Origin of the sequence: Bacillus sp. BD48, assembly GCF_046566805.1 — a bacterium.
Classification (GTDB): Bacteria; Bacillota; Bacilli; order Bacillales; family Bacillaceae; genus Bacillus; species Bacillus safensis.
The window spans coordinates 173,015-230,685 of the sequence record NZ_JANGFM010000005.1; the positions used below are offsets into that span (position 1 = coordinate 173,015).

Sequence of the window (57,671 nt, forward strand, 5' to 3'; positions counted from 1 at the left end):
CTGGCAGCGGCAGTTCATCCTTTAACACGCGGGTATATCGCCTTCTAATGACTTCACGCATGGATGCATAATCATCTGGTCCTGAGACGGTTTTAATTTTGTATTTTCGGTATTCCTTTTTATAGGGCTTCCCGTCCTGAAAGACGACCATGGCAGAAACCGGGTCTGCCCCTTGAATATTTGAGTTATCAAATGCCTCGATTCTGTATGGCATATAAATATTAAGTGCATCCCCGAGCTGTTTCACCGCACCAATTGTCCGCTCTTCATCACGCTCAATGAGCGAAAATTTTTCTTTTAAGGCGATTTTGGCATTTTGATGGGCAAGTAAAAGTAAATCCTTTTTCTTTCCTTTTTTCGGCTGGTGAACGTTCGTCTCAAGCAATTGCTCAATCATCTCTTGATCGACACTGTCAGGCACCAAAATTTCCTTCGGCAGAAAATGGTTGTTCTTTTCATAAAATTGCCCCATAAACGTGAGGAACTCTTCCTCAGGATCCTGATACATAGGGAACAGGCTGACATCACGTTCAATCAATTTCCCCTGTCTGATGAAGAAAACTTGGACACACATCCAGCCTTTATCATAGGCATAGGCAAAGACATCTCGATCTGATAAATCACTCATCGTCATTTTCTGTTTTTCCATCGTTGAATCGATATAAGCGATTTGGTCTCTTAGTTCTTTTGCCCGTTCAAACTCTAAATTTTCAGCAGCTTCCTGCATCTTTTCGGTGAGTTCTTTTTTGATTTGCTGATGTCCTCCGTTTAGAAACCTTGTGATTTCGTCCACGAGCTGCTTATTCGTTTCCTCGGAAATGTCATACACACAGGGCGCAAGACATTGTCCAAGATGATAATAAAGACAGACGCGGTCAGGAAGAGTGGCACATTTTCTCAGTGGATATAAGCGGTCGAGCAGCTTTTTCGTTTCTCTTGCTGCTTGTACGTTTGGGTATGGACCGAAATATTTTCCTTTGTCCTTTTTTACATTGCGGGTGACGATCAGCTTAGGATGGCGTTCATTCGTAATTTTTATAAAAGGATACGTCTTGTCATCCTTGAGCATGACATTGTATTTTGGATCATATTTTTTGATTAAATTCAGCTCTAAAATAAGCGCCTCAATATTAGAAGAGGTGACAATGTATTCAAAGTCTTCAATTTCACTGACAAGCCGCTGCGTTTTGGCGTCATGTGATCCAGTGAAATAAGAGCGCACCCTATTTTTTAAAACCTTGGCCTTTCCCACATAAATGATCGTATTTTGTCTATCTTTCATTAAGTAACAGCCTGGTTGATCCGGCAGGACTGACAGCTTTTCTTTGATTAGTTTGTTCATCTTTTCATCCGTCCTTGTTTTCCTCTTTCACTCCTTCTAGTGTATCACGAACATTTGTTTTATACCATGTTGAAAGAAAAGCGGCTCTCGTCTTTACGAGAACCGCTTCAATGATTATGCCGCTTGAGCATAGATCGGTTTATAGATGTTTGTTGACAAGCTCAGCAAGCGCTTCTTTTGGTTTGAAACCAACAGAAGTTTCTACAACTTCACCGTCTTTTAAAACAAGAAGTGTTGGGATACTCATAACGCCGTATTTACCAGCAGTTTCTTGGTTATCATCTACATCAATTTTTACAATTTTCATTTTGTCGCCCATTTCTTGATCAAGTTCTTCAAGAACTGGAGCAATCATTTTACAAGGTCCACACCATGGTGCCCAAAAGTCTGCAAGAACAACACCCTCTGCAGTTTCTTGTGAAAATGTTGCGTCAGTAGCTTTTACGATTGCCATTATTCATTCCTCCAATGTAAATTATGCTTTTTAGTATAGCATCTACCAATGTGACTTGCGAATGAAATGCTTACGAATCATTTTTTAGGAAATGAATTAAAAAACAAACCGTATAATCGCACCAATGACAACAATTGCACCGATGATCATTAGAATGGTTCTAAGCATATGACATGACACCCTTTCCGCTTCATTTACAATGTATGATGCCCCAACATTCTTCTCATCAAACATCGAAATATGCAATTAAGCGAGGTCGACAGTTATCATGACCACCGACATTGGCGGCAGCTCTACCGTTAACTCGCCGGACTTTACAGTCATTTGCTGAAAGTCTTTTGGCTGAACAGAATGAGGATCATCGAATGTATTATGTGCATTCATGCGATCAGCCGTCAACACACGTCCAGTGACTTTCGTTTGTTCCTCAACCCCTTCAATGGCTAGGGATATCTCTCTTTGTTCATGCGGATTCAGATGACAGTAGCTAATATGCATCTTACCTGATGAACGCGAGGCTGACACACTGACCTGAGGAATTTTTTCACCTCTTCGTTCATACGACGGTGAAACGAACTCCACTTCAAGCGCTTCTTCCTCTTGATGCACTTGAAACATGTGAAATACATGATACGTAGGCGTCAGAAGCATCTTTTCGTCCTTTGTTAATACCATCGCTTGCAACACATTGACCGTCTGAGCAATATTTGCCATGTGAATCCGCTCGCAATGGCGATGAAAAATATGAAAATGGAGGGCAGACACAAGGGCGTCTCTTAGTGTGTTTTGCTGATATAAAAACCCAGGATTGGTCCCTGGCTCTGGGTCATACCATGTCCCCCATTCATCAATAATCATCCCGATTCGCTTGTCTGGGTCATAACGATCCATGATTTCTCCATGGTCTTCGACAAGCCGTTCCATCTCATAGGCTTTTTTCAGCGTAATAAACCATTCATCCTCATCGAATTCAGTCGCTGATCCTTTCTTCTCCCATGTACCAGGTACGGTGTAATAATGTAAACTGAGCCCATCCATCCACGGTGCAGCCCGCTCCATCAATACCTTCGTCCAATTCACGTCATTAGAGTTCGCACCGCAGGCGATTTTATAAATACGCTGCCCTGCAAATTCTCTTACGTACGTTTGATAGCGTTTATATAAATCTGCATAGTATTCAGGCGTCATATTCCCGCCGCAGCCCCAGCTTTCATTGCCTACACCAACATAGGTCAGCTTCCAAGGCTCTTGTTTTCCATTTTGAATGCGCCAGTCTGACATAGGTGTCCCATTTGGAAATGTCATGTATTCGACCCAATCGGCTAATTCTTGAACAGACCCGCTTCCCACATTGCCACAAATGTAAGGTTCACATTCAAGCAGCTCACACAATGTCATAAATTCATGCGTACCAAATGCATTGGATTCAACCGTACCACCCCAATGGGTGTTTACCATTGGCTTTCGTTCACTCAGATCACCTACACCATTTGCCCAGTGATACTCGTCTGCGAAGCAGCCCCCCGGCCACCTCAGCACCGGAATATGTAATGCTTGAAGGGCCTTCAGCACATCGGTACGAATCCCTTCAATATGATCAATCTCAGAGTCTTTTCCTACCCAAATCCCGTCATAAATCCCTCTTCCTAAATGCTCCTGAAAGTGCCCATAAATGTGTTTAGAAATGCGTCCGATCACGTCATTGACTTTTACTGTCCCCTTCACTTGTCAACCGCTCCTTTTCTGCTTGATCACATACAAAAAAACCCAGAATACCTAGGCATTCTGAGTGTATGAGCGTTACGAGTGGATATTCATCTTTTTTAACTCTTCATTCAAAAGCGGTACCACTTCAAACAAGTCACCAACGATTCCGTAATCGGCGATTTTGAAGATTTCCGCTTCTGGGTCTTTGTTGATTGCCACAATGACTTTACTGTTAGACATTCCCGCTAAATGCTGAATCGCTCCTGATATCCCGCATGCAATATAAAGATCAGGTGTGACGACTTTTCCCGTTTGACCAATTTGCAGGGCATAATCACAATAGTCAGCGTCACAGGCTCCGCGCGAAGCACCGACTGCTGCCCCCAGCGTCTCAGCGAGTTCATTCAGCGGTTCAAAGCCTTCCTTGCTCTTAACCCCGCGCCCTCCAGCAACAATGACCTTTGCTTCAGATAAATCTACACCTTCTGACGTTTTTTTAATGACTTCCTTCACGATCGTCCGGAGGTTCTGAATATCGACAGAAACCGGTGTGACTTCTCCTCCTCGTGACGTATCCCGTTCAAGTGGTGCCACGTTGTTTGGCCGGATGGTTGCTAGAAGCAGACGATCTGTCGAAATGACTTTTTCAAAGGCTTTTCCAGAGTAAATCGGTCTAGTGAAAACAAGATGTTCCCCGGTAACGCTTACATCGATCGCATCTGAGATCAAGCCAGTCTGGAGACGCGCCGCTATTTTCGGCGACAGGTCTTTTCCGATAGACGTATGGCCAAAGAGCACAGCATCCGGATCAACTTGATCTAATATGGCTTGAAGTGCCTGCGCAAAACCATCTGACGTATAATATGAAAGGTGTGGATGCTCTACAATCATCACATGATCCGCTCCATAATAAAGCAGTTCATCCGCTAGACCTTTGACATCATCCCCTATTAACACGCCAATGACCTCACCGCCATCTGCCACTTTGTGAGCGGCAGCAATGGCTTCAAATGTCACATTTCTTAATTTACCGTCACGACTTTCTCCAAGTACAACAACTTTTTTACTCATCTTCAAGCTCCCCCTTGTTCTCGTGATATCGTAAAGTGGATGTTTAGATGACTTTTGCTTCATTTCTGAGTAGATCTGTCAGTTCTTTGACTTGATCCTGAAGCTCGCCGCTCAGCACCTTGCCACCCTCTTTTTTCTCCGGTAAGAAACGTTCAATTGTTTTGATTTTATATGGTACATCGTCTTCATCCAGGTCTAAATCATCAAGCTCCAATTCTTCTAAAGGTTTTTTCTTTGCCTTCATAATGCCTGGTAATGATGGATAGCGAGGCTCATTGAGTCCTTGCTGAGCTGTGACGACAAGCGGGAGTTCGGCAGAAATGACTTCCACATCACCCTCTGCATCTCGTTCAATCGACGCAGAGCTGCCGTCAATTTGAATATTTGTTATGGTTGTTACATATGAAAAGCCAAGTAATTCAGCAAGACGCGGGGCTACCTGTCCAGAGCCGCCGTCAATTGCTACATTCCCTGCTAAGATCAAGGAAGCCTCTTTGTCTTTTAAATAGTGATAAAGAATGGTAGAAGCTGAATATTGGTCCCACTCTTCTAAGTCATCTTCGACGTTTAATAAGACGGCCCTGTCACAGCCCATAGCAAGCGCTGTTCTCAGCTGTTTCTCTGCATCCTCACCGCCAACTGTCACAACGGTCACTTCTCCCCCGTGCTCATCGCGAAGCTGGATGGCTTCTTCAATGGCATACTCGTCATAAGGATTAATAATGAACTCTGCTCCATCTTCTTGAATTGCACCAGACTGAATAGAAATTTTCTCTTCCGTGTCAAACGTACGCTTCATCAAAACAAATATATTCATTTATTTCTCCCCCTTGTGTCGTACTTATCCCTTATTCCCCTTTAAAGTTCGGTTTGCGCTTTTCGATAAAGGCCTGGATGCCTTCTTTGGCGTCATTTGATTGGAAAACCTCACCAAACTTTTTGGCTTCAAGCTTCATTCCACCATCATATGAATACAATTTTGTTGCATTCAATAAATCAAGCACATATTCAAGTGATTTTGGGCTTTTCGCTGCAAATTTCCCCGCAAGTGTTTTAGCCGCTTCGAGCGCTTCTTCCTCTGTTTCTGCGAGCTTTGTAACAAGTCCACAGGCAAATGCTTCTTCACCTGTAATCGGTTCAGCTGTTCCCATCATTTCAAGCGCTTTAGCAGAACCAACGTAGCGTGGTAGGCGCTGCGTGCCGCCGAATCCTGGAATAATGCCGAGGTTTAGTTCTGGCAGTCCAAGCTTCGCATCTTTTGTTGCGATTCGGATATCACAAGACATGGCAAGCTCAAGTCCTCCGCCTAATGCTGCTCCGTGAATCGAGGCAATGACTGGCTTTGGACACTGTTCAATCCGTTCAAAGACTTGCTGTCCTCTATCAGCGAGGCTTGCATAATCAGACTCTTCCTGTAAAGTCGTAAATTCTTTAATATCAGCACCTGCTGAGAAGAATCTGCCTTCTCCGTGGATCACAATCGCTCTTACTTCTTCATTCTGTTCGAGCTCATCGAACATGTCATTAAGCTCAGTGAGCAGCTGAGAGGATAAGGCATTTGCAGGCGGGTTCTGAATCGTGATGAGCGCTGTCTGTCCTTCATGATGTAAGCTGAGTATTTTTTCCATGTCAATCATCCTTTTTCACATTGTCTTTAGGATTGATGTATTCCGTTTAACAGTAGATCATGTACATTTTCTGCGAGTGCAGGCAGATCATACTTTTGATCATTCATGACCCATGTTGTTGCGGTTTCATCAATCGTCCCAAATACCATTTGTCTCGCTAAGCGGACATCTAAATTTTGTCTGAATTCTCCTGTTTTCTTTCCTTCTGTTAAAATCGAATCGAGCATATTTAAATACCCTTTTAGCACCTCATTGATTTTTTGCCGCAGCTCAAGGTTTGACTGCCTGAGTTCAAGCTGTGTCACAAGAGCCAAATGATGATTTTGCGCCAGCATCCGAAAATGCTCCTCAATCAACAGTAGAAGCTTTTCTTTGGCAGACGGCTTCTTTTGAATATCTGTCTCCATCCGTTCGATGAATTGTCCCATTTTTTCTTTGAACAATGAGATGAGAATATCCTCTTTGTTTTTGAAATAAAGATAAATGGTTCCGTCTGCGACTCCTGCTTGTTTCGCAATCTTTGAAACTTGTGATTGATGATAGCCGTTCTCTGCAATCACCACAACTGCTGCATCAATAATTTGCATGTACTTCGGTCTTTTCTGCTTCAATGTGCTTCGTCCCTTTCTAAATTGAATGAGCATTCATTCATAACTTTATGTTAAAAAGAAACGGGTGATTTGTCAAGAGATCTTCTTTTTTCTTTTCAACCTTTATCATACCAGAGCAGACCGTCATCATTCAAATCATCCGGCCGCTCGACCGGATGATGAAGGTCGTTATTTTTTCAATTGATCGACAGGTGTTTCAGATGATCCCGCGTGCTTTCTCTTTTCTTCTTCAATTAATACTCTGCGCAAAATTTTTCCGACGGCCGTTTTAGGCAGTGATTCTTTAAATTCATACACGCGCGGTACTTTAAATGAAGCAATTCTCGTTCTCACAAAGCGATCGAGTTCATCCTCTGTTAAATAAGCATCCTTTTTCGGCACAACAAACGCTTTTACCGTTTCTCCTCTATAAGGATCTGGTATGCCTGCGACAACGACTTCTTGTACAAGCTCATGCTCGTAAAGGGCTTCTTCGACCTCTCTTGGGTAAATATTATAGCCGCTCGCAATAATGACATCTTTTTTCCGGTCAACGATATAGAAAAAACCGTCCTCATCCATATACCCAATATCTCCAGTGAAAAACCACCCATCCCTTAATACAGCTGCTGTCTCCTCTGGCTGATTCCAGTAGCCTTTCATGATCTGCGGCCCTTTGACGATAATTTCTCCGTGCTCATATGGCTCTTTGAGGCCACCCGTTTCCTCGCAATAAATGCCTGCGTCTGTCCCAGGCCACGGACAGCCAATGCTGCCTGTTTTGTTCGCTCCCCATAAAAAGTTAGAATGGGTCACTGGTGAGGTTTCTGAAAGACCATACCCCTCCACTAAACGTCCTCCTGTTAATTTTTCAAAGCTCTGTTTGACTTCAACAGGAAGAGCCGCCGAGCCGCTTAAACATGCAGTGATGGACGACAGGTCATATTTTTCAATGTTCGGATGATGCAGCAAGGCGATATACATAGTTGGTGCACCTGGAAAGAGTGTCGGTTTCTGTTTTTCAATCGTTTTAAGGGTATCAGCTGCGTCAAAGCGTGGAAGTAGAATCATTTGATGCCCTTCTTTGACAGCAAGATTTAATACGGTCGTCATTCCGTATACATGAAAAAACGGAATGATGCCAAGGATTCGTTCTTTTCCTCTTGTCGTTTTATACATCCATGAAGCGCACATTTCAGTATTCGCTAAAATATTTTCATGGGTAAGCATGACCCCTTTTGGTAAACCGGTCGTTCCGCCTGTATATTGTAAAACAGCGACATCCTCTTTCGGTTCAAAGGCAATCGCCGGGATCTGTTCTCCTGACGATTCTTTCATAATTTGTGAGAAGTGATGAATGGTCTCACTTTTCTCCACCTGGATGACCATTTTGTTTTTTCTTTTTTGGACAATAGGAAACAGAATGTTTTTCGGAAATGGTAAATAATCCTGTAGTTTGGTGATGATTAAGTGTTCCATACTTGTCAGCGCTTTCATTTTATAGGCCTTTGGATACAATAAATCCAGTGTAATCAGCACTTTTGAGCCGCTGTCCTCCATTTGATATGCCAATTCTTTCTCCGTATAAAGCGGGTTCGTTTGAACAACGATACCACCTGCAATTAAAACAGCATAATAAGAAATGACCGATTGAGGACAGTTTGGCAGCATGATTGCTACTCTGTCGCCTTTTTTCACGCCAATTTCCATCAGATAACCAGCTAGTTTCAATGCGTCTTCTTGGAGCTGTTCATAGGTGATGTTTTTTCCTAGAAAATGAATGGCTGTATGCTCAGGTGCAGCCTCTGCGGAGCTGAATAAGTAAGATTGTAACGTCTCATTTGGGATGGTGAGTTCGTGGGGAATTTGATTCGGGTAATGCAGAAGCCAACGTTTATCTGACTGCATAAAAACCCTCCTTCCTGAACTTTCGTACTATTTTATTATAGCAAACTTTTCCTTAAGGCAGTTTGCTTTTTTCAAATAGAGCTTGGCTCCATGACATCTTTACTTCTTTGCCGGTGTTTCGAGCGATGCTCTTTTTCCTTCATGATGCCACTGTTCATATAATCCACCGATGGCACGGAATGACTCATTTACTCTCTCCACGATCTGTTGATGGATACTCGGATCATTAGGTAAATGCGTCTGGATATTGTCGACTTGATGCTGCCTCATCATATCGATGTAGACTGTGAGAAAGATCGTGTCTTCTAAAATCCAGTAAATGACTTCATCTGCCGCTTTTGTTCTTTTATGCAGCATTTGGATTCCTCGTTCATATTGAATGAGAATATAGCCACTCGAATCGATTTGAACATACGGGCTCAAATCATCAAAAAATCCAGTTGTTTGAAATGGACGTGCAATATACGGTTCATATATGTCTCTTGGCAGTGAAGTCATTTGGAGACAAGTATCAATGCGCTTTATGAGTTCGTCTTTTTGCAGAATTTGCTTCATGTGATTCGCCGCCTTCGGGTGAGATAAAAGCTGCCAAGGAATCCCTGACAGCTTTCTAACTTTGTCTTCTTCATTTCACAGGAACATGTAAACGGCACCAATGACCGCAAAAGTGCAGGCAACTACGATTAATACTTTTGCTAGCTTTTCCATGTCGTCTCCTTAAATGCCGGCTGCTACTACGTAAGACAGCCCAACTGAAATAATGAGTGAAATAAACCCGACCGCTCTATTATCATTCTCAATCTCTTTGTCTACTTTAAATCGTGGTGTTAAAAATTCAAAAATGAAATAGCTGACAAGCAGCATCACAAAGCCGTATACGCCCCATCCAACCATTTGAAGAAGGGAATTGTGCTGTGCAATAGAATGCTGAAACACATTCGCAATCCCAAAGATCTTTCCGCCTGTTGCCATGGCAACAGCTAAGTTCCCACGCTGGATCTCTTCCCAGTTTTTATAGGAGGTGACGAGTTCAAAAATGGTTAGAAATATGACAAGACATAGGACGGCCACGCTGTAATAGGCGGCAATTTCCACAAGTTCATTTTCCCAAAAGGCTTTCATGCGTTTTCTCCTTTTTACTTTAATTCGACGATGGTGACGCCTGATCCTCCCTCGCCTTGTTCCCCAAAACGAGCATTTTTCACACTTCGGTGCTGTTTCAGTAATTCCTGAACCCCTTTTCTGAGGGCGCCAGTTCCTTTTCCGTGAATAATCGACACACGCGGATAACCAGCTAAGACAGCATCATCTAAATATTTCTCGACTCTGCTTAAGGCATTTTCATAACGCTCTCCCCTTAAGTCGAGCTCAAGCGATACATGATAGTCTTTTCCTTTGACTGCCGTAATGGCTTTCTCCTGCTTAAATTCAGGTGCTGATTTGATAAATTCCATGTCTTTTTCTTTTACTTTCATTTTTAGAATGCCCATTTGGACACTCCATTCTTTGTCACCTGTTTGTTCAAGCAGCGTTCCTTTTTGCCCGAAGGTGAGCACTTTCACTTCGTCGCCTGATTTTAGCTGTCTTGCTGCTTTTTTCACCGGCTCTGGCTTTTTCTTCCGGTCAAACTCAGGGACTGCTTCTTCAAGGCGCTTTCTTGCATCGATGAGTTCATGCTCTTTGAATGAGCGATGCTCATTTTTTATCGACCTGAGCTCTTGAATGATGTCTTCTGCTTCTTTTGAGGCTTGTTCAATTTTTTCTGCCGCTTTTTGTTCAGCTTCTTCAAGCAGTTTGTCCTTTTGCTCATTCCATTCAAGAATTTGTCTCTGCAATTCTTTATGAAGCTTTTCTGCTTCTTTTCTATAGACTTCTGTCTCATGCAGCTCTTCTTCTGCTTGTTTCTTGCTGTCTTCTAATGAGGCAATCATTTGGTCTACTTCATTATGTTCAGCATGCATATCCGCTTTTGCCCGGTCAATGAGGTGATCTGGCAAACCAAGACGTTTAGAAATTTCAAATGCATTACTTCGTCCCGGCACACCGATGAGCAAGCGGTACGTTGGTGATAAGGTTTCAATGTCAAACTCCACGCTCGCATTTGTGACCCCTTCTCGGTTATATCCGTATGCCTTCAGCTCAGGGTAGTGAGTCGTTGCAATGACTCGTGCATTTGTTTGATGCACCTCATCTAAGATACTCATGGCCAGTGCCGCACCTTCAGCAGGGTCTGTTCCTGCCCCTAATTCATCGAATAACACGAGTGAGTTAGATGTCAAATTATTCAAGATATCCACAATATTGACCATATGAGATGAGAACGTACTCAAGCTTTGCTCAATCGACTGTTCATCTCCAATATCAGCAAAGACTTGATCGAATACAGCCACTTCTGAGCCTTCTTCAACTGGAATATGAAGGCCTGCCTGCGTCATGAGCGTCAGAAGACCAAGCGTTTTTAAGGTAACTGTCTTACCCCCTGTATTTGGTCCAGTAATGACGATGGTTGAAAAATCTTTGCCGAGCTCAATGTCATTTGCCACAACCTGATCCCTAGGCAATAGAGGATGTCTTGCCCGCTTTAAATAAATCTCCCCTTGATCATTCACAGCAGGCTTTGTGGCTTTTTCTGCCTTTGCATATTTGGCTTTAGCAAAAATAAAATCTAACGTCTGAAGCTCTTTTACATTGTGAAGCAGTTCCTCAATGTGTTCTGACACGCTCGCTGTCAGCATTTGGAGGATCTTTTCGACCTCTTGTTTTTCTTTTAAACGGGTTTGCTGCAAGGTGTTATTTAAATCCACGACCACTTGCGGCTCGATAAAAAGAGTTGCCCCAGATGATGACTGGTCGTGAACAATTCCGCCGTAATTCGAGCGGTACTCCTGCTTTACTGGAATCACGAACCGATCATTACGAATGGTGACAATCGTGTCTGACAGCATTTTTGAAGCAGATTGTGAGCGAATCATGGATTCTAATTTATCTCGAACTTTTGATTCTAATGAACGTAATTGCGTACGTATTGTTCGTAGCGCCGCAGTTGCGTGATCAAGCACTTCTCCATTATCACCGATACAGCTTTCGATTTCTTTTCTGACTTCTGGCAGTAATATCAGCGTCTCTGCATATGTATGAAGACGCGGTATGTCTACACCATCTTCATACAGGGACGTGAGAAAGTGCTTCATATTTTTCGCAGTGTATAATAGCGCTGCAATTTCCATGAGCTCAGATGGGCTTAATGTACTGCCGATTTCTGCCCGTTTGACTCCGCGTCTAATATCCGTTAGCCCGCCAAATGGCGCAGATCCCTTTAAGCGGATCACATCCTGTGCTTCTGCTACCTCTTCCAGCAAATGCTGAATGGTTTCTATATCCGTCAGCGGCGTTAAATCCTGCGCTCTTTCTTTTCCTAATGAGGATGCGGTATAGGACATGACTTTTTCTTTTACTTTATGAAATTCTAATGATGCTAACACTTTTTGTTGCAGCATGGTCCAGCCTCCTAACGACTACCTGTCACGCGTTAAAAACTTTTTGATCTCGTTTAGAGAAAAAGTATTCACGACATTTGCTTTTGGTGTCCAGCCTTTTCTTGCAGCTGTTACACCAACTTCCATATGATCCAGCATGGTGATATTGTGCGCATCTGTATTGATCATGATGTTCACACCTGCTTCGTTTGCTTTCATTAAATGCTCTGCTTTTAAATCAAGTCTTGACGGGTTGCTGTTGAGCTCTAGTGCAGTTCCCGTTTTCTTCGCAAGCTCTATGAGCTGATCTATATTTAAGGCATAGCCGTCTCGTCTGCCGATCAAACGGCCTGTTGGATGTGCAATTAAATCCACATGCTGATTCCGCAGGGCATTTTCAAGGCGCTCCATAATGACTTCCTCCGGCTGAGAAAAGCTCGAGTGGATAGATGCAATCACAAAATCCATGTCTGCTAAAAAGTCATCATCATAATCTAATGATCCATCCGGGAGAATATCCATTTCGACCCCTTTGAAAATGTGAAAATGCTCGAATTCTTGATTCAGCTTGTCAATTTCTTTTGCTTGCAGACGTAAACGTTCTTTTGTTAAACCGTTTGCTACTTTTAAATATTGCGAGTGGTCTGTAATCGCCATGTATTCATAGCCTTTTGCGATACATGCCTCTGCCATTTCGTGAATAGAAAATGCGCCGTCACTCCATGTCGAGTGCATATGAAGGTCGCCTTTAATATCTTTTAACTCTACAAATTGCATACTTTCTTTATACGTATCAATCTCCGTTCCGGTTTCACGAATTTCTGGCGGAATGAGCGGAAGTTGAAAATGCGCATAAAAAGCAGCCTCGTCATCAAACGTTTTTACTTCTCCAGTTTCAATTGTTTCCACACCATATTCACTAATACGCTCTCCGCGTTCCTTCGCCAGCTGACGCATGCGAATATTGTGATCTTTTGAGCCAGTGAAATGGTGCAGCGTTGTTGCAAATTGGTCTGTTGTCACAAGCCGGAAGTCTACACTGATCTCAAAATCAAGGGCAAGAATGACAGATACCTTCGTATCACCGCTTGCGATGACGTCTTTGACATCATCAAGTGCAACGAGCTGCTCTCTGACTTGTTCAGGACTGTCAGTCGCAATGATATAATCTAAATCTTTGACGGTTTCTCGTGCACGTCTTAGACTGCCAGCTCTAGAAAAACGAATAATACCCTTCATCTGTTCTAGCGCATGATCAATCCGCTCTGCCACATCTAATGCAAAGCCAATTGGCAGTCGTTCTGGCTGCTTTCCGGCCTCCTCAAGAGCAGCGAGAATCTTCTCTTCTGTTTTTTTACCGAAGCCTGCAAGCGCTTGTACTTTTTCCGCTTCACATGCTTCTTTTAATGACTGGGCATCATGGACGCCAAGCTCTTGGTAAAGCTTAGCAATCTTCTTCCCCCCAAGCCCTTGCAATTTTAAGAGCGGGACAAGTCCTTCAGGCACTTCCTTTTTTAATTGTTCGAGGGTTTCTGATTGTCCTTTTTCGATATACTCTGTGATCACAGCAAAGGTTCCTTTTCCAATGCCGGGTAATGCTAATAGATCATCTATTTGAGAAAGGCTGCGGTCGTCTTGTTCCAGTGCCGCTGCTGCTTTACGAAAGGCAGAAATTTTAAAAGGATTATCTCCTTTTAGTTCCATATATACTGCAATTGTTTCAAGAAGTTTGATAATATCTTTTTTATTCATCTCTCATCCTCCAGCCGCTTTGGCATCTTCCTATATAAATATACAAACTTTCCCTTCATCCTACAACTTTCTGTCATGGAATGAGAAAAAACTTCTCCAGGAAAGGAGAAGTTTTTAAACTCCATACGTCGACCATAGGTCTTTGACAAGACCGGACAGGTAAGGGGTGCTGTTTACGATCACATCTGCTAACATTGATTTGCTCATCATTGTTTGCAGCGCATCTACTGGAAGTAATGCAGCGACAAACAATAGAATAAACACAAATAAATAGGTTTCCAGAAATCCTAAAACACCGCCAAGCAGTTTGTTCACCTGTTTAATCACAGGTATACTTGCAATGGTTGTGAGCAATCCGCCAATGATGGCGAGCAGGATTTTGGTCAAGATAAACAGAATGATAAACGCAATGGTATTATAATAAGCTGTTTCTAGATTCCCACTAAAGAAAGCGAGCTGCGGTTGACCGCCACTAAAATTAGGTGACGGAATCCACGTAAGCTGTGGTGCAAGTGACTGATAAAACATGGAAGCCACTAAGATAGAAACAACAAAGCTGATCAATTTAATAAATTGAAGAATAAACCCGCGTTTTAGACCGACAAGCGTTCCCATAAGAAGCAAAAACAAAATGATGATATCGATCACGGTAATTTCATTCCTTTTCTTTTAGCTGAATCTCTAATTTTTCGTATTGCTCTTTTAATTTCAAGTAGTCGTGGACGACATTGACTGCTGTCAGTACAGCTAATTTGTTTATATCAAGATATGGATTTTTTTCATTTATTTCTCTCATTTTATCATCAACAATTGACGCAACATGTCGCATATGCATCTTCGTTTCTTGTCCGATGATCGTATAGGACTGTCCGTAAATCTCAACTGTTGTTTTCGTTTTACCGCCGTCAGACAACGTTTCTCCTCCATTCCACGAGAATCCTAGTCTCTATCATAACATGTTTAGACATTGAATGGAAAGACGAGCCCTTCCCTGTTATGGTACACTTTAGAAATCAATGATATCAAGGTAAAAAGGAGTTATCCACTGTGCCCCAATCCGTTTTAAAAGCAACATCAGAAGACCTCAAAAAGATGAAGAGCGCGTATGCGCACCATTTAACAGACACTTTGCCGCCAGGCGCCCTCTTTCAAGCAAAAGTCCCTGGCTGTACGATTACAGCCTATCGATCTGGAAAAGTATTGTTTCAAGGGCAAAAGGCAGAAGCTGAAGCCAGTCAATTCAGCCATTTACAAGCAGCTGATACGAAAAGTCAAAAATCACCTGCTGTCACAAAATACAGTCCGCCGCCCGGCATTGCTTCCATGTCGGTCGTCGGTTCAGATGAAGTAGGTACAGGTGATTATTTCGGACCGATCACAGTCTGTGCGGCCTATGTTGATGCCAGCCAGCTTGCTTTAATGAAAGAGCTTGGCGTAAAAGACTCAAAAGGATTAAAGGACCCGCAAATTATCAACATTGCCAAGGATCTCATCAAAACCATTCCGTTCAGCCTTCTCGTCCTCCGAAATGAAAAGTACAATACGATGCAGGAAAAGGGCATGAGTCAAGGAAAAATGAAGGCACTGCTTCATAATCAAGTCATCACCTCTGTGCTAGAAAAACTGGGCGGACAGCAGCCTGAGGCCATTTTGATTGACCAATTTGCAGAACCAGGCATTTATTTCAAACATCTTGCCGGGAAAAAAATCATTCGGGAGCGGACGTACTTTAGTACAAAAGCAGAAGGCATCCATTTGTCAGTCGCTGCAGCTTCCATTATCGCAAGGTACGCCTTCTTAATTGAAATGGACAAATTATCACAGGCTGCAGGCTTTGACATCCCAAAAGGAGCCGGTCCTCATGTAGACAAGGCCGCCGCCAAGCTCATCAAGCTGCATGGTGAAGATGCTTTACGTCAATTTACAAAGCTGCACTTTGCCAACACACAAAAAGCGAAAAAAATGTTATAAAAAAAGCTAGGGCCCATGAGGCCTTAGCTTTTTTCCATTAACCGCGTAAGACGGCTTGATACGTATCTTCTAGTGCTTTCAAAACTTTTGTGTGAACAGCTGTGACTTCTTCCTCGGTCAACGTTTGTTCAGGATTTAAATATTGAAGAGAGAATGCAACAGATTTTTTGCCTTCTTCCATATGTTCCCCTTCGTACACATCAAATACAGATAGGTCTGTGAGTAGATGACCGCCTGCTTCATAGATGACACGCTCCAGCTGTCCGCTTGAGATATGCTGATCTACAACAAGTGCGATATCTCTTGTCACAGCAGGGAATCTCGGAATCGCTGTATATTTCATATCCTTCGTTTCAGATGTCATCACATCTGTTAAATCAAACTCGAAGACATACGTTTCTTTTAAATCCAATTCCTTTTCAACGACTGGATGCAGTGCGGCAACAAAACCAATGACTTGACCATTTAAGTGAACATCTGCAGTTCGCCCTGGGTGAAGACCCTCACGCTCTGCTTGAACATAAGTGATTTGGTCTGACACACCAAGCTTTTCGAACAATCCTTCAGCAATTCCTTTTGCTACATAAAAATCGACGGCTTTTTTCTCGCCCTGCCAAAGATTTTTATGCCATAAGCCTGTCAGCGCACCAGCGACATGTTCTTTTTCCACTGGTTTTGCCCCTTCAGCTTCTGCTAAGAAAACAGAGCCTGTTTCATAAAATCCAAATGAATCAGCTTGTCTTGCCAAGTTGTATGCAACAGAATCAAGTAAGTTTGGCAGAAGACTTTGTCTTAGCACACTGCGTTCCTCACTCATTGGCAGAGAAAGCCTCGTTTCATAGGCTGGATGCAGTGCAAAAGCTGTGGACTTATGCTGATTCGTCAATGAATACGTAATCGCTTGAGAAAGTCCTGCCCCCTCTAAGAAACGTCTCACCTTTCTGCGCTTCACTTGGTATGGCGTGAGGCCGCCAACGGTGCCAGCTGTCCTAGGCAGTGTAGATGGAATATTATCGTAGCCATATAATCTTGCCACTTCTTCAATGAGGTCTTCTTCAATCGTAATATCCATTCTGCGGGAAGGAACTGTTACGACAAGAACATCATTTGATTCGCCCACTGTGAAGCCTAGTTTGTTGAAAATCTGAATCATATCTTCTTTTGAAATGCTCATTCCAAGCACCTTGTTCACACGCTCAGTTGATACGTGGATGACATTCATACTTGCTTCAAGGTGATTTTCCTCAACTGTACCACTTAGCACTTCACCGCCTGCATACATGCTGATCAATTGAGCTGCTCTTTCTGCTGCCGGTTTCGTACGCTGCGGATCGAGGCCTTTTTCAAATCGTGTGCTTGATTCACTGCGAAGCCCTAAGTCTCTAGATGCTTGACGAACTGTTTGACCGTTGAAATATGCCGCTTCTAAGAGAATCGTCGTCGTCTCATCTCGTACCTCTGATTCAAAACTGCCCATGACGCCTGCTACAGCGTGCGCTTTCGTTCCATTCGTGATGACAAGATGCTTTGATGACAATGTACGCTCTTGCTCATCGAGTGTTTGAATGATTTCGCTATCAGACGCTTTACGAACGACCACCTGCTTTGAACCAAAGCGGTCATAATCAAAGGCATGGAGCGGCTGGCCATATTCAAGCAGTACAAAGTTTGTAATATCCACGACGTTGTTAATTGGACGGATGCCTGCATTCATCAATCTTGTTTGTATCCAAAGCGGTGCTGGTCCAACCTTTACATTTTTAATGATCTTCGCTGCATAAAGTGGATTCGCTTCTTGATCCTCAATTTTAACAGAAATATAGTCTGCTGCTTTTTCAGAAGAAGTGTCATGTGCCGTATCAGGAAGCTTGATGTCTCTTCCTAAAATGGCGGCAACCTCATAAGCGACACCCAGCATATTCAGGGCATCGGCACGGTTTGGTGTTAAGCCAAGCTCAAGTACCGCATCATCTAATTGAAGAGCTTGAAGGGCATCATCTCCTGGTTTCACGTCATTCGGGAAAACAAAGATGCCTTCTGCATATTCCTTTGGTACAAGCTTGCTTTCTACGCCTAATTCTTGCAGAGAACAAATCATGCCATGAGACTCTTCACCGCGCAGTTTTGCTTTTTTAATTTTAAAGTTGCCAGGAAGGACTGCACCCACCGTTGCGACGGCCACATACTGTCCTTTCTCCACATTCGGAGCTCCGCAAATAATTTGCACCGGTGCGTCTTCGCCGATATCAACAAGACATTTGTTTAATTTATCCGCATTCGGATGCTGTTCACGTTCAATGACGTGTCCAACGACAACTCCTTTGATGCCTTCGCCTTTATATTCAACGGCTTCCACTTCAATTCCGCTTCTTGTGATTTTTTCTGCTAATTCATCCGGCTTAATGCCTTCTAAATCGACATAGTCTTCTAACCATTTATATGAAACAAACATGTTGATTTCCTCCTCTTAGTCCTGCTTGAATTGCTTTGTGAATCTAATGTCATTTGTGTAGAAATGGCGAATATCATCAATGCCGTATTTCAGCATTGCGATCCGTTCCACACCCATTCCAAAAGCAAAGCCTTGGTAAGTTTCTGGATCAAATCCGCTCATTTTCAGGACATTCGGATGAACCATCCCTGCACCTAAAATCTCAATCCAGCCTGTTCCTTTACAGACAGAGCAGCCCTTCCCGCCGCATTTAAAGCAAGACACATCGACTTCGACAGATGGTTCTGTGAATGGGAAAAAGCTTGGACGTAATCTAATTTCACGATCTTCACCAAACATTTTTCTTGCGACTGTCTCCAGCGTTCCTTTTAAATCACTCATGCTAATATTGTGATCGACGACAAGCCCTTCAATTTGCATAAATTGATGTGAATGAGTCGCGTCATCACTGTCACGTCTATATACTTTCCCAGGACAGATGATCTTCACAGGACCTTGTCCTTTATATTTCTCAAGTGTACGTGCTTGAACTGGTGATGTTTGTGTTCTCATTAGTGTGTCTTCAGTAATATAGAAGCTGTCCTGCATATCACGTGCCGGATGCTCCTTTGGAAGATTCAGCGCTTCAAAGTTATAATAATCCGTTTCCACCTCAGGACCTTCCTCAACGGTATAGCCCATGCCAATAAATAAATCTTCAATATCTTCGACAACTATCGTTAATGGATGTCTTGCTCCCATTTTGATTGGACTTGCCGGCAAAGTAACATCGATCGTTTGAGAAGCAAGTTTTTTCTTCACTTCTTCTGCTTCCAGCTGTTCATTTTTTTCAGCAATGGCACCAGCAATCTGCTCTCTTACTTCGTTTGCGAGTGCACCCATTTTCGGTCTTTCTTCTGCGGAGAGCTTGCCCATTCCGCGAAGTACTTCTGTAATCGGTCCTTTTTTCCCTAAGTATTGAACACGAATGTCATTGACCTCTTTGAGCGAGCTAGCTGCTTCAACCTTCGCTATCGCCTCTGTTTCAAGCTGTTTTAACGTTTCTTGCATGAGTGTAATCCTCCTTTTGATATACAAAACCGCTCGGATAAACGGCTGTTTGATCGTTTGAAGACAATAAAAAAACCCGTTCCTCCATAAAAGAAGGGACGAGTTGTGGTCGCGGTACCACCCTTGTTAAGCACAAATGCATGTGCGAATAAGCTTCATTGACATAACGGAATCAAACGAATCCGGTTCACCTTTACGCAAAGCCTGCGGTCCCGGTGACAACTCCAGAGGTGAATTCCTGTTTCAGCATTCCTTAAATGCACTTTCAGTCTACGATGCATTCTCCCTATAAGGCCGCTTCTTGAAACAATCTTCCTCTATCATGGTTTTTAAAATATTAGTTTCATTATAGTGAAAATGAACGCATGTTGCAACATTATCCACGCAAATGATAGACAAGAACAGCTGCTGCAACAGCTACATTTAATGATTCTGCCTGCCCATACATTGGCACATATAAATTTTGGTCTGTCATTTGCAGAATCGCTGGATCAATACCAGCCCCCTCATTTCCAACAATTAATGCAAACGGACCTTCTGCCGTTACGCTTCTATACTCTTTCGCATCTTTTAAAGCACTTCCATATACAGGTATGCCTTGTTCTTTCAGTTCGGTGATCGCCTGTTGAAGGGGTTGCTTCAAGATAGGCAGGTGGAAATGAGACCCTTGTGCCGAACGGAGCGTTTTTCCATTAAACGCATCAACTGTTCCTTCTCCTAAGATCACAGCATCAAGACCAGCGGCATCTGCTGTTCGAATGAGTGTGCCTAAATTCCCCGGGTCCTGCACTGCGTCTAATAGAAGAAGCCGTTCATACTTCTTTTCTTTAAAAACTGGAACTGTACAGACCGCGGCAATGTGCTGAGGCGTTTCCGTCTCTGTCATAGCAGAAAAGGCCTCTTCGCTCAGTTCATATAGCTCAATGTCAGGCTGGATATGAGAAGGAAGCATAACCGGAGAGGTGACCATTAATTCCTTCACGATCCCGCTCTTTAATGCTTCTTCGACTAAGTGTATTCCCTCAACGAGAAACAGCCCCGTTTTTGTTCGTTCTTTTTTCGTATGGAGCTTTTTCCACTGTTTAATGTTTGTGTTTTTAGCTGATTCTATATATTTCAAGCGACGTTAACTCCTTTAATTATCATGAATTTATTATATCTCATGCACACTACATAATAAACCTGTCTTTGAGACAGAATAGGGCTATTACCATCAAAAAAGGAGTGTGGGCAATGGATTTTAACCTAAGAGGCGCAGTCATTCAAAACATTACTGGCCATAATCAAGAACAGCTTGAACATACGATTTTAGATGCGATTCAAAGCGGCGAGGAAAAAATGCTGCCAGGCCTTGGCGTGTTGTTCGAAGTGCTTTGGCAAGAAGCATCAGAAAACGAGAAAAATGAGATCCTTGAAACATTAGAACAAGGCTTGAAGCCTCAGCAGCAGCAATAAAAGAAGCCGGTTTGCTTATAATAGCAAGCCGGCCTTTTTCATTTAGCCAGTGATAGGCGTTTCCATCCGAAGCGCTGGATCACGCCAGATTTCAACCCATTTTTTAATCGCAAACACAATAATCACAAATCCTAAGATCAGCATAATAATCGAAAGCACCGCATTCAGTACGCTGTAGCCGGATGCTTCAGGATTGAGATATACATTCGCTACCATCCAATAGCCTGCATAATTCACCGTCACATATAAGTAAGCAAGCGGAATTAAACAAGTCAGCATATATCGCCTTTTATCTGCAATTTTTAATACAACGGTTGCTCCGATGATTAACCCAACCGAAGCCATTAACTGGTTTGAAACCCCAAACAGCGCCCAAATAGATCCGATGTCCCCTGAGTAAAGTAAGTATCCCCACATAAAACAAGCAAGCGCACTTGCAAACACCGAACCAGGTACCCAGTCAGTTCGTTTAAGCGGTTTATATGCTTCACCTAAGAAGTCTTGAATCAAATAACGTGCCACACGTGTGCCCGCATCAATAGCAGTTAAAATAAAGACAGCCTCAAACATAATGACGAACTGGAAGAAGTAAGAAGCCAAATGACTAAAGAACGGAATCCCTGTAAAGATATACGCCATCCCTACCGCTAATGTTACGGCACCCCCCGTTCTTCCTTCTAAGTCAAGACCAATTTCCTTACTCAGCTGCGGAAGGTTTTCAACACTCATACCGAGTGAACGGAACACTTCTGGCGTACTGTTTATCGCAAAATAATCCCCTGGATGCAGAGCAGTAGCAGCAATTAAAGCCATAATCCCAACTAAGCATTCCACCAGCATTGCGCCAAACGCGACAGGCTTCATATCACTCCAGCGGTCCAGCATCTTAGGTGTTGTCCCTGAACCAACAAATGCATGGAAACCAGAAATCGCACCGCAAGCAATGGTAATCGAGATAAATGGCCAGACAGGACCAGCTAATACAGGCCCTCCTCCATTCACAAACTCTGTAAACGCCGGGAATTGAATGGATGGATTCACCACAAAAATTCCGGCAATCAGCGCAATGAATACACCAATTTTCATAAAACTACTTAAATAGTCCCTCGGTGCAAGCAGCAGCCAAACTGGCAGCGCTGCAGCAAAGAAGGCATAGATCGGCAGGGCAAGAGCAAGCGTTTTTGTATCAAGGGTTAAAAAATCACCTAGTGCCGTTCCTTGAATATTTGGCCCAAGGAATACCCCAAACATCAGCAAAATAAATCCCGCAGATGTGGCCAGCTTTAAATTGCCTGTTTTTTTATAATACAGACCAACCCCCATCGCAATCGGAATCGTGATTCCAACTGCAAATGTCCCCCAAGGGTTTCGTTCTAGAGCATGAAGCACAACCATAGACAAACCTGCCATGGTGATCGTAATAATAAACAGCATCGCAAGCCCTGTACAAAAGCCAGCAACAGGTCCCAGCTCTTCCTTCGCGACCTCTGATAATGATTTCCCCTTTTTTCGCATCGATGCAAATAAGACGACTAGATCATGTACAGCTCCGCCTATGACTGCACCAATTAAAAGCCAAAGGAGACCAGGTAAATACCCAAATTGAGCGGCTAAAATCGGACCCACTAACGGACCAGCAGCTGCAATCGCAGCAAAGTGATGCCCAAATGTGACCCATTTATTTGTCGGCACATAATCTTTCCCGTCCTCTAGTGTGTGAGCCGGTGTAGGATGATCATCTGTGACCTTTAATACCTTGACCATCATAAATGTGCCATAAAGACGATAGGCAATCGCTAAAATACACATAGATCCTATGACAATTGTAACCGCATTCATTTAACCATCCCCTTTGTATAAACAATTTGTTACAAATATAACATAAATTGATTGATTTTTCTTTCTTTTAAAACCAAGTTGACAAATCAGAATAATGAGTTTATTCTTAAGTTAGCTTCACCTACTTCCATAAACTCTCTTTTGGCAGGGCATTCTATCGCTCTGTCCTTTTTATTGCTTTCATCTTACAAAAATAAACGCGCGATCACATGTGCCTTATTCACTAGGAAATGTTCTCTTCTTTTACCAAAAACAGTTCTTTTGACTCACCTCGGAAAACACCGTTCATTTCCTGGGAAATTCAATAAAAAAAACCTTTCCCCTGTACTGAGGAAAGGCTTTCTTACTTAAGAACCGTACGTAATCTGTTCAACAGTTTTTTGATCAAGTCTTTTGATCACTTCTGTTAAAAGCTTCACTGCATTTTCATAATCATCTCGGTGAATCATTGCGGCATGGGTATGAATATATCTGCTCGGAATCCCGATAGATAGTGATGGAACACCATGACCCGTTAAATGGATACCGCCAGCATCTGTCCCGCCGCCAGGCATTGAGTCATATTGATAAGGAATGTTCAGTTCATCCGCTGTTTGGACAACAAAATCACGAAGTCCTTTATGAGAGACCATTGAAGCATCAAATACAACAATCGTTGGTCCTTTGCCAAGTTTGCTTGTTGCTTCTTTCTCAGTGATGCCCGGCGTATCTCCTGCAACACCTACATCAATGGCAAATCCAATATCAGGCTGAATCGTAGCCGCTGCTGTTTTGGCTCCGCGCAGGCCTACTTCCTCTTGGACAGTTGCAACGCTGTAAGCAATATTCTCATGCTGAGCATTGTGTAAGTTTTTCATAACATCAATCGCGACTGCACAGCCAATGCGGTTGTCCCATGCTTTTGCAAGGAGCATTTTTTCATCATTCATGACTGTAAACTCAAAGTAAGGAACGATTTGATCTCCAGGCAGTACGCCCCACTCCATTGCCTGTTCTTTGCTTGACGCCCCAATATCAATAAACATATCCGTAATCTCAATTGACTTTTTTCGAGCTTCAGGTGACAAGACGTGTGGTGGTTTTGAACCAATTACCCCTGTGATCTCTCCCTTTTTCGTCACAATGGTGACGCGCTGGGCGAGCATGACCTGTGACCACCAGCCGCCGACTGTTTGAAAACGAATGTAGCCTTTGTCATCAATTTTTGTCACCATGAATCCTACTTCATCTAAGTGACCAGCGAGCATAATTTTAGGTCCGTTTGCGTTTCCTTCCTTTTTAGCGATCAAGCTGCCAAGGCGGTCTGTAGAGACTTCATCTGCATATGATTCTATGTATGTCTGCATGACTTTTTTGACATCACGTTCATTTCCTGGAATCCCTTTTGCATCCGTTAGGTCTTTCAGCATAGTTAATGTTTGATCGAGCTTTGTCATTCCATTTATCCTCCTTTATCTTCATGGTGCATTCTTATTATACAAAACCTCTTTCGTTCAATACGATCTTTTTATGAATATTTTTTCGTTTTACGAAATATTTTTTTAAAAAAAGTTGAAACCTTTTGGTGTTTTCATTCGTAGTACATCAGATAACGGTATTGGAGGTGCATCCTGTCATGTTTGTAATCCTCATGAGACTAGCTCTTGTTGCACTGCTTGTCTACATCTTCTACATGGCGGTAAAATTCTTCTCAAATCCGAGAAGAAAGCTGAAACAAGCACAATTAAAAGAAGGCTTTTATTTTATGGACGAACAGCAAAATGCGCGCAAAAATTTTAATTTCGTCTATAAAGGTGTCTTGTTTGAAGGGGAGAAGCATGTTCCTTCTAAGGATCATCCTCTGTTTGTCCACTCCATTTACGTTTGGACGGAGTCACCTGAGAAGCTAAGTGAATTTACATTAGAAGACTTTGAAAAACTAGAGGAAAACATTATCGAGCGTTATCCTCAAACAAAAATTGATTGGGATCAGCCCATTAAAAAAATCAAACAAAAAAAAGGAGCAGACACGCCGTCCTGATGGCGTCTGCTCCTTTTTCAAATAAATTGGATATATCCTAATAGGATCAGCTGCAAAACAATTAATACAGGCATGCCGATTTGAAAGGCAGGATGCTTTGTTTTATGCCGAAAATACTGCATTCCTAGATACGATCCAGCAGCGCCAAAAAGCACCGCAGCACTCCATAAATGCGCCTCTGAAATTCTCCATTTATGTGCTTTGGCCCGGCGTTTATCCTCACCCATGAGAAAAAAGCCGTAGCCATTCACCAAAATAAGCAGCAGGATCAAAGCCATATTCATTCATTTCACCTCACATGAAGAGAAAAAAGATCACCCCTCGAAGGAATGATCTTTTATAGAACTTACTTGTCTAGTTGTGCTTTTGCAGCATCAGCAAGCTGATTGAATGCACTTAGGTCATTCACAGCAAGGTCAGCAAGCATTTTGCGGTTTACTTCAATACCAGAAAGCTTTAAGCCATGCATTAAACGGCTGTAAGAAAGACCGTTCATACGAGCTGCAGCATTGATACGAGTGATCCATAGTTTACGGAAGTCACGTTTTTTCTGACGACGGTCACGGAAAGCGTAGTTTCCAGATTTCATCACCTGTTGGTTTGCTACTTTGTATAATCTATGTTTTGAACCGAAATAACCTTTTGCTAATTTAAGAACCTTTTTACGACGCTGACGCGACACAGTTCCGCCTTTTACTCTTGGCATTGTAATTCCCTCCTATGATTCCTATTTCAAATTACTTGATGTTTGCAAGTTGTTGTTTGATACGTTTGAAATCTCCAGCACTTACGATTGCGCTCTTACGCAATTTACGTTTTTGCTTTGTAGATTTGTTAGCGAACAAGTGACTTGTGTACGCATGAGAACGTTTAAGTTTACCAGAACCTGTTTTTTTGAAACGTTTAGCAGATCCGCGGTGAGTTTTCATTTTTGGCATTGGATGTTTCCTCCCTCTGTTACTTTACTTTTCGACTTTTGGTGCAAGCATGAGGAACATACTGCGTCCGTCCATCTTAGGTTTTGTTTCTACTGTTGCTACTTCAGCGCAAGCTTCAGAGAAACGGTCTAACACGCGCTGTCCGATTTCTTTATGCGTAATCGCACGGCCTTTAAAGCGGATAGAAGCTTTCACTTTATCTCCCTTTTCAAGGAATTTGATTGCATTACGGAGCTTCGTGTTAAAATCATGTTCATCGATTGTCGGGCTCAACCGAACTTCTTTTAAGCTAATGATTTTTTGATTCTTACGTGCCTCTTTTTCCTTCTTCTGCTGTTCGAATCGGAACTTACCATAGTCCATGATTCGGCAAACAGGTGGTTTTGCATTTGCAGCAACTAACACAAGGTCAAGATTGGCTTTCGTAGCAATTTCCAGAGCTTCCTGGCGGGTTTTAATCCCAAGCTGATCGCCATTTTGTCCGATCAAACGAACTTCACGCGCACGAATACCTTCATTAACTAATTGATCTTTGCTAATAGTGAGCCACCTCCATGAGATTTTGAATTGAGTTCACAATTCATTTGACCATTTCGTTGTATGTTTTACAGGCAAACAAAAAGTGTGGGCATATAAAACACCCACACTGCGAACATTTGCATGAAAAAATAAATGTACGGTCAACCTGTCAACTACAAACATGTGTCAATCAGGTGAGAAGCGGGTGCTTCTGCTTGTGATATCTATTCAATTCGTTAATTATTCTACACAATTTTCATTCGTCCGTCAAGTAACCGAACTCTTGAAACAACTTTTTCAGTTTAACATGATGAGACGAATTGGGCAAGTCTTTTTCACACAATGACGCCATCAAAGAATCAACTGCATAAAGATTGGGATGACGATAACGGTCACAACTCCTACGACCACTACGGCGATACTTGCCATAGCTGCTTCTACTTCTCCCATCTCAATTCCAACAGAAACCCCAAGCGCATGTCCTGATGTACCAAGTGCAAGACCTTTTGCCACTGGGTTTTTAATGCGAAACAATTTTAAGAAGAAGGCACCTAGTGCATAGACAATGACTGCGTTAAATATGACCGCAAAGGCTGTGATATCTGCGATTCCGCCAATATCCTTTGCAATCGGAAGAGCAATCGCTGTTGTCGCTGCTTGTGGAAGCATGCTTTTCATCACAGCCGCATCTAAATGAATCCCTTTTGCTACGAGATATACGATCGTAATAGAACAAAGTGAACCTACAAAAATAGCGGATAAAATTTGCCACCAATATTTTTTAAGCAAGGCTCGCTGCTTATAAAGCGGGATAGCGAAAGCAATCGTGGCAGGCTCTAAGAAAAATTTGATAATCTTGCCGCCCTCATTATAATCTGCGTAGGAAAAACCGCCAACTTTCAAAAATAAAATGCCCAGTACCATCGCCACAAACAGCGGGGTGAACAAGAAGAAACCTTTTGATTTTTTAAATAAGAATGTCCCTATCCCAAAGGCGACTAATGAGACGACAATGCCAAAATAAGGATTCATTGTACTTGTACCCATTTTGCATCTCTCCTTTAATGCGTACTTGAAGCTGGTTTATTTGAATGAGAAGGAGCAGATTTACTCTCCTTCGTCTCTTTACGTTTCTGCGGTCTTTCTGATAATTGCATGAGAAGCTGTGAAAACAGCCCTGTCGCTGCAAGTAACATAATGGTTGCAATAATAATGACGCCAACTACTTGCACACCTACTTCTTGCATGACACCTAGTGATTGAATAACTGAGATCCCAGAGGGAACAAATAGAAAGCTAATGAGTCCTGTCAATGATGTACCTAATTGCTCGACCTGTTCCAGTTTAACGATTTTCGTTGTTAACAAAACAAATAATAGAACCAAACCAATCACAGATGCAGGCATCGGAATCGGTAAATACATTGAAATGAGATTAGAAACGAACATTACGGTTGCAAAAATAAATGCTTGAGATAGAAATCCATATACTTTCGTGGCACTCATGCCCCTTCACCTCTTTCTTCGACTGCCCTCAGTATACGGCATGAAATAAATGAATGAAGCGTTTACAATAAAACTCGCTGGATTCAATGACTGAAATGCAAAAAACGAGTATTGAAATACAAACAAAAAAAGCCCTCCTACTCTAGCAGGAGTGACTTCTTTAATTCTTTGGCATATGTGCGGCTGACAGGAATGATCGACCCGTCTGTCATATGCAGATTATACGTCGAATTAAACCACGGCTGTACCTCTTTCATATGAGAGGTATTCACGATATAGCTGCGATGGACCCTCATAAAGTAAGCCTCAGGAAGTTTTTTTTCAATGACCACAAGCGGTTCTGTGACCTCATACATGTGATCCTTTGTTTTCACGACCTTTTTCCCCTCACTGAGTCCTACATACATGATCTCTTCAACTTGCAGGATCACAATTGAGTCATCGACTGAAATCGCCAATTTTTGCTGGTGGGGCGCTTTCTCATCTGATAGCTGGTGCTCTTGCGTCTCAATGGATTTCCATTTTTTAAACTTCTGGATGGTCTGGAGCAGTCGCTCTTCATCAAATGGTTTTGTTAAGTAATCAAGGGCACTTACCTCAAACGCCTTCAGCGCATATTGATCAAAGGCTGTCGCAAATACAACCGCTGGCGGATCAGACATCCGGTTGAGCCTTTTGGCAATATCAAATCCGTTCTCACCAGATAAATCAATGTCTAAAAAGAGCAGATCCGGCTTATGATCGACCATTCGGTCAAACGCAGATTCTATATTTTCTGCTTCCTCTATTTGAACATCCTCTTTCGTTCTTCGTAATAAGTATTTTAATTCATCTCTTGCTAACACTTCATCATCTACGATTAATACCTTCATCAACGAGAATCATCCTTTTTTACATAGTCCATCGGAATGCGAAATGAGATGTCAGTGCCTTGGTCACTATGAATGGATAAAGCGGCTTGTCTGCCAAAAATCCCTCTTAACCGCTGATCTAAATTAAAAAGGGCTGTCCCTGTTCCTTCTAGCGATTCGACAGGCGCTTTCAATAGCTGAGCCATCTTATCATCTTCAATCCCCTGTCCATTATCTGTCACTTTCATATAAACATGCCCATCTTTCATCAAAGCGGATACGATGACTTCACAATTCGTTTGATGTTTAGGAAAAGCATGTCTCACTGCGTTTTCAACGAGCACCTGAAGCACAAAGGGCGGAATCATCACCTGCTCCAGCTCCTTTTCGATTTGAAAGGTCACATGGTACTTATTTGGAAACCTTGCTTGTTCAAGTGACAAATATGCCTCCACATGCTGAATCTCCTTCTGCATTGGAATCAGCAGCTGGCGGGCGCCTTGCATATTGGAACGGAAATAAATACTTAGCTGCAGCAGCAGCTTCCTTGCCATCTCCACATTGGTTCTGCATAAAACAGAGATGGTATTAATGGCGTTAAATAAAAAGTGCGGGTTCACTTGTGCTTGAAGTGCTTTAATCTCTGCATCTTTTAAGAGGCGGCTTTGGGTCTCGGCTTCCCCAAGCTCAAGCTGTGTGGAAAACAGCATCGCCAAACCTTCTGCAAGCTCCTCTTCCACCCTGCTTAATCCGACCGGAGAATTGAAATACATTTTTAACGTTCCGATCGTTTGACCGTTAGAAGTGAGCGGCAGCACGATTGCCGCTTCAAGAGGGCAATGGGCAACTGAACAATTGATCTCGCCCTTCGAATGTGCCTTCATAATCTTGCCGCTCATCAAGACTTGTTTCGACAGCCCTGTAATCAGGCTCTTAGATGGTATATGATGATCTGTTCCATCTCCGACATGCGCTAAAATCTTTTCTGTGTCTGTTAAAGAGACTGCATCTGTTTCAGTCAACCGATGAATGATCTCCGCCACACTTTTACATGACTGTTCATTTAACCCTTGGCGGAAAAAAGGCAGTGTTTGATCGGCAATCGAAAATACACGATGTGTTTGCATCGCCTTTGCCTGCTCTTCTTGCCGAATGACTGACTGTAAAATAGATAAAAAGATAAAGCTGCCGATGCCATTCACAAAGATCATCGGCAGGGCAATGATACTGACAAGCCCCCATGCATCAGCAAAAGGCCTTGCAAACAGAAGGATAATGATCATCTGTAATGATTCCATCGCCACACCAAAAAGAGCTGCTTGGCGAGGTGTCACCATTCGATTCCTCCGCTTAAACCTGCTGCCGACATAGCCTGCAATGACACCCGCTAAAATGGAAGAAATCGCACAGCTGAGCGCGGTGCTTCCTCCTAAGGAATAACGATGAATTCCAGCTAAAAGCCCTGCGCCAATCCCTACAAACGGCCCCCCGATCAAACCACCCATTTCGATTCCCATAATTCTCGTATTGGCGATAGAGCTTGACGAGCCAAGATGATAAGAAAATTCATGATTCATGACAATTTGCTGCTGAATTTCAATTCCTGTGTAATTGCTGATAATACTAAAAGAAGCAAAAATGAAAACAAGAATTGCCTTTTTTCGAAATCCTTGATTATGAAGCAATAGATTGCGAAAGCCCTTCACATGGGCAAGCACAAATCCTAAAATAACGATGATCCCCACACGCTCGATCATCATGATAATTAAATGAAGCAAACCGGCCACCTCAAATGATGTATGTCATATCTACTGTCTTTCTATTCTATCATGTACGGTCAATGATCAAATATCTCTCAAATCTTTTCTTTATTGCCCTCTTCTTCTATTGTAAAATGAACATGAGCCTGTCACTTGCAATTGAAGGTAACACATACATAACAAGGGAGAAGATCATGAAAGCCGTATTTTTCGATTTAGATGATACTTTGCTTTGGGATGAAAAAAGCATTCACACAACTTTTCAGGAAACTTGCCGGGAAGCGGAAAAGAAATATGGACTTGATCCAGAATCGTTTGAACAGATTGTACGTGAAGAAGCAAGAAAACTGTACTCTTCCTATGAAACATATGATTATACTGTCATGATCGGCATTAACCCTTTCGAAGGACTGTGGTCGAATTTTAGTGAGCCGATTAGCGAAGGCTTTCAAAAGCTGAACGCCCTTGCACCAGAGTATCGCAAAAGCGCTTGGACCAATGGCTTAAAGACAGCGGGAATTGACGATGAGGCATTTGGACAATATTTGGCTGATTTCTTTGCAGCTGAGCGCAGAAAACGCCCATATGTCTATGAAGAAACATACCCTGTTTTAAACCGCCTGAAAGGCAGCTACGAATTGCTCCTTTTAACAAACGGAGATCCTAGCCTTCAAAAGGAGAAACTGGCAGGTGTTCCTGAGCTTGCACCTTATTTTAACGAAATTGTGATTTCAGGAGATTACGGGAAAGGCAAACCGGATCCAGGTATCTTTGAGCACTGCCTTCAGCTGTTAAACTTAACAAAAGACGAAGTGATCATGGTTGGAGATAATCCGAAAACAGATATTCTCGGCGCATCTCGCGTTGGCATCCAAACCGTTTGGATCAATCGCCATGGCAAGAAAAACGAAACAGATGTGACGCCTGATTATGAAATCAAAGACTTACATGAATTGTTTGATATATTAAAATAACAAAAAACACCCTTCTCCTGACGAGATTGGGTGTTTTTGTATTCTTAGAGCTATATGATTGCTGCTAGACTTTGCGCTTGCCGGTCTAAGCCGCGTGCTGCTTCTCCTACAATGATGAATTCCTCGCTTGCCTGCTTTACAAGATCCCGGTTTGTAAACACAGTTGTCTTTGCCCGGCTTGTTCCGCTGCTGACCTTCTCTACTTCTGTATGGATCGCCTTCACATATTGATCTACCTTGACGATCGCTTCTTTTGAATTTGTCGCAAGCTTTCGAATTTCTGCTGCTACTACACTAAAGCCATTTCCATAGGAACCGGCATGTGCCGCTTCTATTGCCGCATTTAAGGCGAGCAGCTGGGTTTGTGAAGAAATACTGTTAATGGTTGCAGCAATGGATCTGATGGACTCTACCTGCTCCGTTAATCCTTTTAGCAAGCTCATATTTTGATCGGTTTCGTTTGCTATATGATCAAAGGAGGCATTGACACTTTGACTATGCTGAATGCCAACTTCTGCTCGTTCCATTAATTTCGCAGACATCTCCTTTAAGTCTTCTACAACCTGTTTCATTGTGTGTTCTCTCTCCGTAATATCTGTCGCCACTTTCACAACACCCACTACAGTTCCTTCTTCATCTTGAACTGGTGAATATGTCGCTTCAAGCCATAAGGTGCTGCCGTTTTTTGTGATCCGCTGCACCTTTTCCTGAAAGACTTGACCTTCTCTCAAACGCTTCCAAAACATGTGATAGCTTGTGTGTTCTGAAATATGCGGAGGACAAAACTGTCTATGTTGAAGACCGATCATCTCTTCTTTAGAATATCCCATGGCTTTTGCAAATATATCGTTCACCCATAGAACTTCACCTGTCACATTAAATTCAATCATTGCCAGCGAGTGCTCTAATGCACGAAGAACAGCTGATTGCTCCAATACATGTGACGATAAATTGTTTGTTGTTTGCATCATCGCTTTCATTCCCCCAATTTGTCTCAAACCAATAGTACATACTTACCCTTACTTTTGTACTATCTAAACGTCTCTTTTTAGAAATTGGATCACTATTGGAGGAGGTTTTCCAAAAAGAAAAAAGCCAGTGATCTCAAGAGAATCACTGGCTGCTTATTATTTTTTTGCTTCTGCTACTGCATGTTTCACAAAGGCTTCAAGATCCATTGTTTCTGAATCTTGTTCCCCGTATTTTCTTACATTGACAGCGCCATTTTCTGCTTCTTGATCTCCGACGACAAGCATGTACGGAATCTTTTGCATTTGCGCTTCTCTAATTTTGTACCCAATTTTTTCATCGCGGCTGTCAAGCTCTACACGAAGACCTTCAAGCTGCAAACGTTCTTGCACTTTTTTCGCATAGTCTAAATGAACAGACGGTGAAACTGGAATGACTTGGAATTGTACAGGTGCCAGCCATGTTGGAAGGGCTCCTTTGTACTCTTCAATTAAGAAGGCAACAAAGCGTTCCATTGTAGAAACAACGCCTCTATGAATGACGACTGGACGATGGTGCTTTCCATCTTCTCCGATGTATGTGAGATCGAAGCGTTCTGGAAGTAAGAAATCAAGCTGTACAGTGGATAATGTCTCTTCTTTTCCAAGAGCTGTCTTCACTTGTACATCAAGCTTCGGACCATAAAATGCCGCTTCGCCTTCTGCTTCATAGTAGTCGTGACCAAGCTCGTCCATTGCATCCTTCAGCATCGATTGTGCTTTATTCCACATCGCATCGTCATCGAAATACTTCTCAGTATCTTCTGGATCACGGTAAGATAAGCGGAATGTGTAGTCATTCAAGCCAAAGTCTTGATACACTTCTTCAATTAAGCGAACTGTACGGATAAACTCGTCTTTGATTTGATCTGGACGAACAAAGATGTGTGCATCGTTTAATGTCATACCGCGAACACGCTGAAGGCCGGATAAAGCACCTGACATTTCATAGCGGTGCATTGTACCAAGCTCTGCAATACGAATTGGCAATTCGCGATAGCTGTGCGGCTCGTTTTTGTAAATCATCATATGGTGCGGACAGTTCATCGGACGAAGAACAAGATCTTCGTTGTCCATTTCCATCACTGGGAACATGTCTTCTTGATAATGCGCCCAGTGTCCTGATGTTTTATACAATTCAACATTCGCAAGAACTGGTGTGTACACATGCTCATAGCCAAGACGCACTTCTTTATCGACAATGTAACGCTCAATGACGCGGCGGATCGTTGCGCCTTTTGGCAGCCAAAGCGGAAGTCCTTGACCAACCTTTTGAGAATTCGCAAACAGTTTCAGCTCTTTTCCAAGCTTACGGTGATCGCGTTCTTTCGCTTCTTCCAGCAGACGTAAGTGCTCATTTAAATCTTCTTTGCTAAAGAAAGCTGTTCCGTAAATACGCTGAAGCATTTGGTTGTTACTGTCTCCTCTCCAGTATGCACCTGCAAGGCTTAACAGTTTAAACTCTTTGATTTTCCCTGTAGACGGCAAGTGAATCCCGCGGCAGAGGTCAAAAAATTCACCCTGCTCATAAATCGTCACAGCTTCACCTTCTGGAATCGCCTCTAACAGTTCAAGCTTCAATTCATCACCAATCGCTTCAAAGCGCTTTTTCGCTTCTTCTCTTGATACTTCAATTCGCTCAATTGGCAGATTGCTGTTAATGATTTTTTTCATTTCTTTTTCAATCTTTGGTAGGTCTTCAGGTGTGATGGCAACATCGATGTCCACATCGTAGTAGAAGCCATTTTCGATGACAGGACCTACGCCAAACTGAACGTGATGTTCTTTTCCATAAAGGCGTTTAATCGCCTGCGCTAGCAAATGTGCTGTGCTGTGGCGCATAATGTCGAGTGCTTCTTCACTTTTATCTGTGATGATCTCGATTGTTCCACTTTCTAATAGCGGCGTACGCAGATCTATTTCTTTACCGTTCAATTTACCGGCAAGTGCTTTTTTCTTTAGGCCCGGGCTAATTGATGCCGCGATGTCTTCTGTTGTAGCTGTTTTGTCAAACTCCTTGACTGCTCCATCTGGAAATGTAAGTTGAATTTGTTCTGACATCTCTGGTCACTCCTTTTTTTGGCAATATAAAAACCCCGCCCCCTGGAAAGGGACGAGGTTGAATAAACGGAATCGTGGTTCCACCCTTTTTCCCATATTTGCAGCTTACTTTTTCATAAGCAAATACGGCTTGTGTTTCGATAACGGGAATTCCCGTCAGCCATTACTAAAAAGTTCACAGCTGATGTTCAAAGGTGGTAAAGCAAATGGTCCTCTGCTAGGAAGCTTTCAGCCGCGGCTTCCCTCTCTTTAAGCGGGCGTTCATTCGTTCATGTCCTTATCAATACGGTCTCTGTATGAAGTTACACCGTATTATAAAACGTTTTTTCGTGAAAATCAAGAAAGCTTTTCACTTTTCTTGTTGAAATGAGCATGTACAAATTGAACATTCTGCTCTTGGAATGAATGAGACGGGAACACCTCGACCCTTTCTTGAAAAATATTTTGAATGGTTTGCACCATCGAGTGACCTGTATCATTTGTAAATAGGTCAATTTTTTGCGGTGCAATAGAGACGAGCGGTGCAATCAGCTGCGAATCAATATACATTGGATGCTCTCTTACAAACTGTCTGTCTATGTATTGTTTTTGATCACGCTCAGAAGCGTAGCGAAATTCCCAAATCACCAGGCGGTCCTGATGCACAACATGTACTTTTTCGAGCTGAGGCTCTCTTGCCATCACATAGTCTCGAAGCGATTGAATGAAATTTTGATACTCTTGCTCCATTTTGTATTCTTCAATGGACACTTCAACATAGTTCTTCAGCCTTCGGTCATACTCTGACAGCCTAAATGTCATAAATGAACCAATTGAAAAAACACCTTGCTGTAAAGAAATCGCCTCAAGCTCCTTTTTTAAAAGGGCTTCTCTTGACGGGTCTTGATGAATGCCGGGAATATCATCTAAGTCCCCGTTCATGATACTGTGAGCAATGGAAAGAATTTGGTGCTGTTCTTCAGGATCTTTAAATAAATACGTGTTTTCAAGGATGCTGCGCATGCGCTCATTTTCTTTGCATTCCAAAAAAAAGTGAACCAATAATGGCCGCACAATGTGCTCAAGTGCTTCTTCTGATTCCTTCGCCTCTATGAGAAGCCGGTCTTTCCCTTGTTGAATTGACATGTGATGCCGACTGTCCAAGTGTTCAGCAAGATGTAAAAAAGCGGCGGTATCATATTCATCTTCAAAGATTATTTCAAGCATGTTTGTCCCCCCTAACGACATCTGTTACATATATATGGGGAGAACATAAAAAATAGACGCCTAAAATAAATCAGGCATCTTTCTTTTTAAAATGAGTGGAACGGAGATAAAGATCAAATAAATCAAACAAACAACCGCTAAGGCGGCATAATTGCCGCTGACAAAGCTTGAGCCGAGAACATTTAACGCAATTGTACCCGGTATTAAGCCTAAAAAGGTGGCTGCCACAAATGCACGATAATTTGCACGTGAAGCGGCTGCCGCATAGCTGACAAAATCAAAATGAATCGGTGCAATACGCAATAACAAAATATAAAGAAATCCATGCTCCTGAATACGGGACGTCACCGCTTTCAGCTTCCGGCTGTTTGATTCCGTTTCCTTCTTTTTTGCTCGAAAGGTTGAAGCAATCATGAAGGAGCCTGTTGCCCCGGCTGTAGCTCCAATGAGGGCATAAATCGTCCCAAGGACACTGCCGAATGCCAAACCTGCCGCCAGCGAAAAGACCGTAATCGGGACGAGAACAAACGGGCGAAAAAGAGATAAGAAAAGAAAAACAAAGGGAGCCAGCATCCCAAATTGCAGCACCCAATTTTTCACATCTTTCGGCGCCAGCTGAAGATGCTGTTTATTCAGCCACCACAGCGCAGCAGCAAGAATGCCAATCCCAAGAAAAAGCAGCCATTTTCTTTTATTCATTTCATTTGCTCCTCCTTCAGGTGACATACGCTTTTATAAATGACGGCGGTTTTCTCCTTCGAGCAAGACAGGCTCTGCTAAATAGAGAATCCGTTCCATTAAACGAGCGGCTTTGACCTCTTCTTTTTCCCCCCGCTGCGAGTACGTAAAGTGATGCTTCAGCTCATTTGGGGAGAAATTAGAAGAGAAAAACGTCGGCAGCTGCTCTGCCATACGGTATTGTAAGATCGTACCGAGCATTTCATCCCGCACCCAGCTTGTCATCGATTCTGCCCCAATATCATCAAGCATTAAAATAGGGGTGGACTTGACCATATTCAGCTTTTCTTCTAAAGTATGATCGGCTAATGAATTTTTTAACTCTCTCACAAATTCAGGCACGTAAACAAGGAGAGATGGGTATTCTTTCTCCGCTAGCTGCTGCGCAATAGCTGCCAGTATATACGTTTTTCCTACTCCAAACTTTCCGTGTAAATACAGGCCTTTTCCTTTTCCACTCTCATCATAGCTTTGGAGGAATTGACCTACTTTTTGGATGACCTCTTGTCTTCCCACAACGTTCAGATCAGCGAACGTCGCTTGAAGGACATTTTGCGGAATATACATGCTTTTCATCAGCTCTTGCTGTTTTTTCTGTCTATCGAGCCGCAGCTTGACTGGGCAAGGGGAATATTCAATATCAATACTCTGACCTTTGATCACAAGCTTCGGGTGATACCCATCTAAAATGGCATTGACGTTTTCGTCATCTAAGCAATAAGAGCAGCCCTTCGACTGCTGCACATATTCAAAGAGCCGGTTCAAGCTGCGATTGATCATGTCTTCATGTATCTCTTCTTGATGCTTCTGTAAAAAGGCCTTCACATCTTCATCAGATAACACACTTTCTTTAATCTGATTGTATCTCACGCGAAAATCTACTCGTCCTTTTAGCTGTTCAAATGAACGACCGATCGGTTTCATCCCATCTCACCTCACCTTAATGTGCATTGTACTTTTTCATATTTTTAAACTGATCTAACAGTTTTTCTTTTTCTCGTTCGAGGTCTTCTGTAGACAGACTGTCCGTTTGCTCTTTTGCCGGCTGTTCTTTTGTTTCGGTTTCTTTCATCCAGTCAGGCAGTTTCTCTTCTCTGACGACTTTTCCTGAACCATATGTGCTGCGCTGCTTTTTCTGCTGCGCCCACTCTGTCATTTGTCTGTTTTCTTCTTTGGCAATTTTCATGGCCGCTGCTACGGTTTTGATTTTCTTTCTCACCCAATGAGCGGCGATTTTTTGCATATATGTTTTCGACAGCTTCATATCTGTTTTGAGTAATGTATAGTAGATGAGAACATTCATGACACCTGGCTCTAGCTGCTGCTCGAGCATGATGTCTTCGACAATTCTTAAGTCGGCATACGTTGGTTCAATGCCATCTGCCATGTCTTTTAGCAGTTCCCTAGGCGAAATATGATCCAGCTTTTCAATCAATTTTGCATCTGGAGTATCTGCCGCCGGCGTCTTTGAAGCATCCTGACGCAAGTGTCTTGGCTGTTTTTGATCAATTAGTTTTGGCTGTTCGCCTCTGTATTCAATTTGGTACCAGTCTCTTGCTGCTTTTCTCAGCTCTTCTGTTGAGATCATTTGATCTGAACCGCATGCACCTGCTACAATATTTTGCATTTGAAGCGGGGTGATGCCGTATACAGCAGCTAACTTCTTAATTGTTTCTTTTACCTGCTTTGTCAAAGCCTTTCTTGGAATCATCATGTCAGACATACCCGCTAATAATAGATCGAAATCAAAGGATTCGTCTGAGAGCGGTGCCGGCTGACTCGATCCGACGGTAACATATTCATAGCCTTGATCAAGTGATGATGCCTGATGAATTTCTTCTGTCATCTTGCGTTCGCCTGGCTGCAATACGTGAAACACTTCTTCAAATGACCGTGAAATGTTCTTTGCTTCTGCAGGAACACCCGGATAAGAGAAATAATCACGCAGCTGCATATATTTTGCTTTTTCTACACGATGGTACAGCAGGACATTCAGCATACCATCTTGGAAAAACTCATCCGGTCTTAGCGGCGGTACAAGCTCATATGTAAACAGTCTGCCTTCTTCCGTTTCCTGTTCATATGTGCGGAGTAAGCCGATCGCTTCAAGCTTTAAACGTTCCTCAAAAATATCATTCAAATTCGTTTGCAGCATGACCATGAGCTGCCGATGAGGTGCAGGTTTCCCCCACATACGATTTTGTTCCAGCTCACCCCACAGCGTCATGTATAAGCTAAAAGCGGACATGCCAATAAGCGGCTGATATAAAAGAGTGATGAGCTGTCTATCGATGTCACCGAGCAATGAAGCGCTTTTGACGACATACGGATCGACGGCTAGCACTTCCTTCCAATGCTCTGTCATATGCTGATCCTCCCCATGAATTGCGATTGTTTCCATTGTACACTCTTTTTACGTTTTACGCTTTACGCAGGAAAAAGAGCATGAAGAATCTCCAGCTCTTTTTAGCGTTCTTTCTTTAATAGATCTTTTAATTCATCAATAAAGACATTGATGTCTTTAAACTGCCGGTAAACCGAGGCAAACCTGACGTAAGACACTTCATCAATTTTCGCCAGCTCGTCCATGACCATTTCACCTACGAGCTCGCTTTTCACTTCTGACATGCCTTGATTGCGCAGTTCTTTTTCGATATTAAAGCAGACATCTTCCAGCTGCTTTAAAGCGACAGGACGCTTTTCACACGCTTTGATGAGTCCTCTCAGCATTTTTTCCCGGCTGAATTCTTCTCGAATCCCTTCTTTTTTCACCACAATCAGCGGTAATTCTTCTAATTTCTCAAACGTCGTAAAGCGATATTGGCAGCTTTCGCACTCTCTTCTGCGACGGATGGATTTCCCTTCATCTACTGGTCTTGAATCAAGCACCCTTGTGCCAAGGTGCTGACATGTGGGACATTTCATTTTCATCAGCTCCGATCTATTCTTGGAAGTTGTTTGTCTAGTTCATCATAAAGGGACAGAACGGTCTTTTGACTATAGCCGAAATCTGTTGGCAGAGCCGTTTCTGTTGTTACATTAAAATCGACAGCTGTTTCAAAAGGACGAATTGAAATGACAGTCGCCACGAGAAAGGCTTTTTTCGGCAATCGAATGTTTGCGCTGATTTCACCTCGTTCTGCTGAAACAGATGTCACTTGATAGGAATCGCTTCGGGAAAGCATAGCTTCCAACGCTTGAAAAACTTGTGCATTCGTCGATTTGTAGTAATGGCTTTTCAGTTCTGACACTGGATGCTCGTCAGATGTTTCTGTATGGTTTGACATGAACCGTTTAAACTTTTGCCTTAAAGTCATACACGTATCCCCTTTGCCATAATGCTTCTTTCTTTATTTTATAAAAAAAACCTTTGTTTTCCTAGAACAAAAGTATAGGCAAGCTGGGGAATGTTGGATTTTTTATTAAATAAATATAAAAAGGAGCATAACACAAAGGCATTCAATGCTTTTGGCCAGCTCCCATTGCAATCTTTTTTATGTTTACAGTGCTTTGGCTTGTGCCTGTTTCACTTGTACAGGTCCCATGCCTCGAGGAATTTCGATGTTTTCTCTTGTTTCAGCACCTAATTCATCTCCGATATGATCTGCTGCAATATTCGGATCTAGGTCGCCGCAAGTATAAACATCTATGCTCGCATAACCATGTTCAGGAAAGCTGTGAATTGTCAGATGAGATTCAGAAATAATGACAACTCCACTTACTCCTTGAGGTGCAAATTTGTGAAAAGCAACCTCTCTTACCTCAGCTCCTGATTTCAAAGCTGCATTTACAAACGTTTTTTCAATAAAATCCATGTCGTTCAGTTTATCACAGTCGCATCCCCATAGCTCGGAGATAACGTGACGTCCGATTGTTTCCATCATGGACCCCCCTTTAAACAAGAATGAAAGAGTGAAGTTCTAAGCAGCCGGACCGGACATATACCACGGGGGAAAGTTAGTCCTAAGAGGTCCTAACCCTTTAAGTATACCCGAATGAGTCTGCGAACAAGAAGTTCACGAAAAATAGTATACTTTGTTTAGACCCATTTTGCAAGCTGTGTTTTTAGTGGGATTTTCTCTCATTTCTTGAAAAGGGACGTTCGTCTTCTTCATTTCAAACAGCAGACAGCTCTTTCATCTGTGCGCCGACAAACTTCACAAGGTCAACCACTCGGCATGAATAACCCCATTCATTGTCATACCATGCAAGAACTTTCACTTTTCTCCCTTCCATTACCATCGTTGTCAGTCCATCAACGACTGCTGAATAAGGGTTCGTGTTAAAGTCCGTGGAGACAAGCGGCTCATCTGTGTAATCTAAAATACCGGCAAGAGATGTTTTGGATGCATTCGAGAAGGCTGCATTGACTTCTTCTGCTGTGACATCTTTTTTCAAGTCAACAACAAGATCAACCATCGACACATTGGAAACTGGTACGCGGAGTGCAAGTCCGTGCAATTTTCCTTTCATGTGCGGAAGCACTAAAGAAAGCGCTTTAGCGGCACCCGTCGTAGTTGGAATAATGGATTGAGCACATGCTCTCGCCCGGCGCAGATCCTTATGCGGGTTATCGATATTTTTTTGATCATTTGTATAAGCATGAACCGTTGTCATTAAACCATTGTCAATGCCAAATTCATCATCTAACAGTTTCACAACTGGTGCTAAACAGTTTGTTGTACAAGATGCGTTTGAAATAATGACGTGCTTTTCAGGATCAAGATCATCCTCATTGACACCCATCACAATCGTAATGTCTTCATTTTTACCTGGAGCTGTTAGAACGACTTTTTTCGCTCCAGCATCTATATGGCCCATCGCTTGATCTTTTGAATTAAATTTACCTGTTGCTTCAATGACGATATCAATCCCAAGCTCTCCCCATGGAAGCTGCTTTGGGTCTCTATTATTAAGCAAAAGCACTCTTTTGCCATTTACAATCAAGGCGTCATCTTCTGCTGTCACATCACATTCGTAACGTCCATGATTTGTATCATATTTAATTAAATGTGCTAGCGTTTCGGCAGGATAGCTTGCGTTCACCGCTACAATTTGAATTTGATCATCAAGCATTGCTTTTCTGAAGACCATGCGTCCAATTCTGCCAAACCCATTGATCGCTGCTTTTACCTTCATGAACAGGTCACTCCTCTATTATGTGTTATACTCAATAAATTTATTTATGAAATTAGTATATCACATTAGAATGTAATTGCCAGTATATAAACGTATATTTTCTAAAAAGGGCTGTTCTTTTCAAAGGAAATCAGAATAAAGCATAAAAAAAGAAGAGTACGTGTATGTACTCTTACTTATCTGTATGTTCCCATTCATTTAATATGTTCTGCAATTGCTTTCTGATAAACGCAAGATCTTGTGTGTTCTCTATCACGCGGTCTGCTTTTTTACATTTCTCCTCAAGAGACTGCTGAGAGTGAATACGCTTCAGCGCTTCTTCCTCGCTGAGGTCATTTCGATTCATGAGCCGCGATAGCTGCAATTCAGGCGTTGTATACACCACAATGATGCGGTCGACGAGACTTTCCAGCTGACTTTCAAATAAAAGCGGGATATCGAGGACGACGAAGGTTTCTTGCTGACTAACCCCTTCATCTCGCTGTTTGAGCATTTCCTTTCTCACTTCTGGATGAACAATCGCATTCAGCTGCTTTCTTTTCTCTTCATCAGAAAAAATGACGGCTCCAAGCTGCTGGCGGTTCAGCTCCCCATTTGGCAGGAGAACATCCTCGCCAAAGGTTTGAACGATTTGATGAAGGGCTGGTGTTCCTTTGGCAACCGCTTCTTTTGCAATGACATCTGCGTCCACGACCCGAATGCCCTGCTCTTTTATCATTTGAGAGACGGTGCTTTTTCCACTAGCAATCCCGCCTGTTAATCCAATGACAAGCGTCAATTGATTTCCTCCTTTACAGCTTCCACACCCCAATTAAAATGAGCAGAAGCCCTGGTAAGCATGCAAGTTTATCGATCCAGCGCCAATTTGCCAAGTAATGACCTGAACGGAGCCCGATACACACAAAGAGTGAGCTCATCACGGCCACAGTGATACTCATGACAATTGGAGAAAAGCCTAGAATCGCAGCGCCAATCCCTGCGCCAAATGCATCAATAGATAAAGCAATCCCAAGAAACACCGCTTCTATTCCATTGATCGTCCCAGAACGGTCAATATCTGCACTTGTCGGCTTTCGCAAAATTTGAATAACAAGACCAAGCGATTGCACTTCCACATTGAGCAATGTCTTTTCATGAAGAAGCAAATCACGCTCTTTCGCTGGTTTGTAAAATTGATAAAGGACCCAAAGGCCAATGGCGATTAAAATGCCTCCACCAAGTTTATCTGTCACTGAGACAGGGAGGAATGTCGTCAGCAGGCTGCCAATCAGCATGGAAATGAGCAGCACAATCCCTGAACAGCACGCAATAATGACAATCGCTTTAAATGGAATCTTCATTTTACGAAGTCCATACGTAAAGCCTACAGAAAAGCTGTCAATGCTGACTGCAATAGCTAAAAACAGGAGCGAAATCGAAATCATACCTGAACTCTTCCTTTCTGTTCATGCAACGATGATCAAGAGTCTCTAGGCGTCCTTAGACTCTTCTTCACTATATGAAGAGCAGGTGGGCTGTGTGTCAGTCTACACCTTGCTGAAAAATGAATGTTTTTTATCGTATGCACAGCAAAAAGGAAGCATGCTGATGGCTGATTTTTATTGAGGACGTTTTTGGCAGGTCACACAAAAATGAGTGCCGCGCCCTCCGACTACTGTTTTCTCAATGATGCTTCCGCATGTTTGACAAGGCTCTCCCCGCCGGTCATACACAAGAAGCTGCAGCTGAAATGTTCCAATATCACCTTGTGAATTGATATATGAGCGAATCGTGCTTCCTCCTGCATCTACCGCCACTTGAAGAGTATCGATAATATGCCTGTGAAGCACTTTACAGGATTCAAGGCTGAGCTGATTCGCTTTTGTTTCTGGATGAATGCCTGCTTTAAACAAAACCTCATCTACATAAATATTACCAAGTCCCACGACAATCTTTTGATCAAGCAGCGCTGTTTTGACCACACGGGATGTTTTTTTCAATTGCTCCCATAAATATTCCGGAGTGAATTGATCATCAAAAGGCTCATATCCCAGCTGTGAGAGCGGGAGTTCCTTTTCTTCTTCACCCGGCTGAAATAAATGCATCGTGCCAAATTTACGCACATCATGATACCGAAGCTCAGTACCGTCTGTAAACGTAAAGACAACGTGTACATGTTTATCGTATGGCTCATGCGCTTCATGTACACGGTATTTCCCTTCCATCCTTAAATGGGAGACCATCACGTAGTGGTCTAAATGAAAGAGAAGGAACTTTCCTCTTCTTTCAATGGTTTGTATCGTTTCTCCTACCATCCTTCTTGCGAACTCTTCCGGCTCCCCAGGACGTTTGATGATATTTGGCCATTTGATATCGACCGTTTCAATCGTTTTTCCTTCGACTAACCGCTTGAGTGTGCGCCGGACGGTTTCAACTTCTGGTAATTCCGGCATGCTCCTCGCTCCTTTTTTTCTCTCTATTATTTTGCGTCGTACCAAGATGGCCCTGAAGCAAAATCAACTTTTAGCGGCACATCTAGCTGAAGTGCATTTTCCATGACTTCAGGGACAATTTTTTCAAGTATCGCAATTTCTTCTTTCGGCGCTTCGAAGATCAATTCATCGTGCACCTGTAATAAAAGATTTGCCTGCAAGTTTTCTTCTTTTAGCTTTCGCGCCATATCAATCATAGCTTTTTTAATAATATCAGCCGCACTTCCTTGGATCGGTGTGTTCATGGCTGTTCGTTCGGCAAAGCTTTTGATATTAAAATTACGGCTTGTGATATCCGGGATATACCGTCTGCGTTTGAGAAGCGTCGTGACATATCCTTTTTGTTTCGCTTCCTGCACGATCTCTTCCATATAGGTTTTCACGCCTTTAAAGCTTGTTAAATAGCGCTCGATAAAGGCAGCAGCTTCTTTTCTTGAGATCCCAAGGTTTTGAGATAATCCATAGTCACTGATCCCATATACAATTCCGAAGTTGACAGCCTTGGCTTGTCTTCTCATAGAGGAAGTCACTTCTTCTTCCGAGACATGGAACACGTCCATCGCTGTCTTCGTGTGAATATCCATATCTTGCGTAAATGCTTCGATCAAATTCTCATCCTGAGAAATATGAGCGAGTACACGCAGCTCAATTTGTGAATAGTCCGCAGCAAACATGAGCCAGCCTTCTTTTGAAGGGACGAATGCTTGACGAATCTTTCGTCCTTCCTCTAAACGAATCGGGATATTTTGCAAGTTTGGATCTGTTGAGCTTAGTCTTCCTGTTTGCGTGAGCGCTTGATTAAATCTTGTATGCACTTTATGGGTATCCTTGCGCGTTACTTTCATTAAGCCTTCCACATAGGTCGATTGCAGCTTTCCAATTTGGCGGTAATGCAGAATTGACCGAATGATTTCGTGCTTATCTTCAAGCTTTTCAAGAACATCTGCAGATGTCGAGTAGCCTGTTTTTGTCTTCTTCACAATCGGCAGGCCTAATTTTTCAAAAAGAATCACGCCAAGCTGTTTAGGAGAATTGATGTTAAACGTTTCTCCTGCTAAGCGGTGAATGGTTTCTTCATATTCTTTCAGCTTTTTCTTTAATTCTTCCCCCATCTTTTCTAGGCGCTCAAAATCCACCTTTACGCCAAGGGATTCCATTTCACCTAAGATGAGTGCAAGCGGCAGCTCTAAGTCTTCATACAGTTCATGCTGATCATTTTTTTCTAACGCTTCAAGTGTTAAATCATGCAGAGCAGAGATCGCCGCTGCTTTTCGTCCAAGATGTTCCTTCAGTTCATCTTCAGGTGGAATCGCCTGCTTTGCTCCTTTTCCGTACACTTTTTCATCAGAAAGAGCGATGTTGAGACCGTATTCCTTCGCCACACTTGCGACGTCCTCATACGATTTCTGAGGGTTGACGACATAGGAAGCGAGCAGGACATCGTTATCGACACCTTTAAGATCGACATCATGCCATCTGAGGGCGACAACGGCTCTTTTTGAATCAAAGACCCATTTCTTCTTCGTTTCATCCTGTACCCATTGTTTAAATGCGTCTGATTGAAGCGCATCTTCTTTCGTGATAAAAAACGCACCGTTTTCATTATGGATCGCAAAACCGATCAAATCCGCTTCATGATAATTATCTCCTAGCTGTTCTACCACAAGGGCGGCATGATCTGTCAGCATCTCATCCGTTACATCTGTCATTTTTTTCACTTCTAATGCTTCTACTTCGACCTGTTCACCTGTTTCTGGTACTTCTCCTAGACGCTCTAGCAGCGTTTGAAAGCCTAGTTCTTTATAAAGAGAGATCACTTGATCCATATGAGGGCCTTCATATGCGAGATCCTTGCTTGATACATCGATTGGCGCTTCTACAAGAATCGTTGCGAGTTTTTTACTCATCACCGCCTGCTCTTTATATTCTTCAAGCTTTTCTTTTAGCTTTTTCCCGCTGACTTCGTCAATATGTTCAAGCAGATTTTCAACCGTTTCAAACTGCTTTAACAATTTAATCGCTGTTTTTTCCCCTACACCTGGCACCCCTGGGATATTATCTGAGGAATCTCCCATCAAGCCTTTCATATCGATGATTTGATCTGGGCGCAGGCCATATTTCTCTTCAATATGAGCTGGTGTGTAATATTCTACTTCTGTGATGCCTTTTTTCGTAATTGCCACCGTCGTATGGTCTGTTGAGAGCTGCGTTAAGTCCTTATCTCCTGAGAAAATTTTGACTTCAAAGCCGTCTTTTTCTGCCTCCACAGCCAATGTCCCGATAATATCGTCAGCCTCGTATTGAGGAAGCTCGTACCTTTTCACCTGATAGGCATCTAATAACTCACGGATGAACGGCATTTGTTCTGATAGCTCTGGCGGCGTTTTCTGTCTTCCGCCTTTATATTCTTTAAATGTCTCGTGGCGGAATGTTGTTTTTCCCGCATCAAATGCAACGAGCATATGGGTTGGCTTCTCGTCCTCGAGCATCTTCATTAAGATCATCGCAAAGCCGTAAATGGCATTTGTATGGACGCCTTTATCATTTGATAATAGCGGCAAAGCAAAAAAGGCTCGATAAGCGAGACTGTTTCCATCCACTAGTACTAATTTCTTTTTGTCTGTCATGTTTTAATCCTCCATCGGCTGAGCCATTTCAGCCGTCTCTTTCACACATTGTATCATCATTTTATCAAAGTTTATTTTGAAAAGAAAATAGTCGAACCTGCATAAAAAAAGGGACGAAAACAACAAGTGTTTTCGTCCTTACAAAATTGGCTCCTTGGATGAAGGGGTTCCTATTCATCCTACCAATGATTGTTTAACTAAACATGAATCCATTGTAAAGATCATGTAAATTTTAACGTGACTTTCCTTTTTTCCCTATTTTGATTTCAGACTCACTGTAAAAGTCGTTCCTTTGCCTTGTTTGCTATGGACTGAAATCGTCCCTTCATGCGCTTCCACAAGGTGTTTGACAATCGCAAGACCAAGTCCCGTACCGCCTGAATTTCTACTTCTATCTTTATCAATTCGATAAAATCTCTCAAATATTCTTGGAATCTCACTTTTCTTCATGCCGATTCCTGTATCTGCTACATCAAATTCATAGGCGCCTTTCCGCGGTCTTGCTGAGATGGTGACACTCCCTCCCTCTGGTGTATAGGTTAGGGCATTGTTTACGAGATTGAGGAATATCTGCTTTAATCTCAGCGGATCTGCCATCACATAGACAGGCTCTTTCGGGATACGCACTTGTAATTGAATACCTTTTTCTGCGGCCTTTTGTTTTAAAAGGACTTCAATCTCTTGAATGATCTCTGTCGCATTGGCGTCTTGAATATTCAATTTGAAATGCTGCTGCTCGATTTTGGAAAGATCGAGTAAATCTTGAATGAGAGTTTCGAGACGGACACTCTCTTTTAGAATGATAGAAAGAAATTGTGTCAGCGCTTCTTTGTCATCAATCGCTCCATCAAGAAGGGTTTCGGAGAATCCTTTAATCGACGTAATCGGTGTCTTTAATTCGTGAGACACATTGGCGACAAAATCTTTTCGCATCTGCTCCAGCTGCTTTGTTTCTGTCACGTCATGAAACACAAGGACAATTCCTTTCCATTCATCGTCTGTACTTAAAATGGGAACACCATCCACCTGGAAGTAGCGCCGTTCAATATCAACAGCTAGGCGTAAAAACTTCCGTACCTTCGTTTCTGTCATGAAAATTTCGTCAATCAGCTCAATAATTTCTTCATGTGTAAACGCTTCATGATACAGCTTGTGCATGTAAATGTGCTTTTGCACCTTAAACTGTTTGCGAAAGGTTCGATTGACTAGGTTGATATACCCCATCTTATCAATCAAAATTATCCCTGCTCCGATGTTTTCAATGACTGTTTGCAGACGGTCTCGCTGCATCTCCCCCGTGCTTGTCATTTCTTGAAGGCTTTCTGCCAGTCGCTTCATTGATGTATTAAGCTCACTTGTTTCAATGATCAGCTCTTCATAATGATTGGTATCATAGTTCCCGCGTTCCAGCTGTTTGGCTACCTTTGTGGCATAATCTATCGGTTTAACATATTTCATCGACATGCGGTATCCAAAGAAAACGATGATAATAATTGCCGAGCCAAGACAAACGGCTAATGCGAGCCAAAGCTGGCCGTCAATTTCATTTAAAGGCTGGAATGACGCATGGAGAAATAAATAGCCTGCCGGTTCGTTTTGTTTCAGGATAGGGACTGCGTAATGAAACAGCGCATCCTTCTCATCCTCAATGACGACGCCTTTTGTTTGAAGTCGTTCATTGTTCAGTGTGTTTTGAATGATGCCTCTTTGCTCCGCTTGACCCGTTGTATGTATGATATTCCCCTTCAGATCCACAATTGACGCATTCATATCGAGATGCTGCTTTGCCTGATTGAGGATCTCCTTGTTTTGCTTCGCCTCCAGATCATCACCATCCATGGAAGAAAGGAGAAAGCTCGATTCATTTTCCATTCGTTCCGTTAATTTTGTTTCATAAAAAACATGGAACATGTGATCCAAAAAAAGGCCAAGTGCAACAAACACAATAAAAAGGAGAAAAATAAGTCCCGAAAACAGGCGGGTTCGAATTTTACTCATTTGGCTTTGGCTCCTCCAATTTGTAGCCTAGGCCGCGGATGGTTTTAATGTATGTTGGTTTTTTCGTGTTCTTTTCAATTTTGTCCCGCAAGTGGCTGATATGCACATCCACAATACGAGTGTCTCCTGCAAAGTCATAATTCCAAACGGCACTAAGCAGCAGATCACGTGTGAGGACACGTCCTTTATGCTTGGCCAAATAAAGCAGCAGTTCAAATTCCTTCGGCGTAAGCTCTAGGCGTTCTTCTTGAAAGTAGACTTCGTAGTGTTCTGGTAAAATGCGCAGTTCACCAATTTTGATTTGGTCTGCAATGACCTCTTCCTTCTCCTCTTGCGCGGGGACAGGCTGAGATTGCTGCGCTCTTCTCAAGATGGCTTTTACCCGCGCACCCACTTCTCTAGGACTGAATGGCTTTGTCATGTAATCATCGGCTCCAAGTTCAAGACCGAGCACCTTATCAAATTCATCGTCCTTTGCTGTCAGCATTAAAATAGGGAACATCATTTTTTGAATTCTCAGTTGTTTGCACACTTCAATGCCGTCCATTTTCGGAAGCATTAAATCTAATACAATGAGATCAGGCTGTTCACTTGCTGCTTTTTCAAGCGCTTCTTCCCCATCTCTTGCTGTGACGACATCATAGCCCGCCCTTTCAAGGTTATAGCTTAGAAGTGTTACAATCGATTCTTCATCATCCACAACTAATATTTTTTTATTCATGTTGTGCCTCCAATTAGTGATTTCCCCTGCATCCGTTTTTTTGTATCTTATGTGAAAAGCGAGAAGTCATGCTTTCTCTTTCATTTTAACGAAAGCTTAACAAGAGGACAATTTAAAATTTCGACAAGATTTGTTTTGTAAACAAAAAGAAGGCCCCTCATAAGAGAAGCCTTCTTTTTTTCATATTAAGACAATACTTTCATGACGTTCTTAACAGATTCAACAGAACGGTCAAGCTGACTTCTTTCTTCTTCTGTCAGCTCAAGCTCAATGATCTGCTCAAGTCCGTTTCCACCTACGATTGTTGGTACACCAAGGTAAATGCCTTCGTAGCCATATTCACCTTCAAGGTAAGCAATCGTTGGGATAACGCGGCGCTGATCTTTTAGAATCGCCTCAACCATTTCTACTAGTGAAGCAGCAGGTGCATAATAGGCACTACCGTTACCTAATAGGTTCACGATTTCGCCGCCGCCTTTTCTTGTTCTTTCAACAATCGCATCAATTCGATCTTTTGGAATCAATGTTTCCAGCGGGATACCGCCTGCATAAGAGTAACGAACAAGTGGAACCATGTCATCGCCATGTCCACCAAGGACAAAGCCCGTCACATCTTTGACAGATAGGTTTAATTCTTGAGCAACAAACGTACGGAAACGTGCTGTATCAAGAATGCCCGATTGTCCAATGACTTTTTCTTTTGGTAATCCTGATTCTTTATAAACTGCATATGTCATTGCATCAACAGGGTTTGTTAACACAACAATAATGGCTTCTGGAGAATATTTAACGATTTCGCGTGTCACGCTGCGCATGATTTTTTCATTTGTTGACACGAGATCGTCACGGCTCATTCCCGGCTTTCTTGCAATTCCTGCCGTAATGACCACGACATCAGAACCGGCTGTATCTTCGTAGTTAGAAGTGCCTGTAATGTTCGCATCGAAGCCTTGAACAGGGCTTGCTTCCAGCATATCAAGAGCTTTCCCTTTTGTTGGGTTCTCAAGCTGCGGGATATCAACTAATACGACATCCGCTAATTCTTTTTGAGCTGTTAGAAATGCTGTAGTTGCTCCAGTAAAACCTGCTCCGATGACAGATACTTTTTTACGCTTGTTTGCCATTTCCTTTTTCCCCTTTAACTTTAAAGTTTAAGAATCAAGACAAGTTTTTGATGAGCTCGTCAGCAAACTCAGAACATTTTACTTCTGTTGCGCCATCCATTAATCTAGCAAAATCGTACGTGACGACTTTAGATGCAATTGTTTTTTCAACAGATTGAATCACTAGATCAGCTGCTTCCTGCCAGCCAAGGTGCTCAAGTAAAAGCACGCCTGATAGAAGAACAGATGATGGATTCACTTTATCAAGACCAGCGTATTTTGGTGCTGTTCCGTGAGTCGCTTCAAAAATAGCGTGTCCTGTTTCGTAGTTGATGTTCGCACCTGGTGCGATACCAATTCCACCAACTTGTGCTGCAAGTGCATCAGAGATGTAATCTCCATTTAAGTTCATTGTAGCCACAACATCGAACTCAGCTGGACGAGTTAATATTTGTTGAAGGAAAATATCTGCAATGCTGTCTTTGACAATGATTTTGCCAGCAGCTTCTGCTTCACTTTGCGCTTTGTTTGCCGCATCTTTTCCATCTTGTTCTACAATACGATCATATTGTGCCCATGTAAAGACCTTGTCGCCAAACTCTTTTTCAGCCACTTCGTAGCCCCAGTTTTTGAAGGCACCCTCTGTAAATTTCATGATGTTTCCTTTGTGAACAAGCGTCACAGATTTACGGCCTTGGTCAATTGCATATTGGATAGCCGCTCTGACAAGACGGGATGTACCCTCTTCAGAAACTGGCTTGATTCCGATACCTGACGTTTCTGGGAAACGGATTTTATTCACACCTAATTCGTTTTTCAAGAAGTCAATTAACTTCTTCACTTCGTCTGAACCTTTTGCATACTCGATACCTGCATAGATATCTTCTGTGTTCTCACGGAAGATCACCATATCTGTGTCTTCTGGACGTTTCACAGGAGAAGGTACGCCTTTGAACCAGCGAACTGGACGTAAGCATGTGAATAAATCAAGCTCTTGTCTAAGTGCCACGTTTAATGAACGGATTCCTCCGCCAATTGGTGTTGTTAGTGGTCCTTTAATCGCAATTAAGTATTCACGAATGTCTTCAAGCGTTTGCTCAGGAAGCCACTCTCCAGTTTTATTGTAAGCTTTCTCACCTGCATATACTTCTTTCCAAGTGATTTGCTTTTCACCTTTATATGCTTTTTCTACTGCTGCTTCAAGTACTCTTGATGCTGCTTTCCAAATGTCAGGACCGATTCCGTCCCCTTCGATAAACGGGATAATTGGATTATTTGGTACATTCAATACGCCGCCAGTAACTGTAATTTTTTCGCCTTGTGACAATGATATTACCTCCCAGGTTATGTAGTGAATATTTGAAACTTCTTGGCTTGATGTCTGCAAGCAAAAAAGTTTTTCACGTGATTCGTTTTTTTGTTGATATGGAGGCTGATTGGCCTTTTGAAAATCAGCCCCCGCTTATTCTATAAACATTAGTCTCTTTCACTGATCGGAACAAAGGTTTGAAGATCAGGTCCAATGTAGTCAGCTCTTGGACGGATGAGACGGTTGTTGTCATATTGCTCTAGAATGTGAGCAATCCATCCAGAGAATCGGCTGATCACGAAAATTGGTGTAAACAAGTCATGATCAATACCAAGACTGTGATATACAGATGCAGAATAAAAATCAACATTTGGTGGAAGATTTTTCTCTGATGTCACGATTTCCTCTGCGCGAACAGACATTTCATACCATTTCGGCTCGCCAGTGAGGTTTGTTAAACGCTGGCTCATTTCTTTTAGATGCTTTGCACGCGGGTCACCTTGACGGTATACACGGTGGCCAAAGCCCATAATTTTTTCTTTCTTCTCTAGCTTACCATGAATATAGGAATCTACGTTTTCAACTTCGCCAATTTCTGAAAGCATCTTCATCACGCCTTCATTAGCGCCGCCATGAAGCGGTCCTTTCAGCGCACCGATCGCCGCTGTCACACCAGAGTAGATATCTGATAGTGTAGCAACACATACACGTGCTGTAAATGTCGATGCGTTTAATTCATGGTCCGCATGTAGAATAAGTGCCTTATCAATGGCTTCAATTTCTACTGGTGACGGCTCTTCGCCATTTAGCATATACAAGAAGTTTGCAGCATAGCTGTATTCTTCTTTTGGCTGTACAGGCTCAAGTCCTTTGCGAATACGAGAAAACGCAGCGACTAGTCCAGAAATTTTCGCCTGTAAGCGAATTGCCTTTCTGTAATTCGCTTCTTTGTCCATAATCTCTGATTCGTCATCGAGTAAACCTAGTAAGGATACTGCTGTACGAATCGCAGACATTGGATGAACCCCATCGAGCGAATAAGATTTAAAATGCTCAATGATTTCTTGCGGAATCTGAGCATTTTCATTGAGCTGTTGTTTTAATTCACTCAACTCCTGCTCATTCGGCAGCTTTAAGTGCCATAACAGGTAGACAATTTCTTCGAATGTAGCTTTTTCAGTTAAATCATCGATATTGTACCCTACATAAGTAAGAGTATCATCAATAATTGAGCTTACGGATGAAGTTGTTGCCACGATACCTTCAAGACCTCTTGTTGCTGTCATGTTCAATCTCCCCTTTTTAAAAAGATTCCCCTTCGTTGCAGAATTCTCACTTTTTGAAAGCGCTATCCAATCCGAATAAGATGGCAGGTTCAGAAAAGAAAATGCTTACATTTACCTATACGGTTAGAGCGCTTTTAGCCTCATATCTCTTGTGTGATCAATGAGTTCAAAATTAAGCCTATTCCCATTATAAACAATAATCAGACATTTGTTAAATGTTTAACTATAATTTTTTTTGATATTTTTTTTTCCAGTCTCCCATATCAGGCATGGAATAAAGGGATTTTGCTTCTTTTAATATATTTAATTATGTTTTTTTGCAAAAGCTCACGCAAGAAAAAATTTAAAAAAGAAAGTGGCGTGAACCACTCTCTTTTCACCCGCTGAAAAATTTCACAGCCTGCATCGCCAAATAAGCAATTCCTGCCCCAATGAGCGGTCCAACAGCCACACCTTTAAATAAACTGACTGCCAAAATGGTACCAAACACAAGCGCTGCCGTAATATGCGGATCATTTTCGAGTAGCACAATGCCGTTTTTTGCAATTAATGCTACTAATATACCCGCTCCAAGAGCTATCCAAGCATAGGAAGATTTCATCGCTTCTCCAAGCTGCTTAAATCCAATGTCACCTGTTGCAATCGGCACCAGCACAGCAATGGTAATAACGGTGACCCCCCAATTAATGCCTTTAGATTGGAGAACCGGGAAAATTTTTTGATCCAGGCCAATCAGCTTAATTGCAATCAGCACAGAGACCGCTAAAATTAACGAATTGTTTTTTGCAATAAGTGCAATAACGAGTAAAAGAACCAAAAACAAATTTGCTTGAGTAAACATACGCCGCTCCTTTCTTTCTTTTTATTGCGACCTTTTCATATTACTAATCTTTTTGAATAAAATGAAGTATCGGACATGCTTGTTTTTTGGAGGGGATTGTGTGAATCACGCCTATGTGGCCATTTTTCTGCGAAGTTTGATGATGATCAGCATTGCTGTTTTTGCGGTTGTCTTTTTATATCAGTCTTTTCCGTTTTTATATCCTTTTTGGATCGCCCTTATCGTGTCTTGTTTAATTCATCCTGCCGTATGCAAAATCGAAGAGATCACCGGGATGCCGAGAGGACTTGTTGTGGTCATTGTGCTCTTGCTCTTTTTAGTCGCAGCCGCCGGCTTAATGACGCTTTTAGTTGCGGAAATCATTTCAGGAAGTGCTTATTTGGCAAAAGTGCTGCCTGGCCATCTTGATCAAATGATTGGGATTGTAGAGCAATTTTTCACAGACAAGATTCTGCCTTTATATCATGATGTGTCGGCCCAATTTAATACACTTCAAGCAGGTCAAAAGGAATCGATTTTGGGACAAATTCAAGCACTCGGTGATGAAACAGCCGCAAAAATCGGGACTTTTCTTTCAAAAACACTCGAGCTTATTCCAGCTTTTTTAGGTCTTTTGCCTGATGCAGCAGCCACTCTATTATTTTCTGCTCTCGCAACTTTTTTTATCACGAAAGATTGGTTTACGTTAAAAACATATGGCTCACGTATCTTTCCCGTAAAATGGATGCAGCATACACGCGCCATTTTATCTGAAATCAAAAAAGCCATTACCGGCTTTATGAAAGCTCAGCTTCTGCTTGTGGCCATGACGATTGGTATTGTATTGATTGGACTCATCATTTTAAAGGTCAAGCATGCCCTTGTGATTGCTTTATGTATTGGGCTCGTCGATTTACTTCCTTACATCGGGAGCGGCACTGTATTTCTACCGTGGATCATTTATTCTGCCATGACAGGAAATCTTTCACTTGCCATTGGCCTAGGCATTTTGTATATTGTCGTCCTCATCCAAAGACAAATATCAGAGCCTAAAGTCTTAAGTAAATCCATCGGACTTAATCCTTTAGCAACGCTTGTGGCGCTATTTGTCGGGTTAAAATGGTTTGGTTTCTTGGGACTTGTGATTGGCCCTGCCTCCCTTGTCGTGTGGCAGGCATTCCGTAATGCAGGAGTTTTCAGAGATATTTATGAGTACATTCGGTATGGCATGCAAAAATAAAAGAGACCTCGGCTGAAGGTCTCTTTAGCGAATGATCGTATAGCGGTTACGATTAGACATGTTTCTAAGCCAGCGTTCAAAGAGCGGCTTGATTCCCTTTCTCGTCACCGGAATGAGCAGCAAAGCCCCAATGATATCCGATAAGAAGCCTGGAATGAGCAGCAGCAGACCGCCGATTAGAATGCAAAAACCATCGACAATCGCTCCCCCTGGCATCTTTCCATATTGCAAATCTCGCTGCACTTTTTGGAAGGCTTCTATTCCTTGTTTTCTTGCGAAATAAGCACCTAATGCACTTGTCAGCACGATGAGCAGCATCGTTGGCAAAATGCCAATGATTTTACTTGAGATTAAAAATAAACTAATTTCCACCGCAGGGAACAGAATTAATAATAGTAGAAAATATTTCTTCAACCATATCACCTCATGGGGTATCTTTCATCGAAAGCTGTTTACTTTTTTTAGTGTAACATAAAAAAAGAGAGGAGTCAGACAACTCCCCTCTAGTATGATTTAAAGGACGCTTGCACGGCCTTTGTAGATCGCTCCGCGTGCTGGATCTACTGTAATCTCTTCGCCTTCTTTTAATAGTGTTGTTGCATTGTCAAGACCAACAATCACTGGAATGCCAAGACTTAGTCCAACAACTGCTGCATGACTTGTTAAGCCGCCTTCTTCTGTGATAAGGGCAGATGCTTTTTCTAAAGCTCCCATCATATCACGATCTGTGCAGTTTGCGACTAGGATCGCACCATCGTACATTTTTTCTTCTGCTTCTTTTCCGCTTTGTGCAATGACAACCGGTCCAAATGCAGATTTACGGCCAATCCCTTGACCTTTCGCAATAATGTCACCGACAACATATACTTTCATTAAGTTCGTCGTACCTGTTTCACCAACTGGCACACCTGCTGTAATGACGATTAAATCACCGTGTCTTACATAGCCTGTTTCAATAGACTTCTCTACTGCATTCTCAAGCATTTCATCAGTAGACGTCGTTTTTGATCCGCTCTTTGCAAATACACCGAATACAAGAGAGAGCTTTCTCGCCACTGATTCGTTTGCAGTAACTGCTACGATTGGTGCTTTTGGTCTATATTTTGAAATCATTCTTGCTGTATGTCCGCTTTCCGTAGGCGTCACAATTGCTGCAACATCAAGCTTCATTGCTGTATGTGCAACAGATTGACCAATCGCATCTGTAATGCTGACTTCTACTTCTTCGCTTCTACGAGAAAGAATGGCTTTATAGTTTAGTGCATCTTCTGAACGTGATGCAATGTTATGCATTGTTTGTACTGCTTCTACTGGATATGTTCCTGCTGCTGTTTCACCAGAAAGCATAATTGCATCTGTGCCGTCAAAAATAGCATTTGCCACGTCACTTGCTTCCGCGCGTGTTGGACGAGGGTTACGCTGCATGCTGTCCAGCATTTGAGTCGCTGTGATGACAGGCTTGCCTAAACGATTGCATTTTTTGATCAGCATTTTTTGAACAAGCGGTACTTCTTCTGCCGGAATCTCTACACCAAGATCTCCACGCGCAACCATTAAACCGTCAGATACCTCAAGGATCTCGTCGATGTTATCAACACCCTCTTGGTTTTCAATCTTAGGAATGATTTGAATATCAGCCGCATTGTTCTTTTCAAGAAGCTCACGAATTTCAAGAACATCAGAAGCTCGTCTAACAAAAGAGGCTGCGATGAAATCGACGCCTTGTTCAATTCCAAACAGAATATCATTGGCATCCTTTTCTGTAATACCAGGCAGGTTTACACTGACGCCAGGTATGTTGACGCCTTTTTTGTTTTTGAGCGTGCCTGTATTCATGACTTTAGTGATGATTTCTTTGCGGTCCATGTTAATTTCTTTTACTTCTAAACCAATCAGACCATCATCTAATAGAATCGTTGAGCCTACTTCTACATCATGAATTAAATCTTCGTACGTCACACTAATTTTTTCCGTATTTCCAACAATGTCTTCCATACTCACGATAAGATCAGCACCAGCGACTAGCTCAATTGAGCCGTTTTCAACTGTACGTGTACGGATCTCTGGACCTTTTGTATCTAGAAGGATCGCAATATCCTTGCCTAATGTTTTACCTGCTTTACGTATGTTTTCAATGCGTGCACCATGCTCTTCAAAATCTCCATGGGAGAAGTTGAGTCTGGCTACATTCATTCCTGCTTCAATCAATTCAGTCAGCTTTTCAATGCTTTCACTTGCTGGACCGATTGTACAAACGATTTTTGTCTTTCTCATTACTGTTCCTCCTAAGGTCTTCTCGTTTTATATAGAGAGCTCTTGTGAAAGTCGGTACATATTTTTATCGACTGTATGTTTTTTATCTAAGATTTCTAAAATATCGTGATGGACGAGTTCATTGCTTTGAATGCCTACACAGCGTCCGCCTTTTCCTTCAAGAAGAAGCTCGACTGCATATGCTCCTAAACGGCTTGCCAGCACACGGTCAAACGCACTAGGAGAACCTCCGCGCTGAATATGTCCTAAGACAGATACACGTGTTTCAAGGCTTGTCTCCTCTTCAATCCGCTTACCAAATTCAACACCGCTGCCTACGCCTTCTGCAACAATGATGATACTATGCTTCTTGCCGCGTTCGTGCCCTCTTCTTAACCTAGCAATAATTTCGTCCATGTCATAGTCTGCT

Annotated in this window: 55 protein-coding genes and 2 other annotated features (2 of these 57 running past the window's edge); of the genes, 5 read left to right on the forward strand and 50 right to left on the reverse strand. The window is 42.4% G+C overall.

Features of this window, described 5'->3' with window-relative positions; translation table 11 throughout:
* The 14 genes from uvrC to zapA all read right to left on the reverse strand — a co-directional run.
* Positions 1–1,342, reverse strand: the 5' portion of a protein-coding gene (gene uvrC / locus ACLGGR_RS15305; RefSeq protein WP_410973398.1) for an excinuclease ABC subunit UvrC. Its footprint begins 431 nt before the window's first position; 1,342 of the gene's 1,773 nt are visible here — the first part of the coding sequence; its start codon is at positions 1,340–1,342; its stop codon lies beyond the left edge, outside the window.
* 139 nt (positions 1,343–1,481) lie between these two features.
* A complete protein-coding gene (trxA, locus tag ACLGGR_RS15310) occupies positions 1,482–1,796 on the reverse strand; it encodes a thioredoxin (RefSeq protein ID WP_007501629.1) in 315 nt (104 codons plus the stop codon).
* A 246-nt stretch (positions 1,797–2,042) separates the two neighbouring features.
* The gene (locus ACLGGR_RS15315) at positions 2,043–3,521 is read right to left on the reverse strand and encodes an alpha-N-arabinofuranosidase (protein WP_410973399.1); all 1,479 of its coding nucleotides are present in this window, start codon (positions 3,519–3,521) and stop codon (positions 2,043–2,045) included.
* Positions 3,522–3,596: 75 nt separating this feature from the next.
* A complete protein-coding gene (locus ACLGGR_RS15320; RefSeq protein ID WP_048239048.1) occupies positions 3,597–4,574 on the reverse strand; it encodes an electron transfer flavoprotein subunit alpha/FixB family protein in 978 nt (325 codons plus the stop codon).
* 43 nt (positions 4,575–4,617) lie between these two features.
* Positions 4,618–5,391, reverse strand: a complete 774-nt coding sequence (locus ACLGGR_RS15325; protein ID WP_251216403.1) for an electron transfer flavoprotein subunit beta/FixA family protein — start codon at positions 5,389–5,391, stop codon at positions 4,618–4,620.
* A gap of 31 nt (positions 5,392–5,422) precedes the next feature.
* Positions 5,423–6,202, reverse strand: a complete 780-nt coding sequence (locus ACLGGR_RS15330; RefSeq protein ID WP_039180497.1) for an enoyl-CoA hydratase — start codon at positions 6,200–6,202, stop codon at positions 5,423–5,425.
* A 26-nt stretch (positions 6,203–6,228) separates the two neighbouring features.
* Positions 6,229–6,813, reverse strand: coding sequence for a fatty acid metabolism transcriptional regulator FadR (gene fadR / locus ACLGGR_RS15335; protein WP_060697564.1), 585 nt, complete (start codon positions 6,811–6,813; stop codon positions 6,229–6,231).
* Positions 6,814–6,981: 168 nt separating this feature from the next.
* Complete coding sequence (locus tag ACLGGR_RS15340; RefSeq protein ID WP_410973400.1) at positions 6,982–8,700, reverse strand: AMP-binding protein; 1,719 nt, start codon at positions 8,698–8,700, stop codon at positions 6,982–6,984.
* Between the two features lie 99 nt (positions 8,701–8,799).
* Positions 8,800–9,255, reverse strand: coding sequence for an immunity 63 family protein (locus tag ACLGGR_RS15345; protein ID WP_410973401.1), 456 nt, complete (start codon positions 9,253–9,255; stop codon positions 8,800–8,802).
* Between the two features lie 162 nt (positions 9,256–9,417).
* Positions 9,418–9,822 carry a DUF350 domain-containing protein gene (locus ACLGGR_RS15350; protein WP_142945589.1) on the reverse strand — a complete coding sequence of 135 codons (405 nt, stop codon included), beginning with the start codon at positions 9,820–9,822 and terminating at the stop codon, positions 9,418–9,420.
* Between the two features lie 14 nt (positions 9,823–9,836).
* Entirely contained in the window at positions 9,837–12,194 is a 2,358-nt protein-coding gene (locus tag ACLGGR_RS15355) for an endonuclease MutS2 (protein ID WP_410973467.1), read from the reverse strand.
* 21 nt (positions 12,195–12,215) lie between these two features.
* Positions 12,216–13,928 carry a DNA polymerase/3'-5' exonuclease PolX gene (gene polX / locus ACLGGR_RS15360; RefSeq protein WP_410973402.1) on the reverse strand — a complete coding sequence of 571 codons (1,713 nt, stop codon included), beginning with the start codon at positions 13,926–13,928 and terminating at the stop codon, positions 12,216–12,218.
* A gap of 114 nt (positions 13,929–14,042) precedes the next feature.
* Complete coding sequence (locus ACLGGR_RS15365; protein WP_251216399.1) at positions 14,043–14,576, reverse strand: CvpA family protein; 534 nt, start codon at positions 14,574–14,576, stop codon at positions 14,043–14,045.
* Between the two features lie 7 nt (positions 14,577–14,583).
* A complete protein-coding gene (gene zapA, locus ACLGGR_RS15370; protein ID WP_012010831.1) occupies positions 14,584–14,841 on the reverse strand; it encodes a cell division protein ZapA in 258 nt (85 codons plus the stop codon).
* Positions 14,842–14,975: 134 nt separating this feature from the next.
* Here zapA and rnhC point away from each other — a divergent pair, with 134 nt between their 5' ends.
* Positions 14,976–15,899: a ribonuclease HIII gene (gene rnhC, locus ACLGGR_RS15375; RefSeq protein WP_087976554.1), complete on the forward strand. Its 924-nt coding sequence runs from the start codon at positions 14,976–14,978 to the stop codon at positions 15,897–15,899.
* Between the two features lie 37 nt (positions 15,900–15,936).
* Here the strand turns inward: rnhC and pheT are convergent, their stop codons facing one another.
* The 3 genes from pheT to ACLGGR_RS15390 form a co-directional block, all read right to left on the reverse strand.
* Positions 15,937–18,351: a phenylalanine--tRNA ligase subunit beta gene (gene pheT, locus ACLGGR_RS15380; RefSeq protein WP_410973403.1), complete on the reverse strand. Its 2,415-nt coding sequence runs from the start codon at positions 18,349–18,351 to the stop codon at positions 15,937–15,939.
* 15 nt (positions 18,352–18,366) lie between these two features.
* The gene (gene pheS, locus ACLGGR_RS15385) at positions 18,367–19,401 is read right to left on the reverse strand and encodes a phenylalanine--tRNA ligase subunit alpha (RefSeq protein WP_039180518.1); all 1,035 of its coding nucleotides are present in this window, start codon (positions 19,399–19,401) and stop codon (positions 18,367–18,369) included.
* 376 nt (positions 19,402–19,777) lie between these two features.
* On the reverse strand, positions 19,778–20,521 hold the full coding sequence (locus tag ACLGGR_RS15390) for a TrmH family RNA methyltransferase (RefSeq protein ID WP_410973404.1): 744 nt from the start codon (positions 20,519–20,521) through the stop codon (positions 19,778–19,780).
* Positions 20,522–20,634: 113 nt separating this feature from the next.
* On the opposite strand from ACLGGR_RS15390, the gene sspI reads away from it, so the two are divergent.
* Positions 20,635–20,856, forward strand: a complete 222-nt coding sequence (sspI, locus tag ACLGGR_RS15395; protein ID WP_024425725.1) for a small acid-soluble spore protein SspI — start codon at positions 20,635–20,637, stop codon at positions 20,854–20,856.
* Positions 20,857–20,898: 42 nt separating this feature from the next.
* On the opposite strand, the gene cstA is transcribed toward sspI, so the two are convergent.
* The gene (cstA, locus tag ACLGGR_RS15400) at positions 20,899–22,695 is read right to left on the reverse strand and encodes a carbon starvation protein CstA (protein WP_410973405.1); all 1,797 of its coding nucleotides are present in this window, start codon (positions 22,693–22,695) and stop codon (positions 20,899–20,901) included.
* A gap of 347 nt (positions 22,696–23,042) precedes the next feature.
* Positions 23,043–24,131 (reverse strand): M42 family metallopeptidase, encoded by a 1,089-nt coding sequence (locus ACLGGR_RS15405; protein WP_024425723.1) that lies wholly within the window; start codon positions 24,129–24,131, stop codon positions 23,043–23,045.
* Positions 24,132–24,310: 179 nt separating this feature from the next.
* Between ACLGGR_RS15405 and ACLGGR_RS15410 the strand changes: the two genes are divergently transcribed.
* Positions 24,311–24,715 carry a hypothetical protein gene (locus ACLGGR_RS15410; RefSeq protein ID WP_024426127.1) on the forward strand — a complete coding sequence of 135 codons (405 nt, stop codon included), beginning with the start codon at positions 24,311–24,313 and terminating at the stop codon, positions 24,713–24,715.
* A 17-nt stretch (positions 24,716–24,732) separates the two neighbouring features.
* On the opposite strand, the gene ACLGGR_RS15415 is transcribed toward ACLGGR_RS15410, so the two are convergent.
* From ACLGGR_RS15415 to ACLGGR_RS15450, 8 genes are all read right to left on the reverse strand, one after another.
* A complete protein-coding gene (locus ACLGGR_RS15415) occupies positions 24,733–24,999 on the reverse strand; it encodes a DUF1294 domain-containing protein (protein ID WP_142945595.1) in 267 nt (88 codons plus the stop codon).
* 62 nt (positions 25,000–25,061) lie between these two features.
* Positions 25,062–25,421: a 50S ribosomal protein L20 gene (gene rplT, locus ACLGGR_RS15420; RefSeq protein WP_003216409.1), complete on the reverse strand. Its 360-nt coding sequence runs from the start codon at positions 25,419–25,421 to the stop codon at positions 25,062–25,064.
* 31 nt (positions 25,422–25,452) lie between these two features.
* Positions 25,453–25,653: a 50S ribosomal protein L35 gene (gene rpmI, locus ACLGGR_RS15425; RefSeq protein WP_003216324.1), complete on the reverse strand. Its 201-nt coding sequence runs from the start codon at positions 25,651–25,653 to the stop codon at positions 25,453–25,455.
* A gap of 24 nt (positions 25,654–25,677) precedes the next feature.
* Positions 25,678–26,193, reverse strand: a complete 516-nt coding sequence (infC, locus tag ACLGGR_RS15430) for a translation initiation factor IF-3 (protein WP_024718649.1) — start codon at positions 26,191–26,193, stop codon at positions 25,678–25,680.
* Positions 26,194–26,263: 70 nt separating this feature from the next.
* Positions 26,264–26,395: a sequence feature (ribosomal protein L20 leader region), on the reverse strand.
* Positions 26,396–26,523: 128 nt separating this feature from the next.
* Positions 26,524–27,219, reverse strand: coding sequence for an antiholin-like protein LrgB (gene lrgB, locus ACLGGR_RS15435; RefSeq protein ID WP_410973406.1), 696 nt, complete (start codon positions 27,217–27,219; stop codon positions 26,524–26,526).
* 14 nt (positions 27,220–27,233) lie between these two features.
* Positions 27,234–27,677: an antiholin-like murein hydrolase modulator LrgA gene (gene lrgA, locus ACLGGR_RS15440; RefSeq protein WP_024425718.1), complete on the reverse strand. Its 444-nt coding sequence runs from the start codon at positions 27,675–27,677 to the stop codon at positions 27,234–27,236.
* 137 nt (positions 27,678–27,814) lie between these two features.
* Entirely contained in the window at positions 27,815–28,552 is a 738-nt protein-coding gene (locus ACLGGR_RS15445; RefSeq protein ID WP_041115035.1) for a LytR/AlgR family response regulator transcription factor, read from the reverse strand.
* Entirely contained in the window at positions 28,549–30,306 is a 1,758-nt protein-coding gene (locus ACLGGR_RS15450; RefSeq protein WP_142945596.1) for a sensor histidine kinase, read from the reverse strand. The genes ACLGGR_RS15445 and ACLGGR_RS15450 overlap by 4 nt, the downstream gene beginning before the upstream one ends.
* 176 nt (positions 30,307–30,482) lie before the next feature.
* Here ACLGGR_RS15450 and ACLGGR_RS15455 point away from each other — a divergent pair, with 176 nt between their 5' ends.
* Positions 30,483–31,262 carry an HAD family hydrolase gene (locus tag ACLGGR_RS15455; protein WP_410973407.1) on the forward strand — a complete coding sequence of 260 codons (780 nt, stop codon included), beginning with the start codon at positions 30,483–30,485 and terminating at the stop codon, positions 31,260–31,262.
* Between the two features lie 50 nt (positions 31,263–31,312).
* Here the strand turns inward: ACLGGR_RS15455 and ACLGGR_RS15460 are convergent, their stop codons facing one another.
* The 20 genes from ACLGGR_RS15460 to ACLGGR_RS15555 all read right to left on the reverse strand — a co-directional run bounded on the left by ACLGGR_RS15460 (position 31,313) and on the right by ACLGGR_RS15555 (position 53,769).
* Entirely contained in the window at positions 31,313–32,233 is a 921-nt protein-coding gene (locus tag ACLGGR_RS15460) for a methyl-accepting chemotaxis protein (protein ID WP_410973408.1), read from the reverse strand.
* A gap of 156 nt (positions 32,234–32,389) precedes the next feature.
* Complete coding sequence (gene thrS, locus ACLGGR_RS15465) at positions 32,390–34,330, reverse strand: threonine--tRNA ligase (protein ID WP_024425713.1); 1,941 nt, start codon at positions 34,328–34,330, stop codon at positions 32,390–32,392.
* 45 nt (positions 34,331–34,375) lie between these two features.
* Positions 34,376–34,623: a binding site (T-box leader), on the reverse strand.
* Positions 34,624–34,666: 43 nt separating this feature from the next.
* Positions 34,667–35,536 carry a putative sporulation protein YtxC gene (gene ytxC / locus ACLGGR_RS15470; RefSeq protein ID WP_410973409.1) on the reverse strand — a complete coding sequence of 290 codons (870 nt, stop codon included), beginning with the start codon at positions 35,534–35,536 and terminating at the stop codon, positions 34,667–34,669.
* A 60-nt stretch (positions 35,537–35,596) separates the two neighbouring features.
* Positions 35,597–36,235, reverse strand: coding sequence for a TVP38/TMEM64 family protein (locus tag ACLGGR_RS15475; protein WP_076840455.1), 639 nt, complete (start codon positions 36,233–36,235; stop codon positions 35,597–35,599).
* A gap of 33 nt (positions 36,236–36,268) precedes the next feature.
* The gene (gene dnaI, locus ACLGGR_RS15480; protein WP_410973410.1) at positions 36,269–37,198 is read right to left on the reverse strand and encodes a primosomal protein DnaI; all 930 of its coding nucleotides are present in this window, start codon (positions 37,196–37,198) and stop codon (positions 36,269–36,271) included.
* Positions 37,199–37,214: 16 nt separating this feature from the next.
* Complete coding sequence (dnaB, locus tag ACLGGR_RS15485; RefSeq protein ID WP_251216722.1) at positions 37,215–38,639, reverse strand: replicative helicase loading/DNA remodeling protein DnaB; 1,425 nt, start codon at positions 38,637–38,639, stop codon at positions 37,215–37,217.
* 101 nt (positions 38,640–38,740) lie between these two features.
* On the reverse strand, positions 38,741–39,199 hold the full coding sequence (gene nrdR, locus ACLGGR_RS15490; RefSeq protein ID WP_003216720.1) for a transcriptional regulator NrdR: 459 nt from the start codon (positions 39,197–39,199) through the stop codon (positions 38,741–38,743).
* A gap of 5 nt (positions 39,200–39,204) precedes the next feature.
* Entirely contained in the window at positions 39,205–39,591 is a 387-nt protein-coding gene (locus ACLGGR_RS15495) for a cytosolic protein (RefSeq protein ID WP_087976545.1), read from the reverse strand.
* Positions 39,592–39,774: 183 nt separating this feature from the next.
* Entirely contained in the window at positions 39,775–40,155 is a 381-nt protein-coding gene (speD, locus tag ACLGGR_RS15500) for an adenosylmethionine decarboxylase (protein WP_003216492.1), read from the reverse strand.
* A 235-nt stretch (positions 40,156–40,390) separates the two neighbouring features.
* Positions 40,391–41,413, reverse strand: a complete 1,023-nt coding sequence (locus ACLGGR_RS15505) for a glyceraldehyde-3-phosphate dehydrogenase (protein WP_024425707.1) — start codon at positions 41,411–41,413, stop codon at positions 40,391–40,393.
* A gap of 172 nt (positions 41,414–41,585) precedes the next feature.
* Complete coding sequence (coaE, locus tag ACLGGR_RS15510; protein WP_410973411.1) at positions 41,586–42,191, reverse strand: dephospho-CoA kinase; 606 nt, start codon at positions 42,189–42,191, stop codon at positions 41,586–41,588.
* A 13-nt stretch (positions 42,192–42,204) separates the two neighbouring features.
* Positions 42,205–42,837, reverse strand: coding sequence for a sporulation membrane protein YtaF (gene ytaF / locus ACLGGR_RS15515; protein ID WP_142945601.1), 633 nt, complete (start codon positions 42,835–42,837; stop codon positions 42,205–42,207).
* Between the two features lie 174 nt (positions 42,838–43,011).
* Entirely contained in the window at positions 43,012–43,845 is an 834-nt protein-coding gene (gene mutM / locus ACLGGR_RS15520; protein WP_024426140.1) for a DNA-formamidopyrimidine glycosylase, read from the reverse strand.
* A gap of 26 nt (positions 43,846–43,871) precedes the next feature.
* The gene (polA, locus tag ACLGGR_RS15525; RefSeq protein ID WP_410973412.1) at positions 43,872–46,511 is read right to left on the reverse strand and encodes a DNA polymerase I; all 2,640 of its coding nucleotides are present in this window, start codon (positions 46,509–46,511) and stop codon (positions 43,872–43,874) included.
* A gap of 255 nt (positions 46,512–46,766) precedes the next feature.
* The gene (gene pnpS, locus ACLGGR_RS15530) at positions 46,767–48,509 is read right to left on the reverse strand and encodes a two-component system histidine kinase PnpS (protein WP_251216389.1); all 1,743 of its coding nucleotides are present in this window, start codon (positions 48,507–48,509) and stop codon (positions 46,767–46,769) included.
* Positions 48,502–49,230, reverse strand: a complete 729-nt coding sequence (locus ACLGGR_RS15535; RefSeq protein ID WP_024426141.1) for a response regulator transcription factor — start codon at positions 49,228–49,230, stop codon at positions 48,502–48,504. Before ACLGGR_RS15535 ends, pnpS begins: the two co-directional genes overlap by 8 nt.
* A gap of 185 nt (positions 49,231–49,415) precedes the next feature.
* Entirely contained in the window at positions 49,416–50,354 is a 939-nt protein-coding gene (gene mdh / locus ACLGGR_RS15540) for a malate dehydrogenase (protein ID WP_008356047.1), read from the reverse strand.
* A 34-nt stretch (positions 50,355–50,388) separates the two neighbouring features.
* A complete protein-coding gene (gene icd / locus ACLGGR_RS15545; protein WP_024424789.1) occupies positions 50,389–51,660 on the reverse strand; it encodes an NADP-dependent isocitrate dehydrogenase in 1,272 nt (423 codons plus the stop codon).
* 149 nt (positions 51,661–51,809) lie between these two features.
* Positions 51,810–52,928: a citrate synthase gene (gene citZ, locus ACLGGR_RS15550; protein ID WP_024424790.1), complete on the reverse strand. Its 1,119-nt coding sequence runs from the start codon at positions 52,926–52,928 to the stop codon at positions 51,810–51,812.
* A 376-nt stretch (positions 52,929–53,304) separates the two neighbouring features.
* Complete coding sequence (locus ACLGGR_RS15555; protein WP_007501699.1) at positions 53,305–53,769, reverse strand: DUF441 domain-containing protein; 465 nt, start codon at positions 53,767–53,769, stop codon at positions 53,305–53,307.
* Between the two features lie 100 nt (positions 53,770–53,869).
* Between ACLGGR_RS15555 and ytvI the strand changes: the two genes are divergently transcribed.
* Positions 53,870–54,988: a sporulation integral membrane protein YtvI gene (gene ytvI / locus ACLGGR_RS15560; protein ID WP_410973413.1), complete on the forward strand. Its 1,119-nt coding sequence runs from the start codon at positions 53,870–53,872 to the stop codon at positions 54,986–54,988.
* A gap of 24 nt (positions 54,989–55,012) precedes the next feature.
* Here the strand turns inward: ytvI and ACLGGR_RS15565 are convergent, their stop codons facing one another.
* From ACLGGR_RS15565 to pfkA, 3 genes are all read right to left on the reverse strand, one after another.
* The gene (locus ACLGGR_RS15565; protein WP_025092259.1) at positions 55,013–55,402 is read right to left on the reverse strand and encodes an FxsA family protein; all 390 of its coding nucleotides are present in this window, start codon (positions 55,400–55,402) and stop codon (positions 55,013–55,015) included.
* 99 nt (positions 55,403–55,501) lie between these two features.
* Positions 55,502–57,262 (reverse strand): pyruvate kinase, encoded by a 1,761-nt coding sequence (gene pyk, locus ACLGGR_RS15570; RefSeq protein WP_410973414.1) that lies wholly within the window; start codon positions 57,260–57,262, stop codon positions 55,502–55,504.
* Between the two features lie 27 nt (positions 57,263–57,289).
* Positions 57,290–57,671, reverse strand: the 3' portion of a protein-coding gene (pfkA, locus tag ACLGGR_RS15575) for a 6-phosphofructokinase (protein WP_041086887.1). 578 nt of this gene lie beyond the right edge of the window; the window shows 382 of its 960 coding nt (coding positions 579–960); the start codon falls outside the window, past its right edge; the stop codon is at positions 57,290–57,292.

What these genes read in the sequence shown, in the direction of transcription:
- citZ (WP_024424790.1), bottom strand. Translation starts at nt 52,928, where the DNA reads ATGACAGCAACAAGAGGTCTTGAAGGTATCGTGGCAACAACTTCATCC.
- ytaF (WP_142945601.1), bottom strand. Translation starts at nt 42,837, where the DNA reads ATGATTTCGATTTCGCTCCTGTTTTTAGCTATTGCAGTCAGCATTGAC.
- thrS (WP_024425713.1), bottom strand. Translation starts at nt 34,330, where the DNA reads ATGTCAGAACAAATTCAACTTACATTTCCAGATGGAGCAGTCAAGGAG.
- lrgB (WP_410973406.1), bottom strand. Translation starts at nt 27,219, where the DNA reads ATGGGTACAAGTACAATGAATCCTTATTTTGGCATTGTCGTCTCATTA.
- polX (WP_410973402.1), bottom strand. Translation starts at nt 13,928, where the DNA reads ATGAATAAAAAAGATATTATCAAACTTCTTGAAACAATTGCAGTATAT.
- ACLGGR_RS15495 (WP_087976545.1), bottom strand. Translation starts at nt 39,591, where the DNA reads ATGACTTTAAGGCAAAAGTTTAAACGGTTCATGTCAAACCATACAGAA.
- nrdR (WP_003216720.1), bottom strand. Translation starts at nt 39,199, where the DNA reads ATGAAATGTCCCACATGTCAGCACCTTGGCACAAGGGTGCTTGATTCA.
- rplT (WP_003216409.1), bottom strand. Translation starts at nt 25,421, where the DNA reads ATGCCAAGAGTAAAAGGCGGAACTGTGTCGCGTCAGCGTCGTAAAAAG.
- ACLGGR_RS15475 (WP_076840455.1), bottom strand. Translation starts at nt 36,235, where the DNA reads ATGAATAAAAGAAAATGGCTGCTTTTTCTTGGGATTGGCATTCTTGCT.
- pnpS (WP_251216389.1), bottom strand. Translation starts at nt 48,509, where the DNA reads ATGAGTAAAATTCGAACCCGCCTGTTTTCGGGACTTATTTTTCTCCTT.
- ACLGGR_RS15330 (WP_039180497.1), bottom strand. Translation starts at nt 6,202, where the DNA reads ATGGAAAAAATACTCAGCTTACATCATGAAGGACAGACAGCGCTCATC.
- cstA (WP_410973405.1), bottom strand. Translation starts at nt 22,695, where the DNA reads ATGAATGCGGTTACAATTGTCATAGGATCTATGTGTATTTTAGCGATT.
- ACLGGR_RS15415 (WP_142945595.1), bottom strand. Translation starts at nt 24,999, where the DNA reads ATGAATATGGCTTTGATCCTGCTGCTTATTTTGGTGAATGGCTACGGC.
- ACLGGR_RS15535 (WP_024426141.1), bottom strand. Translation starts at nt 49,230, where the DNA reads ATGAATAAAAAAATATTAGTTGTGGATGATGAAGAATCGATTGTAACA.
- polA (WP_410973412.1), bottom strand. Translation starts at nt 46,511, where the DNA reads ATGACAGACAAAAAGAAATTAGTACTAGTGGATGGAAACAGTCTCGCT.
- mdh (WP_008356047.1), bottom strand. Translation starts at nt 50,354, where the DNA reads ATGGCAAACAAGCGTAAAAAAGTATCTGTCATCGGAGCAGGTTTTACT.
- rpmI (WP_003216324.1), bottom strand. Translation starts at nt 25,653, where the DNA reads ATGCCAAAAATGAAAACTCACCGCGGATCTGCTAAACGTTTCAAAAAA.
- ACLGGR_RS15325 (WP_251216403.1), bottom strand. Translation starts at nt 5,391, where the DNA reads ATGAATATATTTGTTTTGATGAAGCGTACGTTTGACACGGAAGAGAAA.
- pyk (WP_410973414.1), bottom strand. Translation starts at nt 57,262, where the DNA reads ATGAGAAAGACAAAAATCGTTTGTACAATCGGTCCAGCAAGTGAAAGC.
- dnaI (WP_410973410.1), bottom strand. Translation starts at nt 37,198, where the DNA reads ATGAAACCGATCGGTCGTTCATTTGAACAGCTAAAAGGACGAGTAGAT.
- ACLGGR_RS15455 (WP_410973407.1), top strand. Translation starts at nt 30,483, where the DNA reads ATGAAAGCCGTATTTTTCGATTTAGATGATACTTTGCTTTGGGATGAA.
- pheS (WP_039180518.1), bottom strand. Translation starts at nt 19,401, where the DNA reads ATGCAAGAAACGTTAAAACAGCTTGAAACAGAGGCGATAGCGAAGGTT.
- ACLGGR_RS15345 (WP_410973401.1), bottom strand. Translation starts at nt 9,255, where the DNA reads ATGAAGCAAATTCTGCAAAAAGACGAACTCATAAAGCGCATTGATACT.
- ACLGGR_RS15405 (WP_024425723.1), bottom strand. Translation starts at nt 24,131, where the DNA reads ATGACAAAGCTCGATCAAACATTAACTATGCTGAAAGACCTAACGGAT.
- ACLGGR_RS15320 (WP_048239048.1), bottom strand. Translation starts at nt 4,574, where the DNA reads ATGAGTAAAAAAGTTGTTGTACTTGGAGAAAGTCGTGACGGTAAATTA.
- speD (WP_003216492.1), bottom strand. Translation starts at nt 40,155, where the DNA reads ATGGAAACAATCGGACGTCACGTTATCTCCGAGCTATGGGGATGCGAC.
- ACLGGR_RS15460 (WP_410973408.1), bottom strand. Translation starts at nt 32,233, where the DNA reads ATGATGCAAACAACAAACAATTTATCGTCACATGTATTGGAGCAATCA.
- dnaB (WP_251216722.1), bottom strand. Translation starts at nt 38,639, where the DNA reads ATGACAGAGCATTGGAAGGAAGTGCTAGCCGTCGATCCGTATGTCGTC.
- lrgA (WP_024425718.1), bottom strand. Translation starts at nt 27,677, where the DNA reads ATGAGTGCCACGAAAGTATATGGATTTCTATCTCAAGCATTTATTTTT.
- sspI (WP_024425725.1), top strand. Translation starts at nt 20,635, where the DNA reads ATGGATTTTAACCTAAGAGGCGCAGTCATTCAAAACATTACTGGCCAT.
- trxA (WP_007501629.1), bottom strand. Translation starts at nt 1,796, where the DNA reads ATGGCAATCGTAAAAGCTACTGACGCAACATTTTCACAAGAAACTGCA.
- mutM (WP_024426140.1), bottom strand. Translation starts at nt 43,845, where the DNA reads ATGCCGGAATTACCAGAAGTTGAAACCGTCCGGCGCACACTCAAGCGG.
- ACLGGR_RS15410 (WP_024426127.1), top strand. Translation starts at nt 24,311, where the DNA reads ATGTTTGTAATCCTCATGAGACTAGCTCTTGTTGCACTGCTTGTCTAC.
- ytxC (WP_410973409.1), bottom strand. Translation starts at nt 35,536, where the DNA reads ATGCTTGAAATAATCTTTGAAGATGAATATGATACCGCCGCTTTTTTA.
- ACLGGR_RS15505 (WP_024425707.1), bottom strand. Translation starts at nt 41,413, where the DNA reads ATGAAGGTAAAAGCAGCGATCAATGGGTTTGGCAGAATTGGACGCATG.
- ACLGGR_RS15555 (WP_007501699.1), bottom strand. Translation starts at nt 53,769, where the DNA reads ATGTTTACTCAAGCAAATTTGTTTTTGGTTCTTTTACTCGTTATTGCA.
- pheT (WP_410973403.1), bottom strand. Translation starts at nt 18,351, where the DNA reads ATGTTTGTTTCATATAAATGGTTAGAAGACTATGTCGATTTAGAAGGC.
- ACLGGR_RS15350 (WP_142945589.1), bottom strand. Translation starts at nt 9,822, where the DNA reads ATGAAAGCCTTTTGGGAAAATGAACTTGTGGAAATTGCCGCCTATTAC.
- ACLGGR_RS15340 (WP_410973400.1), bottom strand. Translation starts at nt 8,700, where the DNA reads ATGCAGTCAGATAAACGTTGGCTTCTGCATTACCCGAATCAAATTCCC.